Annotated in this window: 55 protein-coding genes and 1 pseudogene (1 of these 56 running past the window's edge); 15 read left to right on the top strand and 41 right to left on the bottom strand. The window is 70.6% G+C overall.

The genetic code is table 11. From position 1 onward, the window contains the following. The 7 genes from pheT to infC all read right to left on the bottom strand — a co-directional run. Window positions 1-1047: the 5' portion of a phenylalanine--tRNA ligase subunit beta gene (pheT, locus tag ACZ4SA_RS14900; RefSeq protein WP_468274011.1), read on the bottom strand. The gene continues 1482 nt to the left of window position 1, outside the view; 1047 of the gene's 2529 nt are visible here — the first part of the coding sequence; it begins with the start codon at window positions 1045-1047; the stop codon falls past the left edge of the window. Further along, window positions 1047-2189 (bottom strand): phenylalanine--tRNA ligase subunit alpha, encoded by a 1143-nt coding sequence (gene pheS, locus ACZ4SA_RS14895; protein ID WP_468274009.1) that lies wholly within the window; start codon window positions 2187-2189, stop codon window positions 1047-1049. The genes pheT and pheS overlap by 1 nt, the downstream gene beginning before the upstream one ends. Window positions 2190-2347: 158 nt before the next feature. Then, on the bottom strand, window positions 2348-3475 hold the full coding sequence (locus tag ACZ4SA_RS14890; RefSeq protein WP_468274007.1) for a sensor histidine kinase: 1128 nt from the start codon (window positions 3473-3475) through the stop codon (window positions 2348-2350). A 94-nt stretch (window positions 3476-3569) separates the two neighbouring features. Beyond that, a complete protein-coding gene (locus ACZ4SA_RS14885) occupies window positions 3570-4421 on the bottom strand; it encodes a TrmH family RNA methyltransferase (RefSeq protein WP_468274005.1) in 852 nt (283 codons plus the stop codon). Window positions 4422-4800: 379 nt separating this feature from the next. Further along, window positions 4801-5184, bottom strand: a complete 384-nt coding sequence (rplT, locus tag ACZ4SA_RS14880; protein WP_018103794.1) for a 50S ribosomal protein L20 — start codon at window positions 5182-5184, stop codon at window positions 4801-4803. A 100-nt stretch (window positions 5185-5284) separates the two neighbouring features. Continuing rightward, complete coding sequence (gene rpmI, locus ACZ4SA_RS14875) at window positions 5285-5479, bottom strand: 50S ribosomal protein L35 (protein WP_005319593.1); 195 nt, start codon at window positions 5477-5479, stop codon at window positions 5285-5287. 122 nt (window positions 5480-5601) lie between these two features. Continuing rightward, window positions 5602-6255 carry a translation initiation factor IF-3 gene (gene infC, locus ACZ4SA_RS14870; RefSeq protein ID WP_468274003.1) on the bottom strand — a complete coding sequence of 218 codons (654 nt, stop codon included), beginning with the start codon at window positions 6253-6255 and terminating at the stop codon, window positions 5602-5604. 353 nt (window positions 6256-6608) lie between these two features. On the opposite strand from infC, the gene ACZ4SA_RS14865 reads away from it, so the two are divergent. Continuing rightward, on the top strand, window positions 6609-6995 hold the full coding sequence (locus ACZ4SA_RS14865; RefSeq protein WP_468274001.1) for a DUF1844 domain-containing protein: 387 nt from the start codon (window positions 6609-6611) through the stop codon (window positions 6993-6995). Between the two features lie 15 nt (window positions 6996-7010). On the opposite strand, the gene ACZ4SA_RS14860 is transcribed toward ACZ4SA_RS14865, so the two are convergent. The 3 genes from ACZ4SA_RS14860 to ACZ4SA_RS14850 all read right to left on the bottom strand — a co-directional run bounded on the left by ACZ4SA_RS14860 (window position 7011) and on the right by ACZ4SA_RS14850 (window position 9916). Next, window positions 7011-7754 carry an SseB family protein gene (locus tag ACZ4SA_RS14860; RefSeq protein ID WP_468273998.1) on the bottom strand — a complete coding sequence of 248 codons (744 nt, stop codon included), beginning with the start codon at window positions 7752-7754 and terminating at the stop codon, window positions 7011-7013. Between the two features lie 138 nt (window positions 7755-7892). Further along, complete coding sequence (gene mycP / locus ACZ4SA_RS14855) at window positions 7893-9062, bottom strand: type VII secretion-associated serine protease mycosin (RefSeq protein WP_468273996.1); 1170 nt, start codon at window positions 9060-9062, stop codon at window positions 7893-7895. Next, on the bottom strand, window positions 9059-9916 hold the full coding sequence (locus ACZ4SA_RS14850) for a hypothetical protein (protein ID WP_468273994.1): 858 nt from the start codon (window positions 9914-9916) through the stop codon (window positions 9059-9061). The genes mycP and ACZ4SA_RS14850 overlap by 4 nt, the downstream gene beginning before the upstream one ends. A gap of 943 nt (window positions 9917-10859) precedes the next feature. Between ACZ4SA_RS14850 and ACZ4SA_RS14845 the strand changes: the two genes are divergently transcribed. Further along, window positions 10860-12062: an amino acid deaminase/aldolase gene (locus tag ACZ4SA_RS14845; RefSeq protein WP_468273991.1), complete on the top strand. Its 1203-nt coding sequence runs from the start codon at window positions 10860-10862 to the stop codon at window positions 12060-12062. Window positions 12063-12143: 81 nt separating this feature from the next. On the opposite strand, the gene ACZ4SA_RS14840 is transcribed toward ACZ4SA_RS14845, so the two are convergent. The 4 genes from ACZ4SA_RS14840 to ACZ4SA_RS14825 are packed head-to-tail and all read right to left on the bottom strand — an operon-like array spanning window position 12144 to window position 16702. Further along, window positions 12144-13145, bottom strand: a complete 1002-nt coding sequence (locus ACZ4SA_RS14840) for a DUF2510 domain-containing protein (protein WP_468273988.1) — start codon at window positions 13143-13145, stop codon at window positions 12144-12146. 31 nt (window positions 13146-13176) lie between these two features. Continuing rightward, window positions 13177-13959: a 3-oxoacyl-ACP reductase gene (locus tag ACZ4SA_RS14835; RefSeq protein WP_403871033.1), complete on the bottom strand. Its 783-nt coding sequence runs from the start codon at window positions 13957-13959 to the stop codon at window positions 13177-13179. A 6-nt stretch (window positions 13960-13965) separates the two neighbouring features. Then, complete coding sequence (locus ACZ4SA_RS14830) at window positions 13966-15330, bottom strand: aldehyde dehydrogenase family protein (RefSeq protein ID WP_468273986.1); 1365 nt, start codon at window positions 15328-15330, stop codon at window positions 13966-13968. Window positions 15331-15337: 7 nt separating this feature from the next. Continuing rightward, entirely contained in the window at window positions 15338-16702 is a 1365-nt protein-coding gene (locus ACZ4SA_RS14825) for a glutamine synthetase family protein (protein ID WP_468273984.1), read from the bottom strand. Between the two features lie 43 nt (window positions 16703-16745). On the opposite strand from ACZ4SA_RS14825, the gene ACZ4SA_RS14820 reads away from it, so the two are divergent. From ACZ4SA_RS14820 to ACZ4SA_RS14800, 5 genes are all read left to right on the top strand, one after another. Next, the gene (locus ACZ4SA_RS14820) at window positions 16746-17525 is read left to right on the top strand and encodes a FadR/GntR family transcriptional regulator (protein WP_468273982.1); all 780 of its coding nucleotides are present in this window, start codon (window positions 16746-16748) and stop codon (window positions 17523-17525) included. A 208-nt stretch (window positions 17526-17733) separates the two neighbouring features. Beyond that, a complete protein-coding gene (gene eat / locus ACZ4SA_RS14815; protein ID WP_468273980.1) occupies window positions 17734-19203 on the top strand; it encodes an ethanolamine permease in 1470 nt (489 codons plus the stop codon). 30 nt (window positions 19204-19233) lie between these two features. After that, window positions 19234-19914, top strand: a complete 681-nt coding sequence (locus ACZ4SA_RS14810) for a gamma-glutamyl-gamma-aminobutyrate hydrolase family protein (RefSeq protein WP_468274264.1) — start codon at window positions 19234-19236, stop codon at window positions 19912-19914. A 697-nt stretch (window positions 19915-20611) separates the two neighbouring features. Beyond that, the gene (locus tag ACZ4SA_RS14805) at window positions 20612-20866 is read left to right on the top strand and encodes a hypothetical protein (RefSeq protein ID WP_468273978.1); all 255 of its coding nucleotides are present in this window, start codon (window positions 20612-20614) and stop codon (window positions 20864-20866) included. A gap of 190 nt (window positions 20867-21056) precedes the next feature. Next, complete coding sequence (locus ACZ4SA_RS14800; RefSeq protein ID WP_468273975.1) at window positions 21057-21257, top strand: hypothetical protein; 201 nt, start codon at window positions 21057-21059, stop codon at window positions 21255-21257. Here ACZ4SA_RS14800 and ACZ4SA_RS14795 read toward each other — a convergent pair. Both ACZ4SA_RS14795 and ACZ4SA_RS14790 read right to left on the bottom strand, forming a co-directional pair. Then, window positions 21224-21445, bottom strand: a pseudogene (locus ACZ4SA_RS14795) (IS607 family transposase); the annotation flags it as partial. The gene ACZ4SA_RS14800 and the pseudogene ACZ4SA_RS14795 overlap by 34 nt on opposite strands. A 20-nt stretch (window positions 21446-21465) precedes the next feature. Beyond that, the gene (locus tag ACZ4SA_RS14790) at window positions 21466-22434 is read right to left on the bottom strand and encodes a LysR family transcriptional regulator (protein WP_468273972.1); all 969 of its coding nucleotides are present in this window, start codon (window positions 22432-22434) and stop codon (window positions 21466-21468) included. Between the two features lie 70 nt (window positions 22435-22504). Here ACZ4SA_RS14790 and ACZ4SA_RS14785 point away from each other — a divergent pair, with 70 nt between their 5' ends. Next, window positions 22505-23671, top strand: coding sequence for a TDT family transporter (locus tag ACZ4SA_RS14785; protein ID WP_468274261.1), 1167 nt, complete (start codon window positions 22505-22507; stop codon window positions 23669-23671). On the opposite strand, the gene ACZ4SA_RS14780 is transcribed toward ACZ4SA_RS14785, so the two are convergent. Continuing rightward, window positions 23622-24356, bottom strand: a complete 735-nt coding sequence (locus ACZ4SA_RS14780) for a helical backbone metal receptor (protein ID WP_468273970.1) — start codon at window positions 24354-24356, stop codon at window positions 23622-23624. The genes ACZ4SA_RS14785 and ACZ4SA_RS14780 overlap by 50 nt on opposite strands. 8 nt (window positions 24357-24364) lie before the next feature. Continuing rightward, complete coding sequence (locus ACZ4SA_RS14775; RefSeq protein WP_468273968.1) at window positions 24365-24958, bottom strand: helix-turn-helix domain-containing protein; 594 nt, start codon at window positions 24956-24958, stop codon at window positions 24365-24367. A 286-nt stretch (window positions 24959-25244) separates the two neighbouring features. Here ACZ4SA_RS14775 and ACZ4SA_RS14770 point away from each other — a divergent pair, with 286 nt between their 5' ends. The 3 genes from ACZ4SA_RS14770 (at window position 25245) to ACZ4SA_RS14760 (ending at window position 27582) form a co-directional block, all read left to right on the top strand. Beyond that, window positions 25245-26150 carry a 5'-3' exonuclease gene (locus ACZ4SA_RS14770; protein WP_468274258.1) on the top strand — a complete coding sequence of 302 codons (906 nt, stop codon included), beginning with the start codon at window positions 25245-25247 and terminating at the stop codon, window positions 26148-26150. A gap of 68 nt (window positions 26151-26218) precedes the next feature. After that, window positions 26219-27070, top strand: coding sequence for a siderophore-interacting protein (locus ACZ4SA_RS14765; protein WP_468273966.1), 852 nt, complete (start codon window positions 26219-26221; stop codon window positions 27068-27070). 116 nt (window positions 27071-27186) lie between these two features. Then, entirely contained in the window at window positions 27187-27582 is a 396-nt protein-coding gene (locus ACZ4SA_RS14760; protein WP_468273964.1) for a nuclear transport factor 2 family protein, read from the top strand. Window positions 27583-27672: 90 nt separating this feature from the next. Here ACZ4SA_RS14760 and ACZ4SA_RS14755 read toward each other — a convergent pair whose 3' ends face one another. The 11 genes from ACZ4SA_RS14755 to ACZ4SA_RS14705 all read right to left on the bottom strand — a co-directional run bounded on the left by ACZ4SA_RS14755 (window position 27673) and on the right by ACZ4SA_RS14705 (window position 39024). Then, window positions 27673-30501, bottom strand: coding sequence for a DEAD/DEAH box helicase (locus ACZ4SA_RS14755; RefSeq protein ID WP_468274255.1), 2829 nt, complete (start codon window positions 30499-30501; stop codon window positions 27673-27675). A 157-nt stretch (window positions 30502-30658) separates the two neighbouring features. Then, window positions 30659-31615 carry a twin-arginine translocase subunit TatC gene (gene tatC / locus ACZ4SA_RS14750; protein WP_468273962.1) on the bottom strand — a complete coding sequence of 319 codons (957 nt, stop codon included), beginning with the start codon at window positions 31613-31615 and terminating at the stop codon, window positions 30659-30661. A 51-nt stretch (window positions 31616-31666) separates the two neighbouring features. Beyond that, window positions 31667-31957: a Sec-independent protein translocase subunit TatA gene (tatA, locus tag ACZ4SA_RS14745; RefSeq protein WP_468273959.1), complete on the bottom strand. Its 291-nt coding sequence runs from the start codon at window positions 31955-31957 to the stop codon at window positions 31667-31669. Window positions 31958-32204: 247 nt separating this feature from the next. Continuing rightward, window positions 32205-32402, bottom strand: coding sequence for a hypothetical protein (locus tag ACZ4SA_RS14740; RefSeq protein WP_468273956.1), 198 nt, complete (start codon window positions 32400-32402; stop codon window positions 32205-32207). Window positions 32403-32446: 44 nt separating this feature from the next. Continuing rightward, on the bottom strand, window positions 32447-32719 hold the full coding sequence (locus ACZ4SA_RS14735) for a hypothetical protein (RefSeq protein ID WP_468273954.1): 273 nt from the start codon (window positions 32717-32719) through the stop codon (window positions 32447-32449). Continuing rightward, a complete protein-coding gene (locus ACZ4SA_RS14730; RefSeq protein WP_468273952.1) occupies window positions 32716-33774 on the bottom strand; it encodes a helix-turn-helix transcriptional regulator in 1059 nt (352 codons plus the stop codon). Before ACZ4SA_RS14730 ends, ACZ4SA_RS14735 begins: the two co-directional genes overlap by 4 nt. Before the next feature lie 16 nt (window positions 33775-33790). Beyond that, window positions 33791-34747, bottom strand: coding sequence for a helix-turn-helix transcriptional regulator (locus ACZ4SA_RS14725; RefSeq protein ID WP_468273949.1), 957 nt, complete (start codon window positions 34745-34747; stop codon window positions 33791-33793). 125 nt (window positions 34748-34872) lie between these two features. Beyond that, window positions 34873-35244 (bottom strand): FKBP-type peptidyl-prolyl cis-trans isomerase, encoded by a 372-nt coding sequence (locus ACZ4SA_RS14720; protein WP_468273947.1) that lies wholly within the window; start codon window positions 35242-35244, stop codon window positions 34873-34875. A 64-nt stretch (window positions 35245-35308) separates the two neighbouring features. After that, window positions 35309-36250 carry an FKBP-type peptidyl-prolyl cis-trans isomerase gene (locus tag ACZ4SA_RS14715; RefSeq protein ID WP_468273945.1) on the bottom strand — a complete coding sequence of 314 codons (942 nt, stop codon included), beginning with the start codon at window positions 36248-36250 and terminating at the stop codon, window positions 35309-35311. A gap of 131 nt (window positions 36251-36381) precedes the next feature. Then, window positions 36382-37743, bottom strand: a complete 1362-nt coding sequence (gene pafA / locus ACZ4SA_RS14710; RefSeq protein ID WP_356637603.1) for a Pup--protein ligase — start codon at window positions 37741-37743, stop codon at window positions 36382-36384. A 9-nt stretch (window positions 37744-37752) separates the two neighbouring features. Continuing rightward, window positions 37753-39024, bottom strand: coding sequence for an MFS transporter (locus ACZ4SA_RS14705; protein ID WP_468273943.1), 1272 nt, complete (start codon window positions 39022-39024; stop codon window positions 37753-37755). 143 nt (window positions 39025-39167) lie between these two features. Here ACZ4SA_RS14705 and ACZ4SA_RS14700 point away from each other — a divergent pair, with 143 nt between their 5' ends. Further along, the gene (locus ACZ4SA_RS14700; protein WP_468273940.1) at window positions 39168-40217 is read left to right on the top strand and encodes a LacI family DNA-binding transcriptional regulator; all 1050 of its coding nucleotides are present in this window, start codon (window positions 39168-39170) and stop codon (window positions 40215-40217) included. A gap of 84 nt (window positions 40218-40301) precedes the next feature. On the opposite strand, the gene prcA is transcribed toward ACZ4SA_RS14700, so the two are convergent. The 6 genes from prcA to arc all read right to left on the bottom strand — a co-directional run bounded on the left by prcA (window position 40302) and on the right by arc (window position 46414). Further along, complete coding sequence (gene prcA / locus ACZ4SA_RS14695) at window positions 40302-41072, bottom strand: proteasome subunit alpha (RefSeq protein ID WP_468273938.1); 771 nt, start codon at window positions 41070-41072, stop codon at window positions 40302-40304. A 43-nt stretch (window positions 41073-41115) separates the two neighbouring features. Further along, the gene (gene prcB / locus ACZ4SA_RS14690; RefSeq protein ID WP_468273935.1) at window positions 41116-41961 is read right to left on the bottom strand and encodes a proteasome subunit beta; all 846 of its coding nucleotides are present in this window, start codon (window positions 41959-41961) and stop codon (window positions 41116-41118) included. After that, window positions 41913-42362: an endonuclease VII domain-containing protein gene (locus ACZ4SA_RS14685; protein ID WP_468273932.1), complete on the bottom strand. Its 450-nt coding sequence runs from the start codon at window positions 42360-42362 to the stop codon at window positions 41913-41915. Before ACZ4SA_RS14685 ends, prcB begins: the two co-directional genes overlap by 49 nt. Before the next feature lie 176 nt (window positions 42363-42538). Further along, complete coding sequence (locus ACZ4SA_RS14680; RefSeq protein WP_018848997.1) at window positions 42539-42757, bottom strand: ubiquitin-like protein Pup; 219 nt, start codon at window positions 42755-42757, stop codon at window positions 42539-42541. A gap of 120 nt (window positions 42758-42877) precedes the next feature. Further along, window positions 42878-44389, bottom strand: a complete 1512-nt coding sequence (gene dop, locus ACZ4SA_RS14675) for a depupylase/deamidase Dop (RefSeq protein ID WP_468273930.1) — start codon at window positions 44387-44389, stop codon at window positions 42878-42880. A gap of 258 nt (window positions 44390-44647) precedes the next feature. Next, window positions 44648-46414, bottom strand: a complete 1767-nt coding sequence (gene arc / locus ACZ4SA_RS14670) for a proteasome ATPase (RefSeq protein WP_468273928.1) — start codon at window positions 46412-46414, stop codon at window positions 44648-44650. Between the two features lie 263 nt (window positions 46415-46677). Here arc and ACZ4SA_RS14665 point away from each other — a divergent pair, with 263 nt between their 5' ends. Further along, a complete protein-coding gene (locus tag ACZ4SA_RS14665; RefSeq protein ID WP_468273926.1) occupies window positions 46678-46989 on the top strand; it encodes a ferredoxin in 312 nt (103 codons plus the stop codon). 4 nt (window positions 46990-46993) lie between these two features. On the opposite strand, the gene ACZ4SA_RS14660 is transcribed toward ACZ4SA_RS14665, so the two are convergent. From ACZ4SA_RS14660 to ACZ4SA_RS14650, 3 genes are all read right to left on the bottom strand, one after another. Beyond that, a complete protein-coding gene (locus tag ACZ4SA_RS14660; protein ID WP_468273924.1) occupies window positions 46994-47620 on the bottom strand; it encodes a hypothetical protein in 627 nt (208 codons plus the stop codon). A 173-nt stretch (window positions 47621-47793) separates the two neighbouring features. Continuing rightward, window positions 47794-48681: a tRNA (adenine-N1)-methyltransferase gene (locus ACZ4SA_RS14655; protein ID WP_468273922.1), complete on the bottom strand. Its 888-nt coding sequence runs from the start codon at window positions 48679-48681 to the stop codon at window positions 47794-47796. Between the two features lie 18 nt (window positions 48682-48699). Beyond that, window positions 48700-49899 carry a site-2 protease family protein gene (locus ACZ4SA_RS14650; protein ID WP_468274253.1) on the bottom strand — a complete coding sequence of 400 codons (1200 nt, stop codon included), beginning with the start codon at window positions 49897-49899 and terminating at the stop codon, window positions 48700-48702. Window positions 49900-50374: 475 nt separating this feature from the next. Here ACZ4SA_RS14650 and ACZ4SA_RS14645 point away from each other — a divergent pair, with 475 nt between their 5' ends. Then, window positions 50375-51208: a RecB family exonuclease gene (locus ACZ4SA_RS14645; protein ID WP_468274250.1), complete on the top strand. Its 834-nt coding sequence runs from the start codon at window positions 50375-50377 to the stop codon at window positions 51206-51208. 13 nt (window positions 51209-51221) lie between these two features. Then, complete coding sequence (locus tag ACZ4SA_RS14640) at window positions 51222-51893, top strand: response regulator (RefSeq protein ID WP_468273920.1); 672 nt, start codon at window positions 51222-51224, stop codon at window positions 51891-51893. Between the two features lie 152 nt (window positions 51894-52045). Here the strand turns inward: ACZ4SA_RS14640 and ACZ4SA_RS14635 are convergent, their stop codons facing one another. The 3 genes from ACZ4SA_RS14635 to ACZ4SA_RS14625 form a co-directional block, all read right to left on the bottom strand. Continuing rightward, window positions 52046-53644 (bottom strand): ABC transporter substrate-binding protein, encoded by a 1599-nt coding sequence (locus ACZ4SA_RS14635; RefSeq protein ID WP_468273918.1) that lies wholly within the window; start codon window positions 53642-53644, stop codon window positions 52046-52048. Between the two features lie 501 nt (window positions 53645-54145). Further along, window positions 54146-54847 (bottom strand): HAD family hydrolase, encoded by a 702-nt coding sequence (locus tag ACZ4SA_RS14630; RefSeq protein WP_468273915.1) that lies wholly within the window; start codon window positions 54845-54847, stop codon window positions 54146-54148. Window positions 54848-54956: 109 nt separating this feature from the next. Continuing rightward, window positions 54957-56057, bottom strand: a 1101-nt coding sequence (locus tag ACZ4SA_RS14625) for a vitamin B12 dependent-methionine synthase activation domain-containing protein (RefSeq protein WP_468273913.1), incomplete at its 5' end; no start/stop codon positions are given.

Raw genomic sequence — 56057 nt, 5'->3', positions numbered from 1 at the left:
GGTGGTGCCTGCGATCCGGCCGGTTTCCGGGTCGGGGGTGGCGTCGGCGATCTCGGTGTTCGCGCCGCCCATGACGCCCGCGATGCCGATGGGCCCGCGGTTGTCGGTGATGACGAGGTCCTCGGCGTCGAGGACGCGCTCGGTGCCGTCGAGGGTGGTGAGCTTCTCCCCCGGCTCCGCGCGCCGCACTCCGATCGGCCCGTCGAGGCGGGAGCGGTCGTAGGCGTGCAGCGGCTGGCCGAGCTCGAGCATCACGTAGTTGGTGATGTCGACGGCGAGCGAGATCGGGCGCATCCCGGCCTTCTGCAGGCGGCGCTGCAGCCAGATCGGGGAGCGGGCCTCGGGCTCGAGACCGACGACGGTGCGCGCGGTGAAGCGGTCGCAGCCGATCGGGTCGGAGACCTTGACGGGGTAACCGTACGAGTTGGCGCCGGGGACGTCGAGCAGCGCCGGGTCCCGCAGCGGCAGGCCGTAGGCGGTGGCGGTCTCTCGGGCGACGCCGCGCATCGAGAGGGCGTAGCCGCGGTCGGGCGTGACGGCGATGTCGAGCACCTCGTCGACGAGCTCGAGGAGCTCGATGGCGTCGGTGCCGACCTCGTGCTCGGGCGGCAGCACGATGATGCCGCCGCTCCCGTCGTCGCCCATGCCGAGCTCGTCGCCGGAGCAGATCATGCCGTGGGACGTCCTGCCGTACGTCGTGCGGGCGGCGATCGCGAAGTCGCCGGGCAGCACGGCGCCGGGGAGGACCACGACGACCTTGTCGCCGACGGAGAAGTTGCGGGCGCCGCAGACGATCTCCTGCGGCTCGCCGGTGCTGTTGGCCCGGCCGACATCGACGGTGCAGAAGCGGATGGGCTTCTTGAACTCCGTCAGCTCCTCGATGGTGAGGACCTGGCCGACGACGAGGGGGCCCTTGAGCCCGGCGCCGAGGTGCTCGACGGTCTCGACCTCGAGCCCGGCGGCGATGAGCTTGGCCTGGACGTCACGGCCGGTCTCGGTCGCTGGCAGGTCGACGTACTCCCGCAGCCAAGAAAGCGGGACCCGCATCAGATCTCCATCCCGAACGGCCGGGTGAACCGGACGTCACCCTCGACCATGTCTCGCATGTCTTCGACGTTGTGGCGGAACATCAGCATCCGCTCGATGCCGAACCCGAAGGCGAATCCGCTGTACTTACTGGGGTCGACGCCGCAGGCGGTCAGCACCTTCGGGTTGACCATGCCGCAGCCGCCGAGCTCGATCCAGCCCTCGCTGGAGCAGGTCCGGCAGGGCCGGTCCGCGTTGCCCACGGACTCGCCGCGACAGACGTAGCAGAGCATGTCCATCTCGGCGGACGGTTCGGTGAACGGGAAGAAGTTCGGCCGGAGCCTGGTCTTCATGTCCGCGCCGAAGAGCGCCTGGACCATGTGGTCGAGGGTGCCCTTGAGATCGGCCATGGTCAGACCCTCGTCGACCGCGAGCAGCTCGATCTGATGGAAGACGGGGGTGTGCGTGGCGTCCAGCTCGTCCGTACGGAACACCCGGCCGGGGCACACCACGTAGACGGGCGGCTCACGGCGGAGCAGGGAGCGGGCCTGCACCGGGGACGTGTGGGTGCGCAGCACCACACCGGACTCCTCGCCGGAGCCCCCGGCCCGGGAGGCGTCGCCGGGCGCCTGGACGAAGAAGGTGTCCTGCATCTGCCGGGCCGGGTGGTCGGGCGTGAAGTTGAGGGCGTCGAAGTTGAACCACTCCGCCTCGACCTCGGGGCCTTCCGCGATCTCGTACCCCATCGACACGAAGATGTCGGCGACCCGCTCCATCATCGTGGTCAGCGGGTGGCGGGCACCGGCCGGCACGCGGTCGTAGGGCAGCGTGACGTCGACCGACTCCTCCACGAGCACCCGGGCGTCACGCTCTGCCTCGAGTTCGGCCTGGCGGGCGGCGAGCGCCCTGCCGACGGCGGCGCGGGCCTGGCCCACGCGCTTGCCGGCCTCGGCCTTGGCCTGCGGCGGCAGTGCGCCGATCTCGCGGTTGGCGAGAGAGAGCGGCGAGGTGCCGGAGGTGTGCGCGGACTTCGCGTGGGCGAGCGCCTCGAGGGAGTCTGCGGCGGCGAAGGCGGCGAGCGCCTCGTCCCGCATGCGCTCGATCTCATCCGGTTTCAGTGCCTCGACCTCAACAGGGTCGTACGACTTATTGGGTGCGGACATCTCTTCCCGTACTTCCGATGGGCTGGCTGGGGACCCCGCACGTCGACCAAGGACGACCGAGGACGCAAAGGTGCCAAAAGTCGAGTCTAACGGGGTGTGGAGCGGCGAATGAGCCCGCGGGCTGCTCGGGCGGTCCCTGCGCGGTCCGGGACGGACCGCTACTGGAGATACGCCGGGGCGCCGACGGGCAGGATAAATCGGAACTCGGCACCGCCGCCGGGTCCCCGGCCGACGATGATCGTCCCGCCGTGCGCCTCGACGATGCCCTTGACGATGTAGAGGCCGAGGCCGGTGCCGCCCCGCTTGCTCCCCCGCCAGAAGCGGGTGAAGACCCGTCCCATCGACTCCTCCGGAATGCCGGGGCCCTCGTCGCTGACGGTGACGGCGGTGCCGGCAACGCTCCGCTCACGCGGCGGGGACGAAGGCGCTATGTCGATGGTGACAGTTCCCTCTCCGTGCCGCACCGCGTTTTCCAGCAGGTTGCCCAGCACCTGGTCGATCTTGTCAGGATCGGCCCACAGGTCGGGCAGCGGCCCGCTGACGTGGACACGGAAGCGGTCCGGGGCCTGCCCCGCCGCCACGTGGGCCTCGACGTGTCGGCGCACGGCGGCCTTGAGGTCGACGGGCTGGCGTCGCACCTCGAGCCGTCCCGAGTCGATACGGGAGATGTCCAGGAGCTCGGCGATGAGGCGCGTGACCCGGTTGGCGTCGGCGTCGACGGTCTCCAGCATCAGCCGCTTCTGGTCGTCGGTGAACCTCTCCCATTTGGCGAGCAGCGTCGCCGTGAAGCCCTTGACGGAGGTCAGCGGGGAGCGCAGCTCGTGAGCGACGGTCGCGATCAGTTCCGCGTGGCTGCGTTCGGTACGACGCCGGGCCTCGGTGCCTCGCAGGCTGACGACGAGCCGGCGCAGCGGCCCGGTGGGCACGTCGCGGACGTAGCGGGCGGAGACGAGGACCTCACGGCCACCGGGCAGCAGCAGATTGCGCTCGGGCTGGCCGACCCGGGTGGCGAGCCCGCCGTAGGGGTCGGTGAGGGTCCACCAGCGGCGGCCCTTGAGGTCCTCGAGCGGCAGCACGCGCTCCAGGCGCCGTCCGATCGCATCGGCCCTGGCGACGGCGGTGATGCGTACGGCGGCCTGGTTGAAGCAGACGACACGGCCGTTCTCGTCGGCAACGACCAGGCCGTCGGGGAGGTCGTCGGGGTCGAAGCCGGGCTCCTCGGGGCTGCCGGAGCGGCCCAGGAAGCTCTCCTGTGCCTGTGTCGGCCTGCTGGTCCCGACCGTCATCCCCGTACCCCACCTTCCGCCGACGCAGTGGGCCCCCGAGTGCGTCACCCTACTAGCTCAAAGTGACGTCGCCGACCCCCTGAGCGAGTGGTCCTCAGGTGGCCGGGGTGGCCTTGGCCCGTGAGCGCTGGGCGCGCGCAGAGGCGTAGAGACATACGGCCGCGGCGGTCGCGAGGTTCAGGCTTTCTGCCTTCCCGTGGATCGGAACGCGTACGACGGCATCGGCGAGCGCACGGGTCTCCTCCGGCAGGCCCCATGCCTCGTTGCCGAAGATCCAGGCGGTGGGACCGCCCATGGTTCCGGCGTCGAGCTCGTCGTCGAGGTCGTCCTCGCCCGCCCCGTCGGCGGCGAGGACGCGCACGCCCGCGTCCCGCAGCCCCTGGACGGCCTGCTCGACGGGCACGCCGACGGCGACCGGCAGGTGGAAGTGCGAACCGACGGACGCGCGGACGGACTTGGGGTTGTAGAGGTCGACGGACGCGTCGGTGAGGATCACGGCGTCCGCTCCGGCTGCGTCGGCGCAGCGCAGCACGGTGCCGGCGTTTCCGGGGTCGCGTACGTGGGCGAGTACGGCGACGAGCCTGGGCCGGGCGGCCAGGATCTCCTCGAACGGCGAGTCGAGGAACCGGCAGACGCCGACGAGTCCCTGCGGGGTGACGGTCTGGGAGACCTCCGCGAGCACGGTGTCGGCGGCGTGGTGGACGCGGGCTCCGGCGGCACGGGCGGCATCGACGATGTCGGCGTGGCGCTCGGCGGCCTCGACGGTGGTGAACAACTCGACCAGGGTCGACTCCCCGCCGGGCCCCCGGTGCGCGACGGCCTCCCGCACGGCCTGCGGCCCCTCGGCGATGAACAGGCGGTCCTTCCCCCGGAAGTTCCGCTTGGCGAGCCGCCGCGCGGCGGCGACACGCGGCGAACGGGGCGAGATCAGCTCGGGGGTCGGCATGCTGTTCGTCGTCTCTCTCACTGGGGTTCCGGATGGCGGTCGGGCCGGCGCGGGCGTTCCGATCCGTGCCGGTGGGCGCTTGCGGCCCGCGCCGGGCGTGGGCGGGCCGGCGGCCTGTCCGACCTGTCCGGCCTGTCCGGCCTGTCCGGCCTGTCGGCAAGCGCCCGGGGGGCCGGGCTTGCTACGGGTCGGAGCCGGGACCGGCCGGCCAGGACGGTCTGCCCGGCGGCCCGCCGACGGTCGTCGTCCCCGCGAACCGGGCCGCGGGGCCCTACCCGGAGGCCTCGGGGGCCCGAGGGGCGGAACCCCCGGAATCCACCGAACGCACCGGACCCGCAGGCCGAAACGGCCTGCGGGTCCGGTCGGCTCGACGCAGGCGTCAGGCAGCCTTGGGCGCGTTGACGTCGCTCGGGAGCGCCTTCTGCGCGACCTCGACGAGCGCGGCGAACGCGTTGGCGTCGTTCACGGCGAGCTCGGCCAGGATCTTGCGGTCCACCTCGATGTTGGCGGCCTTCAGACCCTGGATGAGGCGGTTGTACGTCATGCCGTTCTGGCGGGCAGCGGCGTTGATGCGCTGGATCCACAGCTGACGGAAGTCGCCCTTGCGCTTCTTGCGGTCGTTGTAGTTGTAGACCAGGGAGTGGGTGACCTGCTCCTTGGCCTTGCGGTACAGGCGCGAACGCTGACCGCGGTAACCGCTGGCCTGCTCGAGGATCGCCCGGCGCTTCTTGTGGGCGTTGACTGCCCGCTTGACGCGTGCCACTTGTTAACTCCTTGTAGCGGGGCCGTGGTTGCACTCACACGGCCCGGAAACGAATTGGTCCCGGTCTCGGCGTGTGTCCCCCGTCAGGAGGACACGCACGTCACTTGCCGAGAAGCTTCTTGATGGTCTTCGAGTCGCCCGGGGCCATCTCGGCGTTGCCGGTCAGGCGGCGCGTCAGCTTGGACGGCTTGTGCTCGAGCAGGTGGCGCTTGCCGGCACGCTCACGGAGCACCTTGCCGGAGCCGGTGATCTTGAAGCGCTTCTTGGCACCGCTGTGCGTCTTGTTCTTCGGCATCGCGCCGTTATCTCCTCGTCAGTGGCGCTCCCCCGGTGCGGACACCGGACTGCGGGAGCGTCAGATCTTGGTTATGGGTTCCGGGCCGGACCCGGGGCCGCCTGGCCGGCAGCCCCCTTGGGTCACGCCTCGGAGGATGTGTCGGCCGGAGTGTCGGAGCCCTGGTCCTGATCCTGCGGGCCCTGGCGTTCCGCCTTGCGTGCGGCCTGGGCCTCACGGGCCTCGGCCATCGCCTCGGTCTTCTTCTTGTGCGGACCAAGAACCATGATCATGTTCCGGCCGTCCTGCTTCGGGTTCGACTCGATGAAGCCGAGGTCCTCTACGTCTGCGGCGAGACGCTGCAGCAGACGGAAGCCAAGCTCGGGGCGGGACTGCTCACGACCACGGAACATGATCGTGATCTTGACCTTGTCACCCTGCTTGAGGAACCGGACGACGTGACCCTTCTTGGTGTCGTAGTCGTGCGGGTCGATCTTCGGCCGGAGCTTCATCTCCTTGATGACCGTGTGCGCCTGGTTCTTGCGCGCCTCACGGGCCTTCATGGCCGACTCGTACTTGAACTTCCCGTAGTCCATGAGCTTGCACACGGGCGGACGGGCGTTCGCCGCCACCTCGACGAGGTCGAGGTCGTACTCCTGAGCAAGCTCAAGGGCCTTGGCAAGCGGAACAATCCCGACCTGCTCGCCGCTGGGACCGACAAGTCGCACTTCGGGAACGCGAATCCGGTCGTTGATGCGGGGCTCGGCGCTGATGGATCCTCCTAAGTAGCACCACACGGATGTCTGGCAGACAGCCGCGCATACGTCTGTTTCCTCAGACCAACCGCACGGAGACGTCAAAAAGGCCCCGACGGGACACAGGCGGCAGCTCCTCGAAACCGGAGCACCGCCGCGGTCAACCGCGGGGCGCGCATCGGGCGACCTCCATCGTCCGTACGGAACGATGGGCGCCGCCTGACCGGTGACCCGCCGCCCGTCGAGGCGGCCAGGTGGGAGATCGGAGCCTCCACTTGTGGGCTGAGCACGTAGGTGAACAGCCGGTCGTCACACAAGGTTAGCAGCTCCCGGGGGCCGGGGCTAACCGGCGGCCGGGGAGGGTGCGGGAGCGGCGGGGCCATATCGTGTGCGTCATGAGTGACGCGACCACCCCCAGCTCCCCCGGCGACTCCCCCGACAGCGGATCGCCCGACTTCGACGCCATGACCCGCGACATCGCGGAGGTCCCCGCCGTCGAGGTGATCGTCACGGTCGCGGTGAACCTGATGAGCGCGGCCGCCGTCAAGCTCGGCCTCACCGAGGACGCCGAGGACCACAAGGACCTGGACGAGGCCCGCAAGCTGGTCCACGCCCTCGCCGGGCTGCTGGACGCGAGCACGACCGAGATCAGCTCGTTCCACGCGGCGCCCCTGCGCGACGGTCTGAAGTCGCTGCAGCTGGCGTTCCGTGAGGCGTCGCTGGTGCCGGACGACCCGGGCCAGGGCCCCGGCGAGAAGTACACCGGCCCGGTCTACGGCTGATCCACTGATCCGGCCTCAGTCGGTTGCCTTGACGTGAAGGGGCTCGCCGGGAGGCGTGGTCCCGGCCGGCAGGAATGCCAGGTCGAGACCCCGCACCAGGCGGGCCCTCAGTACGTCGTCGGCCGCCAGGGCCTGCGCGACCCGGCGGCCGGCCCCCGACGGGGCCTCGTCCGCGGCGAGCACCAGCGCGAGCGTGCCGTCCGAGTCCCGGCCCGCACCGAGGTGGGCCCGCAGCACCGCGGGCTCCGCGGCGACCACGGCACGCACCGCCTCGGTCACCGCGGGGTCGGCGAGCGGGTCGGTGCTGGTGCGGCCCTCGGCGAGAGCGAGCAGCGCGGGGCCGGTCAGCTGGTAGGGGACGGGCCCGGCCAGATCGATCACGACCGTGTCGGCCTTCTCATGGGCTGCGGCCTGCAGGGCCTGGTGCAGAGGCACGGCGACGGGGCGTGCCTCGGGGTTCCAGCGGGCGAGCGACGCGATCGAGGTGAAAGCGGGCAGGGCGCGGCGCGAGCCGGCCGCCAGCGTCGGCACGGCCATGTCGCTGGTCTTCTCGCGCCGCAGGCCGGTCTCCTCGTCCTCCTCGACCTCGCCGAGGACGGCGACGACGGGGACCAGGAGCCGGGCGCCCCGAAGCGCCTCGAGAACCGGCTGCTCGGCGGTGCTGTCCTCGGACCAGGCGGCGAGTGCCGCCTCGAGGGCCGGGTCGGCGGTGCCGTCGTCGTCGGAGAAACCGGAGTCGGGAATGTTCTTGAGCGCCACGCGAAGAGCCTAACGTTCTGTTCGCACCGCTCCGTGCGCCGGACGTAAGCGGTGGTCGGGCGCCGGGCGTACGCGGGGACCGGCGGTGCGGGCGTACGCGGGGAGCGGCCGAGCGGTGCGCCCGGTCTTGGAGCAGGGTCAGCCGTGGCGCGTACGGCCGCCGCGCCAGAGGCCCACGGCAACCGCGAGCAGCAGCGCTCCGACGCCGCCCGCGGCCGCGGCGAGCCAGCCGCTCGGGCCGCCGGCCTCGTCGGCGGGCTTCGGGCCGGGTCCGAAGAACTCCTTGCGGTAGCCCGCCGTGGCCGCCTTCGGATCGCCGGGAGTCAGTTCGGATCCCGCGGTCAGCGCGGCGGCCGGGTCGACAAGACCGTAGCCCTTGGAGTCGTCACGGCCGCCCTTGGGCGCGTCGCGGGCCGTGTCCATCAGGAGCTTCTTGATCTGGGCGGGGGTCAGGCCGGGGTGGGCGGAACGCACCAGGGCGACCGCGCCCGAGACGAAGGCGGCCGCGGCGCTGGTGCCCCAGCCGTCGTAGTAGCGGCGGTCGGGGTCGGCGATGACGATGTTGACGCCGGGGGCACTGACCGTGGCGTACCAGCGTCGGGTGGAGAACGACGCGTGGGTGCCCCAGCGGTCGACGGCCGTCACCGCGATGACGCCGGGATACGCGGCGGGGTACGAGATGCGGTCGCCCTTCTCCCCGCCGTTGCCCGCAGAGGCGACGACGACGGAGCCCTTGGAGAGGGCGTACTGGACGGCCGCGTCCTCGCCCGCCTCGGGGTGGGCCGACTCGCTGTCGTCGCCGAGCGAGAGGTTGATGACGTCGGCGCCCTGGTCGGCAGCCCAGCGGATGCCCCGGGCGAGGGCGGTGCCACGGGTCTTGCGCGCCTTGTCACGGGCCTTGTCCTTGCCCTCGAGGATGACCCGCACGGGGAGGATCTTCGCCTCGGGCGCGATGCCGATGACGCCGGAGTCCCCGCCGGGGCCGTGACCGTGCGCCGCGACGATGCCGGCCATCGCCGTGCCGTGCCGTGCCCAGTGCTCGTCACCGCGTTCCGCTCCGAAGCCGATGAAGTCCTTGCCGGGCAGGACGGAGCCCTCGAGATCGGGGTGCTGGTCGTCGACACCCGTGTCGAGCACGGCGACGGTGACGCCCTCGCCCTTGGTGGTCTGCCAGGCCTGCTCCGTGTGCATGGCGTCCAGGCCCCACTGCTGGGCCCGTATCGCATCGGCATGGGCGGGGGTGGCGGGCAGCAGCGCGAAAGCTGCGGCTGCGAGGGTGGCGACCAGACGGCGGCCGTGGCGTCTCATCCGGACTTCTCCGTGCCCTCAGAGCCGACGGCGCTGCGCAGGCCCTGCTCGATGCGTTCAGCGATTCCGCCGGCCTCATGGCCAAGCCCGGCCTGGGCCGGGGCGCTCGTCGCGCCCTTGATTTCGGCCTCGTCGGCGGGCTGCGGGTCGGCGACGGTGCGGCCGTCGGCGAAGCCGGAGACGGCGAAGACGACGACCGGGGCCTCGGTCACGACCTTGATCGTCCAGCTGGCGCGCTGCTCGCTGCCGAATCCGGCGGCGACGGTGCCCTTGGCCGCGAATGCGCGCGGCATCAGGTCCGTGCGCTCGCCGAGCGACTCCGTGGTGAAGCGGTTGTGCAGCGCGAGCATCCCCTTCTGGTCCGCCTCGGTGAAGACGAGGCCGACGGTGGTGACACTGCTCGCGGTCGCGTCGGTGTACGTGGCGCGGAGCACGCGGGTGCAGCCGACCGGCTCCAGCGCCCTGGCGAGCAGCGGGTCGAACGCGGTGGCGCAGCCGCTGTCGGGAGCGACCGCGATCCGTGTCCAGACCCGGTCGGCACCGCCGGGACCGGCACCGTCCCCCTTGAGGGTGCGGGGGAACAGGGTGTCCACCGGGATGCTGTGCCACACCGTGCGCACCTCGGCGTACGTGGTGCTGTCGGCTGTGTCGGCGCTGGAGTCACCGGTCAGCCATGTCCCGGTGACCGCGCCGCCGATGAGCCCGAGCCCGAGCACGACGGCGGCAATGGCGCCGACCGTGCGTGCCGGGTGCCGGGCGGGTACGGGGCGCAGCCGGGTGGTCAGCTCGGCCGGGGTCTCCGGCGGAATCCACATCTGCGCGGGCGGCCGCGGCGCACCGGGCCGCGGGGTCATGTCGACGCTCCCGACGGGCCGCGGCGGCCGGGCGGGTCGCGGCGGTTGCGGGGTCCGCGGCGGGGCGGCGATCGGCCGCAGCCGGGTGGTGGTCTCGACGTCCGGGATGGCGCCACCGGGGGCCGCCGGTGCCGCGGTCTCCGCGTCAGGTGTCCGAGTACCGCCGAGCCCGGCGGTGGGGCCGGTCGCGCCCGGGGGACCGGCAGGGCCCTGGCCGTCACGCGGCCGGGGAGGCGAGGCGGGGCGCTCGGACGGGAGGCTCCCGGAAGCGGCGGCGCCGGGCACGGAGCCGGCAGGCCGAGCCGCCGCGGGTCGGCCCGAGGCGTGCGCACCGCCGGTGCGCCCCCCCGCGTCGGTGCCACCGGACGAGGGCGTGCCGGTGGAGCCACCGGCGTCGGTGCCACGGGCTGCGGGCACACCGGCGAAGCCGTCCGCGGCACGCGGACGGGGAGGCGACATGGGCGGCGCGGGCGCGTGCGTCCCGGACGCGGCTGCCATCGACGCATCCGCGGCTTGCGGAGCCGCAGCAGCCCCCTGAGCGGGACCGGCCGGCCGCGCCGCCCCAGGAGGCGTACCGTCGGTGCACTGCGCCGCGGCGTCAGCAGGCGTCAGCGCGCCCGCAGGGTTCTCCGCGCCGCGGGGCGGCGGAGGCGAAGTGGGGCGCTCGGGCGGAAGCGTGCCCGCCGGGGGCGGAGACAGGATCGCGTCGGTGATGCGGGAGCGGGGCGGGCCGGAAGGGCGCTGCGCCTCCGTGCTCATCCCATCCCCCGTTGCTCGACACGTACCGCCGACGGATCACCCTTCGGGGCAGGCGCGTTCGTCACCTCGTTCCCGTCACTCTAACCGGCCGTGTCGGCCCGGTCGTCCATGCGCCCTGCGGTCCGTGGGGATCTGCGCAGAACATCCCCTACCCCGGGGTATTCATGTCTGGCAAGCTCGGGCCATGACTCCCCGTGCCGCTGACCGGGCCCGCTACGACAGGGCCACCGCCCACCTCGACGCGCCGCTCGCGATCGTCGATCTGGAGGCCTTCGACGCCAACGCCGGGGATCTGGTGCGCAGGGCCGGCGGCAAGCCCGTCAGGGTGGCCAGCAAGTCGGTGCGCTGCCGGGCGCTGTTGGAGCGGGTGCTGGCCATGGACGGGTTCGCGGGGATCATGTCGTTCACCCTGGGCGAGTCGATCTGGCTGGCCCGGGCCGGGTTCGACGACGTGCTGCTCGCCTATCCGTCCGCGGACCGCGCCGGCTTCGGGGAGCTCGCGGACGATCCGAAACTCGCCGCCGCCGTGACGGTCATGGTCGACGACCTGGCACAGCTCGAGCTCATCGAACGTGCCCGCGCCGGCGGCCACGAGGAGATCCGGATCTGTCTCGAAATGGACACCGCCCTCCATCTGTTGGGCGGCCGTGTGCGGATCGGCGCCCGGCGCTCTCCGCTGCGTGAGCCCGCCCAGCTCGCCGAGCTGGCGAGGTCGATCGCGCGCCGGCCGGGTTTCCGCCTGGTGGGCCTGATGGCATACGAGGGCCATGTCGCCGGTGTGGGCGACTCCGTGGCCGGCTCGCCGGTGCGTTCGCTTGCGGTGCGGCTGATGCAGCGCGCCGCACGCAACGAGCTCGCCGCCCGCCGGGCGGCGGTCGTGCGTGCGGTGCGAGCGGTGGAGCCGGATCTGGAGTTCGTCAACGGCGGCGGCACCGGCAGCGTGCAGCACACGGCCGCGGAGGACGCGGTGACGGAGATCGCGGCGGGCTCGGGTCTGTACGTGCCGCGGCTGTTCGACAACTACACGTCGTTCGCGGGCCGCCCGGCCGCGCTGTTCGCCCAGCCGGTGGTGCGCCGCCCGGGGGTGGGCACGGTGACGGTACTCGGCGGCGGCTATCCGGCCTCCGGTGCCGCGGGCCGGGACCGGCTGCCGGTCCCGTATCTGCCGGAGGGGCTGTGCTACGACCCGCAGGAGGGGGCGGGCGAGGTGCAGACTCCCCTGATCGGCGCGCCCGCCGACGATCTGCTGATCGGCGACAAGGTGTGGTTCCGGCACGCCAAGGCAGGGGAGTTGTGCGAGCGTTTCGACACCCTGCACCTCGTCGAGGGGGACAGGGTGACGGGGGCGGCTCCGACGTATCGGGGCGAGGGCCGCACCTTCCTCTGAGCGCTGCCCCGCTCTACCGGACGCTCGCCCAGGACCGGGGTCCGCAGCGGCGTCGAGCCGCGGAAGGACCGACAGCGGCCGTCAGCCGGGGCCGATGCTGCTGCCGACGCCGCCACCGGTGGCGTCGCCGATGGGGCGGATGCTCGCCGCGATCTTGTCCATCAGGTCGAGGCCGGGCGCCGACGGGGCCGCGTCGAAGGCGAAGCGGACGACCATCAGCGAGCCGGTCCCGACCGGCGAGGGGAAGGCGATCGTCTGCACGTATCCGCCCGGGCCCTCTCCTGTTGTCACGCGCCAGCGCACCAGATAGCCGGCCTTGCCCGCGACGGCGAAGTTCTGCGACTTGAGGACCTTGTGGGACGCGATGCCGCCATGAGGGCGGGCGCCGAACCTGTCCTCGCCGTAGATGTCCTCCGCGGCCTTTTCGATGTCCTTCTCGGCCAGGTCCTCGGCGGTGGTGTCCGCCGACTGGACGTTCGCCGACAGGGAGGACACACGGGCCTGCCGACAGCGGGCAGAGCCGCCGCCGGGGCAGTCGTAGGTGTCGTCCGTGTACATGGTCGCGCCCGGCTCGAGGGAGGTGTTCGCCCGGACCCAGCCGTCGGGGACGGGGATGGTGATGCCGTTGAGCTGGTCATCAAGGTCGGTCGCGTCCTCCGCCGCTGTGGGCGAGGGACTTGCGCTCGCACTCGGGTCCGCGCTCGAGGAGGCCGGCTGCCCGCTGCTGCTCGGGGCGGCCTCAGGCGGGACGCCCTCGTCGTCCCTGCCGAGGAGTACGGCACCGGCAGCGATGGCCGCGACGAGCACCACGCCCGCGGTGGCCATCGCCAGCAGTCGCCGCTTGCCGCCGCCCGCGACCTGCGGGGGCACGACCTGCGGCTGCGCGTGACCGGGGCCGTACGACTGCTCCGGCCCGTACGGCCCCTGCCCCGGCGCACCGGCCGCGGCCTGGGCCGCGCGGGAGTGCGCGGTCCAGGCCGTACCGTCCCACCAGCGCTCGGTGTGGGGCGCGTTGGGGTCCGGATACCAGCCTGGGGGTCCCCCCGCGCCGCCAGGCGTAGGGGGAGGGGTCGTCATGCTCATCCTGCAACCTTATGGGCGGCCCGGGGCCGGTCTACAGAGGGGTGACGTACGCCCCGGAGATCCCGCCGTCGACCAGGAAGTCCGTCGCGTTGACGAAGGACGAGTCGTCGCTGGCGAGGAAGGCGACGGCGGCGGCGATCTCGTCGGCCTCCGCGAAGCGCCCTGCGGGGATGTGCACCAGACGCCGTGCGGCCCGCTCCGGGTCCTTGGCGAACAGCTCCTGCAGCAGAGGGGTGTTGACGGGGCCGGGGCACAGGGCGTTGACCCGGATGCCCTCGCGCGCGAACTGCACGCCGAGTTCGCGCGACATGGCGAGCACCCCGCCCTTGGAGGCGGTGTACGAGATCTGGGAGGTGGCGGCGCCCATGATCGCCACGAAGGAGGCGGTGTTGATGATGGAGCCACGTCCCTGGCGCTGCATGTAGGGGATGGCTGCCTTGCAGCACAGATAGACGGAGGTGAGGTTGACCTCCTGGACCCGCTTCCATGCGTCCAGGCCGGTGGTGAGGATCGAGTCGTCGTCGGGCGGCGAGATACCGGCGTTGTTGAAGGCGACATCGACGCTGCCGTAGGTGTCGTACGCGGCCTTGAACAGCGCCTCGACCTGCTCGGGGTCCGTGACGTCGACGCGTACGAACGTGCCGCCGACCTCGTCGGCCGCTGCCTTGCCAGCGGTCTCGTCGATGTCGCCGCAGACGACGTTCGCGCCCTCCGCGGCGAGGCGGCGCGCGGCGGCGAGGCCGATGCCGCTGCCGGCGCCGGTGATGACTGCGGTACGGCCGGCAAGACGGCGGCACACAGGGGTCTCGGTCATGGTGGTTCAGGCCTCCGTGCTGATGAAGACGTTCTTGGTCTCGGTGAAAGCGGTCAGTGCGTCGGGGCCCAGCTCGCGTCCGAGGCCGGACTGCTTGTAGCCGCCGAACGGGGTCCAGTAGCGGACGCTGGAGTGGGAGTTGACGGACAGGTTGCCCGCCCTGACGGCACCGGAGACACGCAGGGCGCGGCCGACGTCACGGGTCCAGATCGAGCCGGAGAGTCCGTACTCGGTGGCGTTGGCGAGCCGTACCGCGTCCTTTTCGTCCTCGAAGGGGAGGACGACGGCGACGGGTCCGAAGACCTCTTCGCGTGCGGCGGGCGCGTCGGGCGCGATGTCGGTGAGGACCGTCGGCGGGAACCAGAAGCCGGGCCCGTCGGGGGCCGTGCCGCGGATCGCCTTGGCGTCGTCGGGGACGTAGCCGCGCACCCGCTCCAGCTGGGCACCGGAGATCAGCGGCCCCATCTGCGTCTTCTCGTCACCGGGGTCGCCGACGACGATCGACTCGATCGCGGGGGCGAGCAGATCGAGGAAGCGGTCGTAGACCGACGCCTGCACCAGGATCCGGGTCCGCGCGCAGCAGTCCTGGCCACTGTTGTCGAGGAACGACATGGGCGTGGCGGCCACAGCGGCGTCGAGGTCGGAATCGGCGAAGACGATGTTCGGGCTCTTGCCGCCGAGTTCGAGGGTCACCCGCTTCACGCGGTCGGCGCACTTGGCCATGATGCTCTTGCCGACCCGGGTGGAGCCGGTGAAGACGATCTTCGCCACGCCGGGGTGCTGGACCAGCGCGTCGCCTGCCACTGCGCCCGCGCCGGGGAGCACCTGGAAGAGATGCTCCGGAAGACCGGCTTCCAGGGCGAGTTCGGCCAACCGCAGGGCGGTGAGCGGTGTGGTCTCCGCGGGCTTGAGGAGGACGGCGTTGCCGGCGGCCAGGGCCGGGGCGGTGCCCCAGGCCGCGATCGGCATGGGGAAGTTCCAGGGCGCGATCACGCCGACGACACCGAGCGGTTCGAGGACCGTGATGTCGAGTCCCCCAGCCACGGGGATCTGACGGCCATTCAGGCGTTCCACTCCCCCGGCGGCGTAGTCGAGCAGGTCGCGGACGTTGCTCGCCTCCCATCGGGCGTTGCCGATGGTGTGCCCTGCCTCGAGGACCTCCAGCCGGGCCAGTTCCTCGATGTGGTCGTCGACGACGGCGGCGAAGCGGCGCAGCAGCCTGGCCCGGTCGGCGGGTGCCGCTGCCGCCCACCCGCGCTGGGCCTTTGCGGCGCGGGTGACGGCGGCGTCGACTTCGGCGGTCGTCGTCGCGGGGACGGTCCGTATGATCTCTTCGGTGGCGGGGTTCAGTACGTGGTGCGGGGCGGTCAAGGAGGCCTCACATGCGTTCGAAGGAGCGGCGGAGCTCCCAGTCGGTCACCGCGGCGTCGAAGGCTTCGAGTTCGACACGCGCCATGTTTCGGTAGTGGGCGACGACCTCGTCGCCGAAGGCGGCCTTGGCGACAGGGCTGTTCTCCCAGAGCTCCGCGGCCTCGCGCAGGGTGGTGGGGACGTGCTCGTAGTCGGCCGAGTAGGCGTTCCCCGTGCAGGCGTCCGGCAGTTCCAGGCGCTGCTCGATGCCGTACAGGCCGGCGGCCACCAGCCCCGCGACGGCGAGGTACGGATTGACGTCGCCGCCCGGGAGGCGGTTCTCGAAACGCATCGAACGGCCGTGGCCGACGACGCGGAGGGAGCACGTGCGGTTGTCGTAGCCCCAGGCCACGGCGGTCGGCGCGAAGGAACCTGGCTGGAAACGCTTGTAGGAGTTGATGTTCGGCGCGTACAGCAGGGAGAAGTCTCGGAGTGCGACGAGTTGGCCGGCCAGGAAGTGGCGCATGACGGGCGACATCCCGCCGGGGCCGTCTCCGGCCATCACGTTGCGGCCGTCGGCGTCCTGGAGGGAGAGGTGGATGTGGCAGGAGTTGCCCTCCCGCTCGTTGTACTTGGCCATGAAGGTGAGCGAGAGGCCTTCCTGGGAGGCGATCTCCTTCGCGCCGGTCTTGTAGACGGAGTGCTGGTCGCAGGTGACGAGCGCCTCGTCGTACTTGAAGGCGATCTCGTGCTGGCCGGGGTTGCACTCGCCCTTCGCGGACTCGACGGTCATTCCCGCCGCGGCCATCTCGTTGCGGATGCGGCGCAGCAGGGGCTCGATCCGGCCGGTGCCGAGGACCGAGTAGTCGATGTTGTACTGGTTGGCGGGGGTGAGGCCGCGGTAGCCGCTGTCCCAGGCCTGCTCGTAGGTGTCCTTGAAGACGATGAACTCGAGCTCGGTCCCGATGTGCGCCGTGTAGCCGTGCTCGGCCAGGCGCTCGAGCTGGCGGCGGAGGATCTGACGGGGGGCGGCCACGACGGGCGAGCCGTCGTTCCACGCGAGGTCGGCGACGAGCAGCGCGGTGCCCTCGTTCCAGGGGACTCGGCGCAGCGTGGTGAGATCCGGGTGCATGGCGAAGTCGCCGTAGCCGCGCTCCCAGGAGGACATCTCGTATCCGTCGACCGTGTTCATCTCGGTGTCGACGGCGAGCAGGTAGTTGCAGCCCTCGGTGCCGTGCTCGGAGACCTCTTCGAGGAAGAAGGGGGCGGCGAACCGCTTGCCCTGGAGGCGTCCCTGCATATCAGGGAAGGCCAGGACGACGGTGTCGATCTCGCCGCTCGCGACGAGGACGCGGAGTTCCTCGAGGGGAAGCGGGGGTGTGCGGTCTGCCACGGGGCCAGGGCCTTTCTCTCGGATCAGCCGGGAGTCATAAGGTATGGGTGAAGACCATTGCTTGGGAAGGGGAAACGGCGAGGTGGCGAAGACATGTGGGGCGGCGGGCGACGCGAGCGACCGGCTGACGCCGGTGCTGCGGCCCGTACACGCGGGCAACGGCTTCGAGGAGGCGCTCGAGCAGATCCTCCAGCTGCTGCGGCTCGGCCTGGTCCCCGGCGGCGGACGGCTGCCCGCGGAGCGGGAGCTGGCCGAGCGCATGGGCATCAGCCGGGTCACCCTCCGCGAGGTGCTCAAAGTCCTCACCGACCAGGGCCTGGTCGAGAGCCGGCGCGGCCGCTACGGCGGAACGTTCGTGCTGCACCGCCCCGACAGCCACGGCGAGGAGGAACTTCGCCGGCGCGTCGCAGACGTGGACGTGGAGGACACCCTGCGCTTCCGCGAGGTACTGGAGGTGGGAGCCGCGGGACTGTGCGCGGCGCACGGCCTGGCCGAAGAGGGGGCACGGCGGCTGCGTACGGCACTGGCGGCCACGCACGATGCGCCACTGGCCGAGTACCGCAGGCAGGACACGCTGCTGCACCTGACCCTGGCCGAACTCTCCGGCTCCCCCTCGCTCACCGCGCAGTACGCGGCGGTTCGGGCCACGCTGAACGACCTGCTGGACTGCATTCCGCTGCTGGTGCGGAACCTGGAGCACTCTCAGCACCAGCACACAGCGCTGGTGGAGGCGGTACTGGACGGCGACCCGGACGCGGCGCGCGAGGTGATGCGGGAGCACTGCGAGGGGACGGCGGCGCTGCTGCGGGGGTTCCTGCCCTGAGACTGCCGGGTCCCTTCTGCCGCGAGGCGGCCGCGACCGATCCGTAACCCCGGCTTTACGCACAGGGCTTGCGCCCGCGCCACGGCTGACGCAAAGGTGTTCGCGCAAACCTTTGAACTTGCAGGACCTGTATCTGCAGGGCCTGTGCCTGCAGGACCTGTGCCTGCAAGACCCTGAACGCCGGACCTTTGACTGCCAGGAGCGACTCATGGCCGAAGGCACCACCCCACGCACCCAATCGCCGGTCGAGCCCAGGTCCGCCTTGCCGGACGACGACGCCTATCTGCACCGGCGCACACTGCGCAGGGGCAGCGCGGGGTGGCTGCTGCTGACCGGCCTCGGCGTCGCATACGTCGTCTCCGGAGACTTCTCCGGCTGGAACATCGGACTCGCCAAGGGCGGATTCGGCGGACTCGCGATCGCCGCGCTGCTGATGGGCGCGATGTACGCCTGCCTGGTCTTCGCCCTCGCCGAACTGTCTGCGATCCTGCCCACCGCGGGCGGCGGCTACGGCTTCGCCCGCCGCGCGCTCGGCACCTGGGGCGGCTTCCTCACCGGCACCGCGATCCTCATCGAGTACATCCTCGCGCCCGCCGCGATCGCCATCTTCATCGGCGACTACGTCGAATCCCTCGGGCTCTTCGGCCTGGAATCGGGGTGGCCCGTCTACCTCGCCTGCTTCGTGATCTTCATCGGCATCCATCTGTGGGGCGTGGGCGAGGCCTTGCGCTTCAGCCTGGTGGTGACGGCGATCGCGGTCGCGGCGCTGCTGATCTTCGCGGTGGGCGCGTTCACCGACTTCCACGCCGGCGGCCTCGACGACATCCCCGTCGACACCGAGGCGTTCGGCGCGAGCTCGTGGCTGCCGTTCGGTCTGCTGGGCATCTGGGCGGCGTTCCCGTTCGGCATGTGGTTCTTCCTCGGCGTCGAGGGCGTACCGCTGGCGGCGGAAGAGGCCAAGGACCCCGTGCGTTCCCTGCCGAAGGCGCTGGCGATCTCCATGGGCATCCTGGCCCTCCTGGCCCTGCTGACCTTCTTCGCAGCGAGCGGCGCCCGCGGGTCCGCCGCTATCCAGGAAGCCGGCAACCCACTGGTCGTCGCCCTGCAGGGCGACGGCGAACCGACCCCGCTCAGCCGGTTCGTGAACTACGCCGGCCTCGCCGGACTCGTCGCCTCCTTCTTCTCGCTCATCTACGCGGGCTCCCGGCAGCTCTTCGCCCTCTCCCGCGCCGGCTATCTGCCACGCTTCCTGTCGCTGACGAGCCGCCGCAAATCGCCCTACCTGGGGCTGCTGATCCCCGGCGCGCTCGGCTTCGCGCTGGCGGCCGGCACGGGCAACGGCGCGCGCATGCTGAACATCGCCGTCTTCGGCGCGACCATCAGCTACGCGCTGATGGCGCTCTCCCACATCGTGCTGCGTCGCCGCGAGCCGGAACTCCCGCGCCCCTACCGCACGCCCGGCGGGGTGGCCACTTCGTCGGTCGCCTTCGTGCTCGCGCTGTCGGCGCTGGTGGCGACATTCCTCGTGGACAAGGACGCGGCGTTCACGGCGCTCGGCGTGTACGCCGTGGCCCTCGCCTACTTCGCGCTCTACAGCCGACACCATCTGGTGGCACGGGCACCGGAGGAGGAGTTCGCGGCGCTCGCGGCGGCCGAGGCCGAGCTGGAACGAAACTGAACCGAACTGAACGGAGGCGTCATCGTGTCGATGCCGCTCATCGGGGTGAGCACCTACTGGGAGACATCCGCCCGGTGGGGCGTGTGGGAGCTGCCCGCCGCGCTGCTGCCCGCAGGCTATCCGCGCCTCGTCCAGGCGGCGGGCGGGCTCGCCGCGATGCTGCCCCCGGACGATCCGTCGCTGGCCGAAGCGGTGGTGGCCCGCCTCGACGGCCTCGTGGTCGCGGGCGGGCCGGACGTCGACCCGGCGCGGTACGGGGAACCGCGCTCGCCGCGCACCGGCCCGCCGGCACCGGAACGCGACGCCTGGGAACTGGCCCTGATCCGGGCCGCGTCGGCGTCGGGGACGCCACTGCTCGGCATCTGCCGCGGCATGCAGCTGTTGAACGTCGCCTTTGGCGGGACGCTGGTGCAGCACCTCGACGGGCATGTCGTCGGCGTCGGAGTCTTCGGCGAGCACCCGGTGAAGCCGGTCCCCGGCACGCTCTACGGCTCGATCGTCGCGGAGGACTCCCCCGTCCCGACCTACCACCACCAGTCCGTGGACCGCCTGGGCGAGGGCCTCACGCCGAGCGCGTACGCGGAGGACGGGACGGTGGAGGCGATCGAGCGGCCGGGCGCGGAGGGGTGGGTGCTGGGCGTGCAGTGGCACCCGGAGATGGGCTCGGACACGCGGGTCCTGTCGGCACTGGTACGCGCGGCGGCAGCGTAGTCCGGGCGGCGGGCGGGCAGGTGCCCCGACCCGGGCTCCGCCTGCGGGCGGGTAAGCCTGCCCCCGCTCCGGGGTCCGCCCGGCCCCGGCGGAGCCCGGTGCCTTGGTGCCTCGAGGCTCGGTGCCCCGGGCCCGCACGTTCGTAGCAGGTTCGGCAGATTGGGCCGTCCGGCCACTCGGCGGACTTCGAGGCCCGACGGCCGCAGTTGACGAATTCGGGAGGCGGCCCGATCTGTCCAGGGTCGATGTTCACGAGGACGGGAGGCACCGTTCCTTTGGACTGAGCGGGAGTGAATCCGCTCGGCCGCACGCCCCGAACGGTCTTGGGCGCACTGGTCCCCGGCGTACTCGACCCCGGGGCGGCGACACGCATCCTGTGCGCGGTCCGGGCCCGGGAGGCCGGTTCCCTGCACGACCTGTCCAGCTGGACACGGCCAGAGGTGACGGGGAGGCCCTGAACCATCACTCCGGTGGAGCAGGGGCCCCGCTCACCGGCACCGTACCCGGCGGCCCAGATCGCACGACCACGTTGCCCGGACGGCCCAGGACCCGGCAAGCCCGAAAACCGACCATCCCACGAGTGCAACCGCACCCGTACACGCTTCCCGGCAAACAACTGCAACCCCCTGAGGCCGCCCACCTCCCCCGTGTGGGGGATACGGTCGCGACGTTCGGACGATCCCCGGACACCGGATCGGTGGCGACGATCGAGGCGCACACCGTCACACGTCCAGATCGGAGCCTCATCGTGCTGAAGTGGACCCTGCGCGCTGTCGCCGTCCTCGCCGTCGTCGCCGCAATCGCTACCCCGGTCGCAGCGCCCGCACCCGAAGCCACCGTCGCCACACCCGCTGTCGCTGTCGTCACGCCCGCATCCGGCCCCGACGCCCCGGGGGCCAGGCTCACCTCCGCCGTCAAGGGGAAGGCCAGGTTGGATCACCCCGTCGCCTAGGGCGTGTTTCGAAAGTAGCGTCGTCCGCCCGCAGGGCGGGGCCCGCGGCGTCTGGTGCGTGCAATCGCAAGGCGGAGGATCATCCTCGTACTGGACGTACTTGGATGACTCCGACAACGCAGCGAGTGTGCGTGCCAGACGTCGTGGGCCAGGCGGGACTTTCGAAACACGCCCTAGTTCCAGCATCGAGATGGACAACCCCGACCGGCACGGAAAGCGACAGGAGTTCGCGGGCTGCACCATCTACTGGTCCGCCGCCGGCGACACGCACCCCGTATGGGACACGATCGGTGACAAGTGGGGCGCGCTCGGGCCCATGTCTCGGTGGAGTGCTCCAGGCCGTCGGCACAGCGGGCCTTGTGCCAACTGCCGTTCGAGATCGGCCTTCTGATCATGCGAGGAGACACGGGCATACAATCCCAGACCGCCGACCGCTTCCGGCGGCGCATTCGACTTGACATTGACGAGAATCGCACGCGGGCCGACCCGCTGGGCCGGTACCGGCAACGTCCCCTCACGGAACCAGCGATACGCGGTCTGCGGATGCACTCCCTGCGTCTTCTGCCCATTCCGTCGGATTCACGCCCTGACGACGACACTCACTCATGGTTGCGCTCACCTGCCCGACTTCGAGGGTCAGCAGTTGAAAACCCCCGCGTCAGCCCCAGCAGGTCCCGCGCCGGGCCCGTCGGACGTTGGGCGTGGGGCCAGACGGCCCGCAGGTCGCGCTCCAGTGCGACCCCCTCCACCGGCACCCGCGTCAGGCGACGTGACGACAGCTCCTCCGTGACCGCGAGCTCGCTCAGGACGGCGGGGCCCGCTCCGCTGACCGCCGCCGCCTTCACCGCCGTCGTGGAGGCGAGCTCCATCAGGGGAGCGGAGAGCCCTCCGTACCGGGAGAGCGCAGAGTCGAGCACCTGCCGCGTACCCGAGCCGCGCTCGCGCAGGACGAGCGGTGTCCCCGCCAGTTCTTCCGGCGTCACCGGCGCCCGTCGTCGCCGCGCCCAGGCGTGGCTGGGCGCGGCGACGACGAACAGCCGGTCGTGTCCGATGACCGTGCCGTCGAGGCCCTCCGGCACGGAGAGGCCCTCGACGAAGCCCAGGTCGGCCTCGCCCGACAGCAGCCGCTGCGCGACCGCCGACGAGTTGCCGGCGATCAGCGAGACCGCCGTGTCGGGGCGTTCCGCGCGCAGGGCGATCAGCCAGCCCGGCAGGAGGTACTCGGCGATCGTCATGCTCGCCGCCACCCGCAGCCGCGAGTCACGCCGCCCCCGCAGTGCCTGGGCACCCGCGTCGAACGCCTCCGCGGCCTCCACGATCCGCCGCGCCCAGTCGGTGACCAGCGATCCCGCCTCCGTCAGCTCGGAGCCACGGGGGGAGCGGTCGACGAGGGCGACGCCCAGTTGGCGTTCCATGGAGCGGATGCGGCTGCTGGCGGCGGGCTGGGTGATGCCGATCTCCCGGGCGGCGCGCCCCAGGCTTCCGTGGCGGGCCACGGCGAGCAGCAGTTCCAGCGCGCCCAATTCGGGTACCCGGTGGGTCAGCGGCACACGATGCTCATCGCTCATAAGACCAGCTTATGAGGTGATAGAGGGAAGGTCCCTGGTGGGGACCCTGGTCCTCGGCCAACGTGAGCCCATGGTCACCGCCGTCCAGCCTCGTCACAGCTCCCCCGAGCCGGTCCGCAGCTCCCCGGAGCGGATCCACGTCACCGCTGTCGCGCCGCCCGTGCCGCCCCGGCTCCCGTCCGTCCGGCATCTCGGCCCGAACTGGTACGCCACCGTGATGGGGACGGCGGCGGTCGCGAGCGCCGGGGTCGCGCTGCCGGTGGAGGTCCCGGGTCTGCGTGCGGCCTGCACCGCCGTGTGGGCGCTGTCGGCGGTGCTGCTGACGGTCGTGCTGGCCGCGCGGACCGCGCACTGGGTCCACCACGGGGACCAGGCTCGGGCGCATCTGCTCGATCCGGCCGTGGCGCCCTTCTACGGGTGCCTGTCGATGGCGCTGCTGGCTGTCGGCGTGGCCACCCTCACCGCCGGCAGGACCGTGATCGGTGAAGGTCCGGCCCTGACGGCCGCTTTCGTGCTGTACGGTGCCGGCACGGCCGTCGGGCTCGCGGCCGCCGTCGTCGTGCCCTGCCTGATGGTCGTACGCCACCGGCTCACGCCCGGCAACGCGTCGCCGGTGTGGCTGCTGCCCGTCGTCGCGCCGATGGTCTCCGCGGCGTTCGGTCCGCTTCTGGTGCCGCATCTGCCGCTGGGCCAGTGGCGGGAGTCGCTGCTGCTCGCGAGCTACGCGATGTTCGGCCTGAGCCTGCTGGCCACGCTGCTGATCCTGCCGGTGGTGTTCGCCCGCCTCGTCCACCATGGCCCGCTCCCCCTCGCGCTCACCCCGGCCCTGTTCCTCGTGCTCGGCCCGCTCGGCCAGTCGACCACCGCGGTGAACAAGCTGGCGGACGCGGCGCCGGGCGCGCTCGGCGCGCCCTACGTGACCGGCCTCGGTGCGCTCGCCGTCGTCTACGGCGTGCCCGCGATGGGTTTCGCCCTGCTGTGGCTGGCGCTGGCCGCCGCGTTGGTGCTGCGGGCCGTGCGACGCGGTATGCCGTTCACGATGGGCTGGTGGGCCTTCACCTTCCCGGTCGGCACCTGCGTGACCGGGGCCGAGTCGCTGGCGCGCCGCACCGGTCTGGTGGCGTACGACTGGCTGGCCGTCGCCCTCTACGCCTTCCTTGTGGCGGCCTGGGCGGTCGCCGGGGTTCTCACCCTGCGGGGCCTGCTGCGCCGAGAGCTGCTCGCAGCGCCGCGCTGAGTGCCCGGGGCGCCCCGACGAGGGACGGCCCGTACCAGGTCAGGTCCCGCCCGTCGACGAGCGCGGCGGGCAGGCCGGGGAAGGCCTCCGGCCCGTCGTCCGCGGTGAAACGGTACGGCTCGTCGGGCATGACGACGGCCTGGGCACCGCTCACCCGCAGTTCCTCCACGGGGATGCGCGGATAGCGCTCGGCGTGCCCTGCGTACACGTTGACGACGCCGAGCCGGGCGAGCAGGTCCCCGGCGAAGGTGTCGCGGCCGAGCACCATCCACGGCCGCCGCCATACCGGGACGACAGCCTTGATCTGCGGCAGCGGCTCGACGGCTGCCCATGCCTCCTCCGCCCGGTCCAGCCAGCGCGGGCGGGCGAGCGAGCAGCCGTTCGCCAGCACCCGCTCCAGTTCACGGAACGCCTGGTCGAGCCCCCGTACCTCGGTGACCAGCACCTCGACGCCCGCCTCGCGCAGCGCGGCGAGATCGGGCTCGCGGTTCTCCTCCTCGTTGGCGATCACGAGATCGGGGCGCAGCCGCAGGACGGCGGGGATGTCGGGATTCTTCGTGCCGCCGATGCGTGCGGCCGCCAGGCCGGGCGGGTGGGTGCACCAGTCGGTGACGCCGACGAGCAGCCCCGGGGCGGTGACGGCGACGGCCTCGGTCAGCGAAGGCACCAGGGAGACGACTCGCACCGGCCGCCTCAGCCGCGCGGGTCGCGGGTCGTCGCGATGTGGTCGGAGACCGCGACGACGAGGATGCGGGTGTCGGGAGTGGTGGAGCGCCAGCGGTGCCGTACGCCGCCGGACAGGAACAGCGCGTCGCCGGGACCGAGCCGGTAGGCCCGGCCCTCTGCCTCGACCTCGACGGCTCCGTCCGCCACGTACAGCAGTTCGTCGTTGCGGTGCTCGAACTCGCGGCCGGTCTCCTGTTCGCCGCTGAACTCTAGGGCGTGCAGCTGATGCTGTCCGCGCACCAGCGCCCGGATGCCCTCTGCGGGACCGGCGGACCTGGCGTCTTCTCCGGCTCGTACGGCATCGACCGTACGGGCCGCGTCGGACGCCGCAAGCAGCCGCTCCGCCGTGGTGTCGAGGGCGTCGGCGACCCCTTTGAGCGAGCGCATGCTGGGGCGGGCACGCTCGTTCTCGATCTGGCTGAGGAAGGGCACCGAGAGGCCGCTGCGCGCCGAGACGGCGGCAAGCGTGAGTCCGAGGGCCCTGCGGCGCTTGCGCACGGCCGCTCCCACCCGGAGAGGCTCTTCCCTCTCCTTGGTGTCCTTCGCGTCCTTCGCGTCCATGGGCCGGGCTCCCCTCCCCTGGGTCTGTCTCACCATACGCACGATCCGCCCACCCGTACTCGACAAGCGCATGAGCAGGGGGCGGGCGAGGGCGCGGACCGGCCGGAAGAGAGGGCGGACCAGCCGGCAACCGACACCGGAAAGGGGTGGGCCCGCCTTCCCGGCGGGCCCCCTTCGCGTGAGCGCGGGGGGCGGATCCCTGGCTGCCGTCTTCAGGGCGTCCAGGGCAGTCCGCGGATCACTGTCGGTGGGGTGCGGCATCATCGTGCGTGTGACGCGACGCCTGATGCTCCTCGACACCGCTTCCCTCTACTTCCGCGCCTACTACGGAGTCCCCGACTCGGTCCGGGCACCCGACGGCACACCGGTCAACGCGGTGCGCGGGCTGCTCGACTTCATCGCGCGACTGGTCCAGGACCACCGCCCGGACGACCTGGTGGCCTGCTGGGACAACGACTGGCGTCCGCAGTGGCGGGTGGACCTCATTCCCTCCTACAAGGCGCATCGCGTCGCGGAGGAGCACGAGCTCGGCCCGGACGAGGAGGAGGTCCCCGACACGCTCACTCCGCAGATCCCGGTGATCGAGGCCGTGCTGGCGGCGGTCGGCATCGCCCGCGTGGGCGCCGACGGCTACGAGGCGGACGACATCATCGGGACCCTGACCGCGCGGGCGACCGGCCCCGTCGACATCGTCACCGGCGACCGCGACCTGTTCCAGCTGGTCGACGACGCGCGGCAGCGACGGGTGCTGTATCCGCTCAAGGGCGTCGGCACGCTCCAGGCGACGGACGAGGCGTGGCTGCGCGAGAAGTACGGCGTGGACGGCCCCGGTTACGTCGACCTGGCGCTGCTGCGCGGCGACCCGAGCGACGGACTGCCCGGTGTGCCCGGTATCGGCGAGAAGACCGCGGCGAAGCTGCTCGCCACGTACGGCGACCTGGACGGGATCATGGCGGCGGTCGGCGACCGCACCTCCAGGCTGACGCCCGCACAGCGCCGGCGGCTGGACGAGGCGAGGGCGTACGTCGCCGTCGCACCGCAGGTGGTCAGGGTCGCCGCCGACGTGGCGCTGCCCGACTTCGACGCCGCGCTGCCGAGCGCTCCGCGCGATCCGGTCGCGCTCGAGGAGCTGGCGGAGCGGTGGGGGCTGGGCGGGGCGGTGGTGCGCTTGCTGTCCGCGCTGCAGCGCTGAGGCGCGTCCCCCGGCCGGGATGTTAACTTAGGCAAGCCTAAGCAGCGATCGTCCTAGGGGAGCACACCGTGGCAGACCGAGCGGAACGACCGGCCCGCACGTCACCGAAGGTCCACGAGGCGAAGGTGGTGCGCACCGAGCGGATCACCCCTCACATGGTGCGGGTGGTCCTGGGCGGTGAGGGACTGGCCGCGTTCGAGCTCGGCGAGTTCACGGACCACTACGTCAAACTGATCTTCCCGGCCGAGGGCGTCGTCTATCCGGAGCCGTTCGACATGGACCGCATCCGCGAGGACTTCCCGCGCGACCAGTGGCCGACGAACCGCACGTACACGGTGCGGAGCTGGGACACCGTCCACCGCGAGCTGGCCATCGACTTCGTCGTCCACGGCGACGAGGGCCTCGCGGGCCCGTGGGCGGCCCGCGCACAGGTCGGCGAGACCATGCGGTTCCTGGGCCCCGGAGGGGGTTACGCCCCGGCACCCGAGGCGGACTGGCACCTGCTCGCCGGCGACGAGAGCGCGCTGCCCGCGATCGCGGCAGCACTGGAGCAAATGCCGACGGGCACGACCGCCCACGCCTTCGTGGAGGTCGAAGGCCCGGACGACGAGCAGAAGATCGCCGCCCCGCACGGCATCGAGATCACCTGGCTCCACCGCGGCGGCCGACCGGTCGGCGAGGCGCTGGTCGCGGCCGTGTCGGCGCTGGACTTCCCGGAAGGAACGGTCTGTGCGTTCGTGCACGGGGAGGCGGCCTGCGTGAAGGACCTGCGACGGCTGCTGCGGGTGGAGCGCGGGATCCCGCGGGAGCAGCTGTCGATCTCGGGGTACTGGCGGCTGGGCCAGTCGGACGAGGCGTGGCGCGCGGTCAAGCGGGAGTGGAACGCACAGGTGGAGCGGGAGCAGGAACGCGCGTCCTGACAGGGAGAGTTCCCCTTGCTCGCCGACCGGCCCCGGCGCCGGCCGTGGACAGTGGATCTGGCGCAGCGGATGATGAGATGAAACGTGAAATCTAGGGACGGAAGGTATGGATCGCCATGTCTGAGCACCCTGATTGCGCCCTGGTCCGCCGGGGTTACACAGCGTTCGTCGCCGGCGACATGGACACACTCGGCACGCTGATGACGGCCGACGCCGTCTACCACGTACCCGGCAACAACCCGCTCTCCGGACACCACAAGGGCCGGGACGCCATCCTGGATGTGTACCGGCGCATGGGCCAGGAGACCGACGGCACCCTGCAGATCCAGGTCGAGGCGGTGCTCGCCGACGGGCGCGGCCATGTCATGTCGTTCCACACGGTCCGGGCCGACCGCGGCAACCGCGGGATCGAGGTCCGCGTCGGAATGTTCTTCACGATCGTGGGCGGCAAGGTCACCGACATCGACGAGTGCGCTGAGGATCTCGACGAAGTGGACGCCTTCTGGAGCTGACGAGCCGAGCCTGCGTGGCGCCCGGGCCCGGCGGACCAGGCCCTGGGCCCCGGCGCACCCGCCGGGGCCCTCACGCTCGGGAGGCGGGGCTCAGCCGACCGAGCTGTACGCCACCACGCCGCGCAGCAGCCCGTCGACCGCCTTGCGGGCGTTCTTCGCTACGGTGCTGTTCTCCCTGGGCGCTGCCGCGGCGATCTGGCCCAGCACATCGATGACCTGCTTGCACCAGCGCACGAAGTCGCCCGCAGGCATCTCGGCCTCGCGCAGCACCTCGTCCAGTCCCTTGTCGGAGGCCCACTGATACGCGGCCCAGGCGAAGCCGAGGTCCGGCTCCCGCTGCCCGACGCCCTCCGCCTGATTGATCCTGAACTCCTCCTCCAAGGCGTCCAGCCTGCCCCAGATGCGGACCATCTCGCCCAGCGCCGCCTTCGCCTTGCCGGCCGGGACCTTGGGCGCCACCGCGTCGTCCGACTGGCGCGCCTCGTAGACCAACGCGGAGACGCATGCGGCCAGTTCCGCGGGATTCAGCCCTTCCCAGACGCCCTCCCGCAGGCACTCACTGGCCAGCAGGTCCAGTTCGCCGTAGAGCCGGGCCAGGCGCTTGCCGTGCTCGGTGACCTCGTCCGCCCGGAGGTAGTCCATCTCGGTCAGCAGGGCGACGATCCGGTCGAAGGTCCGGGCGATCGTGTTCGTCCGGCCCTCGATACGGCGCTCCAGCTGGCGGGTGTCGCGCTGGAGGCGGTGGTAGCGCTCGGCCCACCGGGCGTGGTCCTCACGCTCGTCGCAGCCGTGGCAGGGGTGTGCGCGCAGCTCCGCGCGCAGCCTGGTGATCTCGCGGTCGTCCGCGGCGGCGGAGCGCTGCCTGCGGTGCCGCTCCGGCTCGATGTGTCCGGCCTTGGTCCGAAGGGCGGATGCGAGGTCCCGACGCGACTGCGGGGAGCGGGGGTTGAAGGACTTCGGGACGCGCATCCGCTCCAGCGCCTCGACCGGAACCGGGAAGTCGATGGACGCCAGCCGCTTGACCTGCCGCTCGGCGGTCAGCACGAGCGGCCGGGGCCCGTCGTGGTACTCGAAGCCGCGGTGGCCGTTGGTCCGGCCGGCCGGGATCCCGGGGTCGAGCACCAGAGCCAGACCGGCGAACTTGCCCGTGGGGACGTGGATGACGTCCCCCGGCTTCAGCTTCTCCAGCGACGCGGCGGCGGCGGCGCGGCGCTGGGCGGCGCCCTGCTTGGCCAGTTCGGTCTCACGGTCCTTCAGGTCGCGGCGCAACCGCGCGTACTCCTCGAAGTCGCCGAGGTGGCAGGTCATGCCCGCCCGGTAGCCCTCGAGCCCTTCCTCGTTGCGCTGCACCTGGCGGGAGATGCCGACGACCGACTTGTCCGCCTGGAACTGAGCGAACGAGGTCTCCAGCAGCTCGCGCGAGCGGTGCCGCCCGAACTGCTGCACCAGATTGACCGCCATGTTGTACGAGGGCTTGAAGCTGGAGCGCAGCGGATACGTGCGTGTGCCGGCGAGACCGGCGAGGGCGCTCGGGTCCATGGCCCGCTGCCACAGGACCACCGCATGGCCCTCTACGTCGATGCCACGGCGCCCGGCGCGGCCGGTCAACTGGGTGTACTCACCAGGGGTGATGTCGGCATGCTGCTCGCCGTTCCATTTGACGAGCTTCTCCAGCACCACGGAACGCGCGGGCATGTTGATGCCGAGCGCCAGCGTCTCCGTGGCGAACACGGCCTTCACCAGGCCCCGTACGAACAGCTCCTCCACAACCTCCTTGAAGGTCGGCAGCATGCCGGCGTGGTGCGCGGCGATGCCCCGCTCCAGGCCTTCCAGCCACTCGTAGTAGCCGAGGACGTGGAGGTCCTCGCGCGGGATGGAGGAGGTGCGCTCCTCGACGATTTCGCGCACCTTTATGCGCGCGTCCTCGTCGTTGAGCCGCAGGCCGGCGTAGAGGCACTGCTGGACGGCGGCCTCGCAGGCCGCGCGGCTGAAGATGAACGTGATGGCCGGCAGCAGCCCTTCGGCGTCGAGCCGGTCGATGACCTCGGGCCTGCCGGGCGTCCAGACGCGGTTGCGCTGCCGCCGCTCACGCTCGCGGTCCGCCTCCCGCACCATCTTGCCGCGGCGGCGGTCGCGCGGGTTGTACGTGCGCTGGTTCTCCATCCGGGCCAGCCGGACCAGGTCGGGATTGACCTCGCGACGGGCGACGCCGCGGCCGCCGTGGTCGGTCTCCTCCTCGAAGAGGTCGTACATCCGCCGCCCGGCCATGACGTGCTGCCACAGCGGGACGGGCCGGTGCTCGGAGACGATGACCTCGGTGTCGCCGCGGACGGTGTCGAGCCAGTCCCCGAACTCCTCCGCGTTCGACACGGTCGCCGAGAGTGACACCAGGGTCACCGACTCGGGGAGGTGGATGATCACTTCCTCCCAGACGGCGCCGCGGAAGCGGTCGGAGAGATAGTGCACCTCGTCCATGACGACATGACCGAGGCCGAGCAGTGCCTGCGAGCCCGCGTACAGCATGTTGCGCAGCACCTCGGTGGTCATGACGACCACCGGTGCGTCGGCGTTGACGCTGTTGTCACCTGTCAGCAGGCCGACCTTCTCGGCGCCGTACCGCTTGACCAGGTCGGCGTACTTCTGGTTCGAGAGGGCCTTGATCGGCGTGGTGTAGAAGCACTTGCGGCCCTGCTGGAGGGCGAGATGGACGGCGAACTCGCCGACGATGGTCTTGCCGGAGCCGGTGGGCGCGGCGACGAGTACGCCCTTGCCCGCCTCCAGGGCCTGGCATGCCTCGATCTGGAAGGGATCGAGATCGAAGTCGTACATCGCGCGGAAGGGGGCCAGCGCGGTGGCCTCCTCGACGGCGCGGATCCGGGCGGCGGCATAGCGCTCTGCGGGAGAGAGGTCCTCGGTCATCTTGTTCATGAGCCTACCCGCCGCCTCTGACAGTGAGCGGATCTTTAATCGGACGAGGGCACCTACCGCATTGGGTACCCGGCGGGGACCGGGCGAAGCATGCGAAAGCGGGGCCCGCCGCCTCGGCGGGCCCCGCTTCTCGTCGTGCCGGGTGCCCTCAGGTGATGTCGTCGTAGCCGTTCACCCGGTGCGAGCGCCCGCCGTCGGCCTCGCCGGTGGCCTGCTCGGGCAGGGCGCGGGCGGTGGCGGAGACGGACTCCACCTCGCCGAGGGCGGCGGGGGTGAGGTCGAGGTCGGAGGCCTCGTCGTCGTCGAGTTCAGCGTCGGGGTCGTTACGGCGGCGGCGCCGGTCGTTCAGGAGCGAGAAGCCGACAGCGAAGAAGTACAGGAGGATGATCGGCCCGGAGAGGGCGACCATGCCGAGCGGGTCGGTCGACGGGGTGGCGATCGCACCGAAGACGAAGATGATCATGACGGCTGCGCGCCACCAGCCGAGCATCCGCCGGCCGGTCACGATCCCCGTCAGATTCAACATGATCAGCAGCAGCGGCAACTCGAACGAGAAGCCGAAGATCAGCACCATGCGGACCGTGAAGTCGAGGATCTTGTCGACGCTCAGCAGGTTCTCTGCGGGAGCCGGCGTGATGGAGAGCAGCACCTTCATGCTCACCGGCATGATCAAGTACGCGAAGTAGACGCCGGCGGCGAACAGCGGCGCGGCGGCGGCGGCGAAGTAGTAGCTGTACTTCTTCTCGTTCTTGTGCAGCCCGGGGGCGACAAAGGCCCACAACTGGTAGAGCCAGATCGGGCACGATACGACGATGCCCGCCATCAGCACGACCTTGACCGTCGTCGTGAACGGCGACAGAAGGTCGGTGTAGACGACGGTCGCACACACGCCGCCGGTCTTCGGACCGTCCTTCGAGCACTCCGGCACCGGCGAGGTGAGGAAGTCCATCAGCTCCTGGCTGTAGGCCACGGCGACGATCGAGGCGATAATGATCGCCAGCATCGCCTTGGCGAGCCGGTTGCGGAGCTCACGGAGATGGTCCGCGAGCGGCATCCGCCCCTCGGGGTCCTTCTCCTTAAGTTTCGAGCGGGCAGGCTTGAGCAACCCACGTCCTCATCTCGTGCGGCAGGCCATGGTCGAACGGCCTTCGGGGCGTCAGCGCTGGTGGGTGTCGGTGGGCTCGTTCACAGGACGGGCGCTGGTGACATCGCCGGGCGCGGCCTGGATGGTGCGGGACGGCGGGGTCTGGCCCTGGGCCGGGTCCTTGGGCTCTGCCGGGGTGGCCGCAGGCTGCCCCTCGGACTTCATCGCCTTGGCCTCGCTCTTGAGAATCCGCGCGGACTTGCCGAGCGAACGCGCCATGTCCGGGAGCTTCTTGGCGCCGAACAGGAGGAGGATGAGAAGCGCGATGATGATGATCTCGGTGGGGCCGATCTGTCGGAACATAACTGTGTCTACCTTCTCACCGAGGCGGCTTGGGCTCTGGCTGCTGACCGCGATGGGGACAGATGTCCGAACCGCGACCGGCAGCGATCCTAACTCGCACGGGTAAACGCAGGGCAATCCCTGTGCGTACTCCCGTCAGCGGTCGGCGCCTCATCACCTGTGCCGCCACCAGCAGCCTACCGCTCGTGCCCGGCCCGCAGGAGGGTGCGACGGCGATCTCCGGCGGGGGTCAAGGGGAACCCTTGCCTCAGCGCAGCGTCTCGCCGGAGCGCGCGAGACCGGTCGCGGCCCGCTCCAGGTCGTCGGCGGCGCGGTTGATGCGTTCGGTGGTGCGGGCGACTTCGGAGCCCAGCCGCCGGGCCTCGATGAAGACCCTGATGCCGAGGACGCCGAGGACGGCGATCCCGAGGAAGCCGAGTGCGATGGCGAGCATGGGCCAGAACATGCGCAGAGCCTAGACCGTTCCTGGAGCGATTTCCGAGCCGGGCGTCACACGGTGGAGTGCAGACGCAGGGTCCTGACCCCGCCCCCGGTGAGCAGTTCCACGATCCGCTCGCCCGCCGGCTTGCGGACCGCCGAGCCGCACTCGGGGCAGGTGAAGGAGTAGAAGGTGGTGCGTCGGCTGCCGCCGATGGCAAGGCGCAGCGCTCCCGCGGAAAGCTCGAAGCGGGCGCGGCAGTCCGGGCAGGCGGCCTTGAACAGGACCGGCCCGACCCGGGCCGGAACCGGGGACATCGAGGCAATCCGTGGCGTCACAGTCATGGGGCGCCGGCTCCTTGTTCCTGACCGTCGTGCGGTCCCTGGGCGCCGCGCGGTCCCTGGGCGCCGTGCGGTTCGCCGACGTCGTACGGCTCCCGGGCGTCGTACGCGGCGAGGGCCTCGCACGCCGCCGTGCGCGCGCTGTCCGCGAGCTCCTGGGGTGACACGATCCGCCCGTCCCCGCCCAGTCGCAGCGCCAGCCGGCGCAGCGAGGACGGCATCGGCGTACGCAGCGTAATGCGCAGCCCACCGTCCGGCAGCTCCTCGGCACGGTCGTGCGGGTAGTACTCGGCGACCCAGCGTCCTTTGGGGGCCACCTCGACGACCACCTCCGGATCGTCGGGCGACGGCTGGACCAGGCCTTCCGACAGGTCGCGCAGCTCGATCTCGGGTGGCGCCGCCGGAGCGTCGAGCAGCCGGATCTCCGCGACGCGGTCGAGGCGGAAGGTGCGGCGCGCCTCCGAGAGGCGGCACCAGGCCTCCATGTACGTGTGGCCGACGGCGAAGAGCCGGATCGGGTCGACCTCGCGCTCGGTCAGCTCGTCACGGGCGGGCGAGTAGTACCGAAGCCAGAGCCGTCGCCGCTCGGAGATGGCCCGGTCGACGTCGGCGAAGACCCCGCCCTCGGACTCGAAGGTCACCGAGAGCCGGGAGCTGGCGCCCGCGGCCTCGCCTGCAGCCGCCTCCAGCTTCGCCGTGGCCCGCAGCAGCGCCTCGCGGTCGCCCTCGCGCAGGCCGGGAAGCGTCGCGACGGCACGCGCCGCGACCAGCAGTGCGGTCGCCTCGTCGGCGGCGAGCCGCAGCGGCTCCGCGGTGGACTCCCCCGACGCATCCGGGTTGCGCCACCAGATCCGCTCGCCGTCGGTGTCGATGTCCAGCAGGTCGCCACCCCGGAAGCTGGTCCCGCACATGGGCAGCACGTCGAGGTCGGAGATCAGCTCGTCCTCGGTGATGCCGAAGGCGCGGGCGACGTCGGCGATACGGGCGCCGGGGCGCTCGCGCAGATACGTCACCAGCGACAGCATCCGCCGGGTCTGGTCGATGGCGTTCGCGGCCATGTCGTCTCGGTCCCCCTCAGCCCTTGGCCACGGCGCGCAGCCGGTCGACCACATCGGCCCGCAGGTCCGCGGGCTCCAGTACGACGACGTCCGGACCGAACTCGACGAGCCAGGCGTCCAGCCCGTGCCCGTACGGAATCTCCAACTCGTCCCACCCGTCGCCGAGTTCCCGTACGGCCGTGGCCCGCGAACGCAGCGGGTAGCCGCAGCCGGCGCGCAGCCTGATCCGCGCGGACCGGGTCGCCGTCTCGCCGGCCCAGCTCTCGACGGTCTCTCGGACGGTGACGACATCGGGCACGGGGGCGGTGAACGAGCCCGCGCGCGAGCGGACTTTGCCGCTGATACGGGACAGCCGGAACACCCGCTCCGCGCCCCGGCCCCGGTCGAAGCCGGCGAGATACCAGTGACCGCGCCAGCATTCGAGCGTCCACGGTTCGACATGGCGCTGCTCGGGCCGGGCGGAGTTCGCCTTGCGGTAGTCGAAGACGACCGGGCGGCGGTCGCGGCAGGCGAGCATCAGCGGCTCGAAGGCCGCCTCATGGACGGGGATGCGCGGTTCGAGGGCGCTGTGCTGGATCTCGTACGCGTCCTCGGTCTCCGGCATGCCGGCGGCGCGCAGCTTCTGGAGGGCGCCGCTGGCGGCTCCGGCGAGGCGGGCCTGCTGCCACACCTTGGCGGCCAGGCCCAGTGCGGCGGCTTCCTCCGCGTCCAGGGTGATGGGGGGCAGCCGGTTGCTGTCGCGGCGCGCGAGGTAGCCGATGTCCCCGTCGAGGGACTCCACCGTCTCGATCACCAGGCCGAGTTCGCGCAGATCGTCCTTGTCGCGCTCGAACATCCGGTTGAAGGAGTCGTCGGAACCGGCCTCCAGGTAGGCCTCGATGGACCCGCGCAGCTCGCGCTTGCTGAGCGGCCGCCGGGTCCCGAGCAGACACAGCGCCAGATTCATCAGCCGCTCGGCCTTGGCAATGGCCATCGACGCCCTTCGCCTCCATATGAAGTCCGTTACGCCAGTCGACCGTACCGCCCCGGGGTGTCCGGACAAAAGCGAGGGCCCGCGCCATCAGGCGCGGGCCCTCGCACACCGCTCGATGACCGGCCTCAGACGGCCATCAGGTCGCAGACGAAGATCAGCGTCTCGCCGGGGGCGATACGGCCGCCTGCGCCGCGGTCGCCGTAGGCCAGGTGCGCGGGGATGGTCAACTGGCGGCGGCCGCCGACCTTCATGCCCTGCACGCCCTGGTCCCAGCCGGAGATGACCTGGCCGACGCCCAGCTGGAACTGCAGCGGGGTGCCGCGGTTCCACGACGCGTCGAACTCCTCACCGGTGGAGAAGGCCACGCCCACGTAGTGGACGGAGACGGTGTCGCCCGCCTTCGCCACCGGGCCGTCGCCCTCCCAGATGTCCTTGATCTCCAGGTCGGCCGGCGGCTCGCCACCCGGGAAGTCGATCTCGGGCTTCTCGATGCTCACGGTGTTGCTCCTTGCGCTCTCTGTGCGGTCAACCGGGACAGTCTTGCAGAACGTCCAGGTTGTCCTACTGAACGGCCAGGATGTCGACCGAGAAGACCAGGGTGGACTTGGCCGGGATGCCCTGCTGCTCCTGGTCGCCGTAGCCCATGTCCGGCGGGATGACGAGCAGCACACGGCTGCCGACCTTCTTGCCCTCGAGGCCCTTCTGCCAGCCCGGGATGACCTGGGCGAGCGGGAAGCTCACGGGGGCGTTGCCCCTGGCGTAGCTGCTGTCGAACTCCTTGCCGTCCTTCCACAGGACGCCCTTGTACTTGACGGAGAGCGTGTCCGTGGCCTTGACCGCGGGGCCGCTGCCCTCGATCACGTAGTTCGAGACCAGCTTGGTCGGCGCGTCCTTCTTGGGCACCGTCAGCGACGGCGCCTCGCCGTCCGTGTTCGTGCCGACCTTGGGGAGGTCGATGTTGTCCTGGGCGACCTCGGTGCCCTCCGCGGACGTCGGGAGCGTGGTGCCCTTGACGATGTCCATGACGAACACCAGCGTGGAGTTGGCCGGGATGGAGCCCTGCTCCTGCGCGCCGTAGCCGAGGTTCGGCGGGATCGACACCTCGAGGCGGCTGCCGACCTTCTGGCCGTCGAGCGCCTTCTGCCAGCCCTCGATGACACCGCCGCCGCCGAGGGTGACGGGGAACGGCTTTCCTCGGTCGAAGCTGTTGTCGAACGGCTCCTCGCCGTCCCAGACCTGGCCCAGATAGTCGACCTCGGCGATGTCGCCCTTCTTGAGTTTCTGGCCCTTGCCCTCGCTGACAACGTTGACCTTCAGGTCCTTGGGTGGCTCGCCCTCACCCTTGGCGAGGGTCGGCTTCTCCCCGAACTTCGCACCCTCGGTGATGGTGGGCAGCCCGTTCGTCATCGACGTGGAAGCAGAATCGGAGCCCTTGTCGTTGCCGCACGCCGCTGTCGTCAACAGCAGCAGGGGTACGACGAGCAGGCCGGCAAGTCGGCGCACGTGTTCCTCAGATCTCTAACGGCTTGGTAGATGCGGACACTCTAGGGCGTGCCGAGGGCCCCGCACGAGAAACGTACGGGGCCCGGGTGGCGTTCCGACACACGTGCGACGCGACGGCGACGCCCGTGCCGCTACATGCCGGCGATCAGTTTTTCGACCCGGTCGTCGACCGACCGGAAGGGATCCTTGCACAGCACGGTGCGCTGCGCCTGGTCGTTGAGCTTGAGGTGCACCCAGTCGACGGTGAAGTCCCGGCGCTGCTCCTGCGCCCGGCGGATGAAGTCGCCGCGCAGCCGCGCCCTGGTGGTCTGCGGGGGCACCGACTTGCCCTCGAAGATCTTCAGGTCGTTGCAGATACGGGCGGCCTGCCCCTTGCGCTCCAGGAGGTAGTACAGCCCGCGCCTGCGGTGGATGTCGTGGTAGGCGAGGTCTATCTGGGCGACCCGCGGATGGGACATGGACATGTTGTGCTTGGCGCGATAGCGCTCCAGCAGCTTGTACTTCATGACCCAGTCGATCTCGGTGCCGATCCGGTCGAGGTCCTCCGCCTCGATGGCGTCGAGCGTGCGGCCCCACAGTTCCAGGACCTGCTCGACCGTACCGGTGCGGATGCCGCGGCGGTCGACGAAGTCCACCGCCTTTTCGTAGTACTCGCGCTGGACCTCGAGGGCCGAGGCCTCCCGGCCGCTGGCCAGGCGGACCTTGCGCTGCCCGGTGATGTCGTGACTGACCTCGCGGATGGCCCGGATCGGGTTCTCCAGTGTGAGGTCGCGCATGACGGTGCCCGCTTCGATCATGCGCAGCACCAGGTCGGTCGCGCCGACCTTCAGCAGCATCGTCGTCTCCGACATGTTGGAGTCACCGACGATGACGTGCAGTCGGCGGTAGCGCTCGGCGTCCGCGTGCGGCTCGTCGCGGGTGTTGATGATGGGGCGCGAGCGCGTGGTGGCGGAGCTGACGCCCTCCCAGATGTGCTCCGCCCGCTGGCTGACGCAGTAGACCGCTCCCCGCGGCGTCTGCAGCACCTTGCCCGCGCCGCAGAGCAGCTGCCTGGTGACCAGGAACGGAATGAGGATGTCCGCCAGCCGCGAGAACTCGCCGTGGCGCGCGACGAGATAGTTCTCGTGGCAGCCGTAGGAGTTTCCCGCCGAGTCGGTGTTGTTCTTGAAGAGATAGACGTCGCCCGCGATTCCCTCCTCGTGCAGGCGGCGTTCGGCGTCGACGAGAAGGCCTTCGAGAATGCGCTCACCCGCCTTGTCGTGCGTGACCAGCTCGGTCACATTGTCGCATTCGGGTGTTGCGTATTCCGGATGCGAACCCACGTCGAGGTACAGGCGGGCGCCGTTCCGCAGAAAGACATTGCTGCTGCGGCCCCATGACACGACACGGCGGAAGAGGTAGCGCGCCACTTCGTCAGGTGACAGTCGGCGCTGTCCCCTGAACGTGCACGTGACGCCGTACTCGTTCTCCAGCCCGAAAATGCGGCGGTCCATGTCTGAACATTACGCCTCACGGCCTGAGCTGAAACCGGGTTGGGCGGCACCGTTTCGATCATTTTCCGATACCTGGGGGTCAAACCTTTTGATGCCCTCGGTGCGACCGGGGACTGCGAGGACCCGCTGAGTGGCCGTCAGAACCAGTAGTGCGGCGATTCCTCCGGCGCCCGCCACGGCGAAACTCCATGCGGTACCGCCGATCTCTACCGCCGGCCCCGCGACGGCCGTACCGACCGCCGCGCCGACACCGAAGGTGGTCACCAGCCAGGAGAACGCCTCCGTGACCGTGCCGCGCGGCGCGTGGCGGTCGACGACGATGAACGCGCAGGCGATCGCGGGCGCCAGGAACACACCGGCGACCGCCGCCAGCGCCGTCATCGCGGCCACGCCCGGCGTGAGGATCAGCGGCAGATAGCCGAGGGCAAGCAGGGCGACGATGATGCGCAGCCGGCGCTCGGGCGGCCCGGCCCACTGGCGCGCGCCGTAGGCGACGCCGCCGACCAGGGCGCCGAGGCCCAGCGCGGCCATCAGCCACCCGTACACCGCCTCCCGGCCGTGGTCGTCGGCGTAGGCCACTCCGGCGACCGTGATCGAGCCGAGGGCCAGTCCCACGAAGAAGAACGCGCCGAGCAGCGCGAGCAGTCCCGGTGAGCGCAGCGCGCCCAGCCAGTGCGCCTCGCGGGGAGCGGAACGCCAGTCACGGGACGGCTGGGACATCACGACGGACAGGGCACCCACGACGCCTATGGCGTTGATGACGAACAGCGCCGCGCCGGGGGACCACAGGGACACGAGCAGGGTGACGAGCAGCGGGCCGACCGTGAACATGATCTCCTGGGCCACCGCGTCCATGGCGTACGCCCGGTGCACCCGGTCCTCCCGCCCCAGCACGCTCGGCCACAGCGCCCGCAGGCCGCCCTCCAGCGGCGGGGTGAACAGACCGGCGACGGTCACGGCGGCGTACGCGACGAGCAGCGACCCGGTGCCGGTTGCGGCGAGCAGGAACATGCCGAGCGCGGAGACGACGGCTGCGGGCAGCTGCACCCTGGGCTGGCCGTAGAGGTCGACGGCCCGGCCCAGCAGCGGCTGACCGACGGCGGTGGCGAGGCCGTACACGGCGGCGAGCGCGCCGGCGAGGGTGTAGCTGCCGCCCTCGGCGCGGGTGAAGAGCACGATGGCGATGTGGGCCGTCGCGTTCGGCAGCCGGCCGATCAGGGTGCCGGTGAGCAGCCGGGCGGCGTGCGGCGCCTTGAGGATGTCTGCGTACCCGGCGGCCATGCCGTCTCCTCTCCCCCGGCTTCCGTCGAGGTTTTACGTATAACGTCGTCCTCCATACGTACCATGTCGACAGTCCGCGGGTCCACAGCGCCGCCGCCCCGGACCGCCGTGACACCCCGACGGGCGGCCGAGGACGGCACCCCATGGCAGAGCGGTCCCGGCAGGGCCGATCCCTCCCCGCCGGAGCGGACACCAGCCGCCCCACCAGCAGGGACGTGGCCCGCGTCGCCGGCGTCTCCCAGGCGACCGTCTCCCTGGTGCTCGGCGACAAGTGGCGCGGCCGCGTCTCGGAACGCACCGCCGCCGTCGTCCGCGAGGCCGCGCGGGAACTGGGCTACCGGCCCAACCTCGCCGCCCGCAACCTCCGCCTCGGCCGCACCAGGACCGCCCTTCTCGTCGTTCCGGCGCTCACCAACGAGTTCTTCGCGCGCGTCTACACAGGCGCCGCCACGGTCGCCGCCCGGCACGGTTTCGGCGTCGTCCTCTACCCCTCGCCCGAGGGCGTCGGCCCCGCCAAGGACCCTTTCGCCTCCGCGCGCGCCGCACTCGACGGCGTCATCGCGTCCTCCATGGCGGCCGAGGCACTCGCCGCCATCCGCGGCTCCGACCTCCCCCTGGTGATGCTCGACAGCGACCCCGCGGACAGCGCCGCCGCCGCACACGTCAATCTCGACATCGCCGACGGCATGCGCCAGGTGACGGACCATCTGCTCGCACTCGGCCACCGGCGTGTCGTGCACCTCGCGTCCGCCGTCGCCTCGTGGACCTTCGACGTACGCGCCCGCGCGCTCCACACCGCACTGGACGGCGTCCCCGGCGCACTCGTGCGGACCATCCCCGCACCTCTCGACGTCGACGGCGCCCGCGAAGCGGCCGTGCGCGCGCTCACCGCCCCCGGAGAACGCGCCACGGCCATCATCTGCGACGACGACATCCTCGCCGCCGGGGCCTGCAAAGCCGCACGACGGCTGGGCCTGCGCGTCCCCGAGGACGTCACTGTCACCGGCTTCGACGACCTCGCCCTCGCCACCGCCGTCGAACCCGAGCTCACCACCGTGCACCTGCCTGCCGAGAAGGTGGGCGAACACGGCATGGCCGCCCTGCTCGCCGTCCTCGACGGACGCCGCCCGGAAGAGGGAGACCTCCCCGTCGAGCTTGTCGTACGCGGCTCCTCGGCGCCCCCTGCAGCCTGACCCGCCCCGCGACAGGCTGCGCCGGACACGACCGCGCCCCGGAACCGCACGGGCGGCCCGGGGCGCGGTCGAGGAGCTGCGGGACTACTCCCCGTCCTGCGACTCCTGCGACTCCTCGATGTCCGAAGGGGCGTCCGTCGGCGTCGCCGCGCCCTCCTCGGCCTCCAGCAGCCGCGCCAGCTGCCGGCCGACGATCCGCTTGAACTTCCGCTGCTGAGGCCTTGTACGGTCCAGGACCGCCACCTCCAGGCGGTCCGCCGGGATCTCCCGGTCATTGCCGTTCGCCTGGCTGGAAAGGGCCTGCACAGCGAGCTTCAGCGCCTCCGCCAGCGACATGCCGTCGCGGTGCCGCTGATCCAGGAAGCCGCTGATCTGCTCGGCGTTGCCGCCCACCGCGACCGAGCCGTGCTCGTCGACGATGGAACCGTCGTGCGGCAGCCGGTAGATCTGGTCGCCCTCCGGCGAGGCACCCACCTCGGCGACGACCAACTCCACCTCGTACGGCTTCTCACCGGCGCTCGAGAAGATCGTGCCCAGCGTCTGCGCGTAGACGTTCGCCAGCCCACGGGCCGTCACATCGTCGCGGTCGTAGGTGTAACCGCGCAGATCCGCGTAGCGCACGCCGCCGATCCGCAGGTTCTCGTACTCGTTGTACTTGCCGGCCGCGGCGAAGCCGATCCGGTCGTAGATCTCGCTGAACTTGTGCAGCGCACGGGACGGGTTCTCGCCGACGAAGACAATGCCGTCGGCGTACTGCAGCACGACCAGGCTGCGGCCACGGGCGATGCCCTTGCGGGCGTATTCCGCCCGGTCGGCCATGGCTTGCTGGGGTGAGACATAGAACGGCGTCGACACCGGCTATCCGTCCCTTTCTGTCAGAGGCGAGTACATGGGGGCGTCACAGCAGCGCGGCGCGCGGGCCGTCGGGCCGGCTGAGGCGGCCCTCGAGGATCGCCCGCGCGATCTCGGAGGTCTCGGCCTCGGTGAGCCGGCGGAAGCCCTCGTCCGTGATCACGGTCACGATCGGATAGATCCGCCGGGCCACGTCCGGACCACCCGTCGCCGAGTCGTCGTCCGCCGCGTCGTACAGCGCCTGGATCACCAGTGTGGTGGCCTGCTGCTCGGTCAGGTCCTCGCGGTAGAGCTTCTTCATGGCTCCGCGCGCGAAGATCGACCCCGAGCCGGTCGCCGCATAGCCGAGCTCCTCGGAACGACCGCCCGTCACGTCGTACGAGAAGATGCGGCCCTTCTCGCGGTCGAGGTCGTATCCGGCGAAGAGCGGGACGACGGCGAGGCCCTGCATGGCCATGCCGAGGTTGCTGCGGATCATCGTCGACAGGCGGTTGGCCTTGCCCTCGAGGGAGAGCTGGGCGCCCTCGACCTTCTCGAAGTGCTCCAGTTCCAGCTGGAACAGCTTGACCATCTCCACCGCAAGACCGGCGGTGCCCGCGATACCCACCGCCGAGTACTCGTCGGCAGGAAAAACCTTCTCGATGTCGCGCTGGGCGATCATGTTCCCCATCGTGGCCCGCCGGTCACCGGCGAGCACCACGCCCCCGGGGAACGTGGTGGCCACGATGGTCGTCCCGTGCGGCGCCTCGATGGCCCCCTGCAGAGGCGGCAGGACCCGCTTGCCCGGCAGCAGGTCCGGCGAGTGTTCGCCGAGGAAGTCCATGAAGGACGAGGACCCAGGCGTCAGGAAGGCAGCTGGTAGACGCCCGGTGCTACGAGTGTTGGCTTCCACGCGTTTCCTTCCAAGTAGGCGATGGCCCTCCGCAAGGTGTCGGGATCGTCTCCCAACTTACCGATGGCCGAATTGCAGTTGAAGCACAATACGCCACGGACCCTACCCGTCTCGTGGCAGTGATCCACATGAACTGCTGGAGCAGCGAGACAGATCGAACAGATACCCATCTGGGACAGGATCATCTCGTCGCGCTCGGCTTCGGTGATGCCGTACTGGCGCTTCAGGTGGCCGGCCCTGCCCTTGGCGGCCCGGCAGCTCTTACAGCTGGCGGAGAGACCGTCGGACGCACTGGCATTGCGATGCCATTCTTCGTGAGGCTTGACCTCGCCGCACGACCGGCAGAACTTGTGCCCCGCCGGAGCCTGCACGCGTGGACGCACGTTCTTCCCTTTGGCCATCTGCCGCGCCTGGTGGTATTCCGCCCAACACTGCCGACAGTAGGCCTGCAGCCCGTCACCTGTAGACCTGTTACTGGCGAAGGCTGCTCGCGGTTTGACCTCGTCGCACCGCGAACAGCGCTTGCCGTCCCCCTCGCCGGACACTTACCCACTGACCCTGGCATTCGAAGGCAAAATCACTGCCCGCCCTTCTGAACGAAGCTTCGAACGAAGTCCTCGGCATTCTCCTCGAGGACGTCGTCGATCTCGTCCAGTACGGAGTCGACGTCGTCCGAGAGCTTTTCCTGCCGCTCCTTGAGGTCCTCCGCAGCCTGCGCGTCCTGCGCCTGCTCCTCGACCTCCTCGGTGGAGCGCGTCGCCTTCTGCTGTCCGCCGCCGGTGTCCTTGGTCGCCATACACCTCACCCCGCTCGGTTCGACGTTCTTGATCAGACCCTACTCGCGGGGTCCGACATCGGCCCCGCACTTTCTCCAACGTCCGGGGCCCACCTTCATGATTCCCGCACGGAGGCATTTTCAGCCCCCGGAGAGCACCCGGACCAGGTCTTCCGCATTGCGGCAGCGGTCGAGGAGCTCCTTGACGTGGTTGCGGGTGCCCCGCAGGGGCTCCAGCGTCGGCACTCGTTGCAGAGAGTCACGGCCCGGCAGGTCGAAGATCACCGAGTCCCAGGAGGCCGCGGCGACGTCGTCCGCGTACTGTTCGAGACAGCGGCCACGGAAGTACGCCCTGGTGTCCTCCGGAGGCTTGGTCTCGGCCCGTTCCACCGCGGTCTCGTCCAGCAGGCGCTTCATCTTGCCGCGGACCGCCAGTCGGTTGTACAGGCCCTTGTCGGGGCGCACATCGGCGTACTGCAGGTCCACGAGGTGCAGGCGGGGCGCGTCCCAGTCCAGGGTGTCGCGCCGGCGGTAGCCCTCCATGAGCTCACGCTTGGCGACCCAGTCCAGTTCGCCGGCGAGGCTCATCGGGTTGTTCTCGAGGCGGTTGAGCGTGTCCTCCCAGCGGATCAGGACGTCCTTGGTCTGCTCGTCGGCGTCCGCCCCGAAACGCTCCTCGACGTACTTCCGCGCCAGCTCGAAGTACTCCATCTGCAGTTGTACGGCGGTGAGTGTCCGACCGCTGCGCAGTGTGACGAGGCGCTTTAGGCCCGGGTCGTGCGAGACCTCGTGCAAGGTGCGCACGGGCTGCTCGACGGCCAGGTCGACCGCGATGAAACCGTCCTCGATCATCGACAGCACCAGGGCGGTGGTGCCCAGCTTGAGGTACGTCGAGATCTCGGAGAGGTTCGCGTCGCCGATGATCACATGGAGGCGACGGTACTTCTCGGCGTCCGAGTGGGGCTCGTCGCGGGTGTTGATGATCGGGCGCTTGAGGGTGGTCTCGAGGCCGACCTCGACCTCGAAATAGTCGGCTCGCTGGCTGAGCTGGAACCCGTGCTCATGGCCGTCCTGGCCGATTCCGACCCGTCCCGCGCCGGTGACGACCTGCCGGGACACGAAGAACGGCGTCAGATGGCGCACGATGTCCGAGAACGGGGTCTCCCGCTTCATCAGGTAGTTCTCGTGGGTGCCGTAGGACGCGCCTTTGTTGTCGGTGTTGTTCTTGTACAGGTGGATCGGCTGCGCGCCCGGCAGCTGGGCCGCCCGCTCGGCCGCCTCCGCCATGATCCGCTCGCCGGCCTTGTCCCACAGGACGGCGTCCAGCGGATTGGTCACCTCGGGCGAGCTGTACTCGGGGTGGGCGTGGTCGACGTAGAGACGTGCGCCGTTGGTGAGGATCACATTGGCCAGGCCGATGTCCTCGTCGGTGAGCTGGCTGGAGTCGGCGGCCTCGCGAGCGAGGTCGAAGCCGCGGGCGTCCCGCAGCGGATTCTCCTCCTCGAAGTCCCAGCGGGCGCGGCGCGCCCGGTGCATCGCCGCCGCGTATGCGTTGACGATCTGGGACGAGGTGAGCATGGCATTGGCGTTCGGGTGGCCGGGGACGGAGATCCCGTACTCCGTCTCGATGCCCATTACTCGCCGTACGGTCATGCGGCCCTCCTTGCCCGGCGGCGTTCCCCGCCGGGAACGGCGCTCAAGTACCGCGGGTGCTCCGGTGCGCGTGCGGTGCCCGTCCCCGCACTGCGCGACCCGGCGGTACGAAAGAGCCTAGAACGCCGCTGCGTGGCTGGGGAGATCAATTTCGTCATTGCTGGGGTGTGGTCGGACCTGTCCGGAAAGCAACCGGCTGCGGATGCCCGTCCCCCCGGTGTGGGCGGGGGACCGCCGGCATCCGCAGCCGGTGTGCCTTTACAGGTACTGACCGGTGTTCGCCACCGTGTCGATGGACCGGCCGGTGTCCGCGCCCTGCTTTCCGGTGACGAGGGTGCGGATGAAGACGATCCGCTCGCCCTTCTTTCCGGAGATACGGGCCCAGTCGTCCGGGTTGGTGGTGTTGGGCAGGTCCTCGTTCTCCTTGAACTCGTCCACGCATGCCTGGAGGAGGTGGGAGACCCGCAGGCCCTTCTGGTTGTGATCGAGATAGGCCTTGATGGCCATTTTCTTGGCCCGGTCGACGATGTTCTGGATCATCGCGCCGGAGTTGAAGTCCTTGAAGTACAGGACTTCCTTGTCGCCGTTGGCGTACGTGACCTCGAGGAAGCGGTTCTCCTCGGACTCCGCGTACATCTGCTCCACGACCGACTGGATCATGGCGTGGACCGCGGCCGCCTTCGACCCGCTGTGCTCGCCGAGGTCGTCGGAGTGCAGCGGGAGGGAGGCGGTCAGGTACTTCGCGAAGATGTCCTTGGCGGCCTCCGCGTCCGGACGCTCGATCTTGATCTTGACGTCGAGCCGGCCGGGCCGCAGGATCGCGGGGTCGATCATGTCCTCACGGTTGGAGGCACCGATGACGATCACGTTCTCCAGGCCCTCCACACCGTCGATCTCGGCGAGGAGCTGCGGGACGATGGTGTTCTCCACGTCCGAGCTCACACCGGACCCGCGGGTACGGAAGAGGGACTCCATCTCGTCGAAGAAGACGATGACGGGGGTGCCTTCACTGGCCTTCTCACGGGCACGCTGGAAGACAAGACGGATGTGCCGCTCGGTCTCGCCGACGTACTTGTTGAGGAGCTCGGGGCCCTTGATGTTGAGGAAGTAGCTCTTCCCCGCGGGCTGGCCGGTCACCTCGGCGACCTTCTTGGCAAGGGAGTTGGCGACCGCCTTGGCGATCAGCGTCTTGCCGCATCCGGGCGGGCCGTAGAGCAGGATGCCCTTCGGCGGCCGCAGTTCGTGCTCCTTGAAGAGGTCGGGGTGGAGGTACGGCAGCTCGACCGCGTCGCGGATCATCTCGATCTGGCCGCCGAGTCCGCCGATCTTGTCGTAGTCGACGTCCGGAACCTCTTCGAGGACGAGCTCCTCGACCTCGCTCTTCGGGATGACCTCGTAGACGTACCCGGAGCGGGGCTCGAGCAGGAGGGCGTCGCCGGGGCGGATGGTCGCTTCCAGCAGCGGCTCCGCGAGCCGCACCACCCGTTCCTCGTCAGTGTGACCGAGCACCAGGGCGCGCTCGCCGTCCTCGAGGGTCTCCTTGAGGGTGACGATCTCCCCGGCGCGCTCGAACTCCATGGCCTCGACCACGTTGAGCGCTTCGTTGAGCATGACCTCCTGGCCGCGCCGGAGCTCTTCCGGGTCGACGCTGGGGCTGACGTTCACCCGGAGCTTGCGGCCCCCGGTGAAGATGTCACAGGTGCCGTCCTCATTGGCCTGCAGGAAGACACCGAAGCCGGCCGGCGGCTGCGCGAGCCGGTCGACCTCCTCCTTGAGGGCCACGATCTGGTCGCGGGCCTCACGGAGCGTGTTGGCGAGTCGCTCGTTCTGTGCGGACACGCCGGCCAGGTTGGTCTGCAGCTCGACGATCCGCTCCTCGAGAATCCTCGTGTGTCGCGGAGAGTCGGCGAGCTTGCGGCGCAGGACGGCGATTTCCTGCTCGAGATAGGCAACCTGGCCGGCTGGGTCTTCAGACCCCCGCCCCGGCCGGATGCCGCGGTTGATGTCGTCGTCGTGGGCTGCCACGGTCCTCACCTCCTCCAAGGGGAGCTGGACGCTTCCTGACCCTACCTGTGTGGGTGGTGATTGAAACCCCTAGATCACAAAGACGGAAGGGGTGTGTCCGATCTTCACCCTTGCGCTCTTACCTCTGCGAGGGGAATACCCACGGGATACCCACCCAGCAACATCGGAAAGCGGGCGGTTGTATCGTCGAAGCGTTCAACACCCGTCAGGGGTGGCACGACTTGCTTCACAGAGCTACACCCGACGAAGGAACGGCAGGAGATATGACCGTGCAGCACGAGGTTCCCACCGACGGGGCCGCCGAGGCGCTCGAGGTCTGGATCGACCAGGACCTCTGCACAGGGGACGGAATCTGCGCGCAGTACGCTCCCGAGGTCTTCGAGCTGGACATCGACGGTCTGGCGTACGTGAAATCCGCCGACGACGAACTGCTGCAGAGCGCGGGGGCGACGACGCCCGTGCCGCTGCCGCTGCTCAACGACGTGGTGGACTCCGCCAAGGAGTGCCCGGGCGACTGCATCCACGTACGTCGGGTTTCGGACAGGGTCGAGGTCTACGGCCCCGACGCGGAGTGACGGATCACATACTGCGGGCTTCGGCGGGGGTGCTGCGGACGAACTTCCCGCCCTGCCACTGCCACTTGATCTCTTCCCGCTCGTCGGGGCAGCAGCTGGGCACCCCGGGCGACGAGTAGCCGAGCAGCGTCGCGACGACCGCCCCGTCGCGTACGGCGAGGGCGCCCACGCTCTGCTTCTGCGCGGGTTCGACGAGGGTGGCGACCACCCTGGCGTCGCTGTCGGGGCCCGCCGACAGCACGTAGAGCCCGCTGGGCGGGGTGCCGGATCCCGCGTCGCAGCGGGCGGCCACCACGGTCTCCGGGCCGCCGTCGCCGTCCAGGTCGCCCGAGGCCCTCTTGGTGACCACGCTGCCGAGGCCGCCGCACTCGAGGGGCAGCTGCACCGCCGCGGGGTCCGGCGCGGGCGCCGGGGCCGCGGCCGTCGTGCTCTTGGGCCCGCTGCCGGACTGGGAGGCGGTGGCCGCTTCTGGTTGCAGCATTCCCGCACCCGCCATGACCGCGGCCATCGCCGCCGCCGTGGCCAGCCAGTGCACCGGGCGGGCGTGAGTGTGCGCGAGGTCCGGGACGGCGGCGGAGTTCTGCACGCGACGGGTCTCCTGAGGGGCTGTGCCGGTGGGGGTGGCCAGCATCGTGCCATACGTCACACACGACCGGAACAGCGGGGTCCGTAAGACTCCGGTAAAACACCCGGCCGGTGCCGGCATCGGGGGCAACATGAGGACGCCGCCGCCGAGTTCCGTGCGGGGCACGGGGAACTCGGCGGCGGCGTCGGAGCGTTGTACGGGCGGCCGTGGTGGGCGGCTCAGCCCTTGTTGGGGCCCTCGTAGTCCTCGCCGTAGGCGCCCTTCGCGGGCCGGCGGCGGCGCATGGGGGGCTCCACGCCGTCGGCGAGACGGCGGGCGGTGACCAGGAAGCCGGTGTGGCCGATCATCCGATGGTCGGGTCGCACGGCCAGGCCCTCGACGTGCCAATTGCGGATCATCGACTCCCACGGCTGCGGCTCGGCGAAGCAGCCGATCTCGCGGATCGACTCGACGGTGCGCGCGAGCTGGGTGGTCGTGGCGACGTAGCAGCACAGGATGCCGCCGGGGACGAGCGCCTTGGAGACGGCCTCGAGGCACTCCCAGGGAGCCAGCATGTCGAGGATGACCCGGTCGACGTCGGCGTCGGTCAGGTTGTCCTGGAGGTCGCCGACGGTGAGCTGCCAGGCAGGGTGGGGGCCGCCGAAGTAGCGCTCCACGTTCTGCTGTGCGATCTCGGCGAAGTCCGCGCGGCGCTCGTAGGAGTGCAACATTCCGTCGTCGCCGATGGCGCGCAGGAGGAAGCTGCTGAGCGAGCCCGAGCCCACCCCCGCCTCCACGACGCGTGCGCCGGGGAAGATGTCGGCGAAGGCCAGGATCTGCCCCGCGTCCTTGGGGTAGACCACGGCGGCGCCGCGGGGCATGGACAGGACGTAGTCGGGGAGCAGGGGGCGCAGCGCGAGGTAGGCGACGTTTCCCGTGGTTCGGACAACACTGCCCTCGGGAGCGCCGATCAGCTCGTCGTGCGGGAAGGAACCCTTGTGGGTGTGGAAGTTCTTCCCGGCCTCGAGCGTGAACGTGTAGTGGCGTCCCTTGGGGTCGGTGAGCTGGACCTGGTCCCCGACCTTGAAGGGCCCGCGACGGCGGGCGGCACCGGTCGGTTCGGACATACGACCAGTGTATGGGCTTCAGGAACCGGGCCGTGCCATGGCTGCGACGAAGGCCCGTTCGACATCCGCGGCGGACAGGACGCCGTAGATCTCGCCGGTCTCCTCCACCACCAGGTACTCGGTGGCCGGAGTGGCCCGGAGCGCGTCCAGCAGGGCTTCGCCCGCGAGTTCGGCGGGCACCTTCATGCCTTCCTCGAGGTCCTGCGCGAGGGTGCTGACGGCGACCCAGGGGCGGCGGTGCTGCGGGACACCTACGATGGCTGCTTCGCGGACCAGCGCGGCCGGCTCTCCGCGGCCGTCGACGACGACGAGGGCGCGGGCTCCGGCCTCGTTGGCGCGGCGCAGGGCCTCGGAGAGCGGGGTGGTGGCCTCGACGGGCACGGCACGCCGGGTCAGGGCCCTGGCAGCCAGTTCCGGCAGGTGCTCGCGCAGCCGCGCCATGCGCAGGCTGTTGCCGGCTCCGGTCCAGATGATGGCGGCGAGGATGGCCGCGAGCAGGGCGTCGGTGACGGTCTCCATGCCGCCGATGTCCTCGGTGGAGTTGCCGAGGGCGCCGGTGTGGGTGAGCAGCGGGAGGCCGATGAGGACGGCGACGGCAAGCGCCCGGCCGACCCAGGCGGCGGCAACCGTGCCCGCCATGGGCTTCCCGGTGATCTTCCAGACGACGGCGCGCAGCATCCGGCCGCCGTCGAGGGGAAGTCCGGGCAGCAGGTTGAAGGCCGCCACGATGAGGTTGGAGATCATCAGCCCGGCGATGAGGACACCGGGCACGGTGCCGGGCTCGACGGCGTACAGGCCGAGGTAGAACAGGCCGGCCAGGGCGAGGGAGAACAGCGGTCCGACGAAGGCGAGCCAGAATTCGCGTCCGGGAGTCTCCGTCTCCCTCTCGATCTCCGAGACGCCGCCGAAGAACTGGAGCTGGATGCGGCGCACCGGGAGTTTGAAGCGAAGCGCGACGACGGTGTGGGCCAGTTCGTGGACGAGCACGGAGGCGTAGAAGGCGACGGCGAAGAACAGCGAGACGAGGTAGCGCGCGCCGCCGAGCTCGGGCAGCACGCGGTCGAGCTGTCCGCCGAAGACCCAGGTGATCAGGGCCGCGACGACGAACCAGCTGGGGGCGACGTAGACGGGCACGCCGAAGGGGCGACCCATGAGGATGCCGCCGCCGGGTTCGGTGGGACGCCGCGTGCCGCCGCTGCCGGAGTCCGCTTTGTCCACCCCGGACCGCGCGCGTTCGCGCTCATCCCTCGTGTCGTCCTCGTTCACGGGTTCCCTTCGTTGCGAATGCGTCGCTCGCTCGAATCATGCAGTGCTCGGGGGTCTGTCGTCGATGGTATGCCGCTCGCTGTCAGTGGCGGGCCGTAGGGTCTGAGTCATGAGTACGAGTCAGCAGCCCGCGGGGCCCGCTTCCTGCGGGTCGGCCTCGGGGTCCGCCTCGAGGGCCGCCGAGATCGCCGCGCCCGCCACGGGCGCCGTGGCCGCCCCGGCCGACGAGTCCGTGGCGGGCGGCGGTTCCGACCGGCCCGCGGCCCCGGGTTCCGCCGCGCCGGACACCCCCGCGGTGTCCGCGGCCGCCGTTGTGCCCGCCCCGGCGGTGGAGGCTGTGACCGCCCGCGCATCTGTCCCCGAAAGCGGGACGCAGCAGGCCGCCGGTGACGCCGCGGCGGAGTCGCGCAGCGGGCGGCCCGCGTCGCTGTCGCCCTCTCGGGCCGGCGATTTCATGCAGTGTCCGCTGCTGTACCGGTTCCGGGTGATCGACAGGCTGCCCGAGAAGCCAAGCGAGGCGGCGACACGTGGGACGCTGGTGCATGCCGTGCTCGAGCGGCTCTTCGACGATCCGGCGGCCGAGCGGACGGTGCCGCGGGCGAAGGCGATGATTCCCGGCCAGTGGAGCCGCCTGCTGGAGTCCAGGCCGGAGCTGGGCGAGCTGTTCGCCGAGGACTTGGGGGGCGAACGACTGTCGCGCTGGCTGGGTGAGGCGGAGCAACTGGTGGAGCGCTGGTTCACGCTGGAGGACCCGACGCGGCTGGAGCCGGCCGAGCGGGAGATGTTCGTGGAGACGGAGCTGGGGTCGGGGCTGCGGCTGCGCGGAGTGATCGACCGGGTGGACATCGCGCCGACCGGTGACGTGCGGATCGTCGACTACAAGACGGGCAAGGCGCCGCGCCCCGAGTACAGCGAGGGCGCGCTGTTCCAGATGAAGTTCTACGCGCTGGTGATCTGGCGTCTGAAGAACGTCGTGCCGCGCAGGCTGCAGCTGGTGTATCTGGGCAGCGGCGACGTGCTGACGTACGACCCGGTGCCGGCGGACCTGGAGCGCATGGAGCGCAAACTGCTCGCGCTGTGGGACGCGATCCGGCACGCCACCGAGACGGGAGACTGGCGGCCCCGGCCGACGAAGCTGTGCGGCTGGTGCGACCACCAGTCGGTGTGTCCTGAATTCGGTGGCACTCCCCCGGTTTATCCGCTGAGCGTCTCCCCGCCCGCGTCGGCCGAGGATGGTCAGGGCAGAATGGGCCCGGTCTGAAGAAGGAGTATTCGTGGCTATCCGCGTCCTACTGGTCGACGACCAACCGCTGCTGCGTACCGGTTTCCGGATGATCCTCGAGGCCGAGCAGGACATCGCGGTGGTCGGCGAGGCCGGGGACGGCCTCCAGTCGCTCGACCAGGTGCGGGCGCTGCAGCCCGACGTGGTGCTGATGGACATCCGGATGCCCCGGATGGACGGCGTCGAGGCGACCCGGCAGATCACCGGCCCGGGCCGGGACGGTCCGGCGAAGGTCCTGGTCCTGACGACCTTCGACCTCGACGAGTACGTGGTGGAGGCGCTGCGTGCCGGCGCGAGCGGCTTCCTCCTCAAAGACGCTCCGGCGAATGAACTGGTGCAGGCGATCCGGGTGGTGGCGGCCGGCGAGGCGATGCTCGCACCGAGCATCACGCGCAGACTCCTCGACAAGTACGCGGACCATCTGCCGTCGGGCGAGGAGCCGGTCCCCGACACGCTGAACAGGCTGACCGACCGCGAGATGGAAGTGCTCAAGCTGGTCGCGCGGGGCCTGTCCAACGCGGAGATCGCAGCGGATCTCTTCGTCAGCGAGACCACGGTCAAGACGCACGTCGGCCACGTGCTGACGAAGCTGAGCCTGCGCGACCGCGTGCAGGCCGCGGTGTACGCGTACGAGAGCGGCCTGGTGCGCCCCGGGGCCCAATAGCGGGCCTCGACCACGGGAAAGGCCGGTGCCCGGCAGCTTGCGCAGCTGCCGGGCACCGGCCTTTTGCCATATGCCCGGACCCACCTCCGTGGACCCGCCTCCTGGCACCACCTCCGTGGCACCGCCAGGATCAGGCGGTGCCACGGAGAGGATCAGGCGGTGCCGCGGAACAGCTCCCACAGCTGGAGGTCGGAGCTGGAGTTGAGCGCCCACTCGACGCCGCTGACGTTCTCGCGTGCCGCGACGTACTGCTTGCCCTGCCAGAGCGGCAGCACGGGCACGTCGTTCGCGACGATCTCCTGGATCTGCTTGAAGGCCGGCGACGCCGCGGTGCGGTCGGCCTCGCGCCGCGAGGCCGGGATGAGCTCAAGGACCTTGTCGCTGACGTAGGGCGAGTTGAGGAAGTTGCCCTTGTCGAGGAACGGCGCGGTGTAGTTGTCCGGGTCCGGGAAGTCGGGGAACCAGCCCAGCCCGTAGACGGCGTAGTCGCCGCGCTTCTGGGCGGGCCGGAACTTGGACCACTCGGCGCCCTCGATCTTGACGTCGAACAGCTTGCTCGCGTTGAGCTGGTCGCGGAGCGCCTCGAACTCCTTGGCCGTGCCCTCGCCGTAGTGGTCCGTGGTGTAGTGCAGCGTGAGCTTGACCGGCGTGTTGATGCCGGCATTGCTCAGGATGGTCGCGGCCTTCTGGCGGCTGGGCTCGCCGTACTTGTTGAAGAACGAGTTCGTGTGCGCGGAGATGCTCGACGGGATGAGCGAGTAGAGGGGCTCGGCGGTGGCGCCGTACACCTCCTGAGCGATCTGGCCTCGGTCGACGAGTGACGCGATGGCCTGGCGGACGGCCTTGTCCTTGACCACCGGGGCTTCGGTGTTGAAGGCGAGGTAGCGGATCTCCAGGCCCGGCACCTCGGTGAGCTCGATGCCTTCCTGCGGGTTCTCCAGCAGGTTCTTGATCTGCTCCGGCGACATGGCACGGGTCATCAGGTCGATGTCGCCCGCCTCGAGCGCCTTGCCCATGGAGGCGGCGTCGGCGAAGGTGCGCAGCACGACCTTGTTGTTGTGGAGCTTGAGGTCGCCCTTGTAGTTCGGGTTCTTGCTGAAGACGACCTGGGAGACCTGGTCGCCCTCGGTCTCGGCCTTCATGGTGTACGGGCCCGAGCCGTCGACCTCGAAGCCCTCGCGCAGCTTCTTCCCGTCGTACTTCTCCTTGCTGACGATGCCGGCGGCCGGCGTCGAGAGCTTGTACGGGAAGGTGGCGTCGGGCGTGGCCAGGTGGAAGATGATCTCGCGGTCGCCCTTGGTCTCGATCGTGTCGATGTTCGAGAGCAGGGCGGCCGTGCCGTTGTCTGCGTCGATGTCCAGGACGCGCTGGACGGAGAACTTGACGTCCTCCGCGGTCACGGGCGTGCCGTCGGCGAACGTGAGGCCGCTGCGCAGCTTGCAGCGGTAGCTCTCGCTCGCGTTGTCCGTGAAGATGCAGGACTCGGCGGCGTCCGGGACGGGCTCGCCGCCGCCGCGCGGGGCGTGCATCAGGGTCTGGAGGGCCTGCCGCAGGACGTTCCAGGCGCCGGTGTCGTAGGCGTACGCCGGGTCGAGGGGTGCGGGGGCGTCCGCGCCTGCGACGAACTGGTCCGTGGTGCCCACGACTATGGCGTCACCGCCGTCGGACCCGCCATCCGCACTGCCGCAGGCGACGAGCGCGGGCGCGAGCAGGCCGACCACGGCCGACAGCACCAAAGTCTTACGCTTCATCCTGGACGTTCTCCCTCATCCCATCCGGCACTGTGTTGCAGCGTTGCGTATCGACTCCGCCACCTCCGCCCGGTCGGGGCGGCGCGATCGGGCCGGGGTACAGAGCGATCGGTCCTGTGTTTCCGTCGGCTGGGTGGCCGGCGGAACATCACGGTGATGCAGCGAAGTCTCGCGACGAGATTAGTCCGCAACGCCAGGAAAGCGTGACCGGGGCCGAGTTGATGCGTAATCACTGAGTGATCATCAATGCCTGTGGGCGGATGGCCATGCCATGGAAGATTCGTAAACTCCCCCATCAATCAGGACACATAGAAGCGTCCGACACCCCCGAACTGGGCAACGGACGTAAGTCGCCCCTCGTCGGGACGGTACGCACAGTGACGAAGGTCACCCCGGGAACTTACTGGCGGTCATGTCGCAATCGATCCGGCGGTCACGGAAAAGGCATGCCCGGATGCCACGAGTTTCCTTTGCATTCGAGAAAAACGGACGGTGCAGGTATCACTGCTTCGAACTGATGAGAGTGCGCAGAAATACCAGGTCGACTTCCTCGAGGGACTGAACGACGACTCGGCCGACCGCCGGCTGGATCGGGCTCACGGACGGGACCGCCACTACTCGGCAGCCCGCCGCCTCCGCCGAGGCCACGCCGGTCGCCGTGTCCTCCACGACGGCGCATCTCGCGGGTTCCGCGCCCAGCCCTTGGGCGGCGAGCAGATACGGGTCGGGGTGCGGCTTGGTGCGCGGCACCTCGTCACCCGCGACGGAGAGGGCGAAGTGCTGGGGACCCAGCGAGGCGAGGATCCGGTCGATGATGCGGCGGTGCGAGGCGGAGACCAGCGCTGTGGGCACGTTGTGGGCGGCGAGCTCCGAGAGCAGCCGGTCGGCACCGGGCATCAGGGGCACTCCCCGCCCGATCCGCTCCTCGAACTTGTCGTTGAGCAGCACGGTCAGCTCCGCGAGACTGATGTCGGCACCGGTGGCCTCGATGAGATAGCCCGCACTGCGCGTCATGGGGCCGCCCACCACGACGTCCCGCCATTCCTCGTCCAGCCGGTGGCCGAGGTCGGCGAAGACCTCCACCTCCGCGTCCCACCAGAAGCCCTCCGTGTCGACGAGGGTGCCGTCCATGTCGAGGAATACGGCCTGCAGGGCGGCCGCTTCGGCCGAACGGGTCAGCGACGCGGGGACCGTGCTGGTCATGGGCGCACCTCCATGAGGGACGAGAAGGCCGGCCACCCCTCCCAGCGGCTTTTCCCGCGGGGACAGGCGGCCGGCCTGCACTGGACCGACCAGTGTACGACGCTCTCGATCAGCGTGCGTTGAAGTACTTCGCCTCGGGGTGGTGGATGACGATGGCGTCGGTGGACTGCTCGGGGTGGAGCTGGAACTCCTCGGACAGCTGGACGCCGATGCGTTCCGGCCGGAGCAGCTCCGCGATCTTGGCGCGGTCCTCGAGATCCGGGCACGCACCGTAGCCGAGCGAGAACCGGGCGCCGCGGTACTTCAGCGCGAACATGTCCTCCACATCGACCGGGTCCTCGCCGCCGAAGCCGAGCTCGGCGCGCACCCGGGCGTGCCAGTACTCGGCGAGCGCCTCAGCGAGCTGGACCGACAGGCCGTGCAGTTCGAGGTAGTCGCGGTAGGCGTTGGCCTCGAAGAGCTTGGCGGTCTCCTCGCCGATCTTCGAGCCGACGGTCACGACCTGCAGGCCGATGACGTCCCTCTCGCCGGATTCCTCGGGGCGGAAGAAGTCGGCCAGGCACAGGCGACGGCCGCGGCGCTGGCGCGGGAAGGAGAAGCGGGTCCGCTCCGAGCCGTCCTCGTTCAGCAGGATCAGGTCGTCACCCTTGGACACGCAGGGGAAGTAGCCGTGGACGACGGCCGCCTCGAGGAGGTTGTCGGTCTGCAGCCGGTCCAGCAGGCCGCGCAGCCTGGGCCTGCCCTCGGACTCCACCAGTTCCTCGTACGAGGGCCCGTCGCCGGCGCGGGACTGCTTGAGCCCCCACTGGCCCTTGAACAGGGCGCCCTCGTCGAGCCAGGAGGCATAGTCCTTGAGCGGAATGCCCTTGACCACACGGGTTCCCCAGAAGGGCGGCTCCGGGACCGGGTTGTCGGTGGCGACGTCGGAACGGGCCGCACCTTCCTCGGGGCGATCCTCGACGACCGTGGTGGCGGCCCTGACCCTGCGCTGCTTCAGTTCGGGCAGTACCGCGCCGGGGACGCCGCGCTTGACGCCGATGAGGGCGTCCATCAGGCGCAGGCCCTCGAACGCGTCGCGGGCGTAGCGGACTTCGCCCTCGTAGAGCTCGTGGAGATCCTGCTCGACATAGGCGCGGGTGAGGGCCGCGCCGCCCAGGATGACCGGGTAGTCGGCGGCCATCCTGCGCTGGTTGAGCTCCTCCAGGTTCTC

The sequence above is a fragment of the Streptomyces sp. NPDC027962 genome, assembly GCF_055566095.1.
The sequence above is the reverse complement of the archived record's forward strand: the minus strand, read 5'-3'. Positions and strand labels throughout refer to the sequence as shown.

Bases quoted from the DNA above. Each gene is read 5' to 3' on its own strand.
- pheS (WP_468274009.1), bottom strand. From the start codon at position 2,189: ATGTCCGCACCCAATAAGTCGTACGACCCTGTTGAGGTCGAGGCACTG.
- ACZ4SA_RS14890 (WP_468274007.1), bottom strand. From the start codon at position 3,475: ATGACGGTCGGGACCAGCAGGCCGACACAGGCACAGGAGAGCTTCCTG.
- ACZ4SA_RS14885 (WP_468274005.1), bottom strand. From the start codon at position 4,421: ATGCCGACCCCCGAGCTGATCTCGCCCCGTTCGCCGCGTGTCGCCGCC.
- rpmI (WP_005319593.1), bottom strand. From the start codon at position 5,479: ATGCCGAAGAACAAGACGCACAGCGGTGCCAAGAAGCGCTTCAAGATC.
- ACZ4SA_RS14865 (WP_468274001.1), top strand. From the start codon at position 6,609: ATGAGTGACGCGACCACCCCCAGCTCCCCCGGCGACTCCCCCGACAGC.
- mycP (WP_468273996.1), bottom strand. From the start codon at position 9,062: ATGAGACGCCACGGCCGCCGTCTGGTCGCCACCCTCGCAGCCGCAGCT.
- ACZ4SA_RS14850 (WP_468273994.1), bottom strand. From the start codon at position 9,916: ATGACCCCGCGGCCCGGTGCGCCGCGGCCGCCCGCGCAGATGTGGATT.
- ACZ4SA_RS14845 (WP_468273991.1), top strand. From the start codon at position 10,860: ATGACTCCCCGTGCCGCTGACCGGGCCCGCTACGACAGGGCCACCGCC.
- ACZ4SA_RS14840 (WP_468273988.1), bottom strand. From the start codon at position 13,145: ATGAGCATGACGACCCCTCCCCCTACGCCTGGCGGCGCGGGGGGACCC.
- ACZ4SA_RS14835 (WP_403871033.1), bottom strand. From the start codon at position 13,959: ATGACCGAGACCCCTGTGTGCCGCCGTCTTGCCGGCCGTACCGCAGTC.
- ACZ4SA_RS14820 (WP_468273982.1), top strand. From the start codon at position 16,746: ATGGGTGAAGACCATTGCTTGGGAAGGGGAAACGGCGAGGTGGCGAAG.
- eat (WP_468273980.1), top strand. From the start codon at position 17,734: ATGGCCGAAGGCACCACCCCACGCACCCAATCGCCGGTCGAGCCCAGG.
- ACZ4SA_RS14810 (WP_468274264.1), top strand. From the start codon at position 19,234: ATGCCGCTCATCGGGGTGAGCACCTACTGGGAGACATCCGCCCGGTGG.
- ACZ4SA_RS14800 (WP_468273975.1), top strand. From the start codon at position 21,057: ATGGACAACCCCGACCGGCACGGAAAGCGACAGGAGTTCGCGGGCTGC.
- ACZ4SA_RS14790 (WP_468273972.1), bottom strand. From the start codon at position 22,434: ATGAGCGATGAGCATCGTGTGCCGCTGACCCACCGGGTACCCGAATTG.
- ACZ4SA_RS14785 (WP_468274261.1), top strand. From the start codon at position 22,505: ATGGTCACCGCCGTCCAGCCTCGTCACAGCTCCCCCGAGCCGGTCCGC.
- ACZ4SA_RS14775 (WP_468273968.1), bottom strand. From the start codon at position 24,958: ATGGACGCGAAGGACGCGAAGGACACCAAGGAGAGGGAAGAGCCTCTC.
- ACZ4SA_RS14770 (WP_468274258.1), top strand. From the start codon at position 25,245: ATGCTCCTCGACACCGCTTCCCTCTACTTCCGCGCCTACTACGGAGTC.
- ACZ4SA_RS14760 (WP_468273964.1), top strand. From the start codon at position 27,187: ATGTCTGAGCACCCTGATTGCGCCCTGGTCCGCCGGGGTTACACAGCG.
- ACZ4SA_RS14755 (WP_468274255.1), bottom strand. From the start codon at position 30,501: ATGACCGAGGACCTCTCTCCCGCAGAGCGCTATGCCGCCGCCCGGATC.
- tatA (WP_468273959.1), bottom strand. From the start codon at position 31,957: ATGTTCCGACAGATCGGCCCCACCGAGATCATCATCATCGCGCTTCTC.
- ACZ4SA_RS14740 (WP_468273956.1), bottom strand. From the start codon at position 32,402: ATGTTCTGGCCCATGCTCGCCATCGCACTCGGCTTCCTCGGGATCGCC.
- ACZ4SA_RS14735 (WP_468273954.1), bottom strand. From the start codon at position 32,719: ATGACTGTGACGCCACGGATTGCCTCGATGTCCCCGGTTCCGGCCCGG.
- ACZ4SA_RS14730 (WP_468273952.1), bottom strand. From the start codon at position 33,774: ATGGCCGCGAACGCCATCGACCAGACCCGGCGGATGCTGTCGCTGGTG.
- ACZ4SA_RS14725 (WP_468273949.1), bottom strand. From the start codon at position 34,747: ATGGCCATTGCCAAGGCCGAGCGGCTGATGAATCTGGCGCTGTGTCTG.
- pafA (WP_356637603.1), bottom strand. From the start codon at position 37,743: ATGGACCGCCGCATTTTCGGGCTGGAGAACGAGTACGGCGTCACGTGC.
- ACZ4SA_RS14705 (WP_468273943.1), bottom strand. From the start codon at position 39,024: ATGGCCGCCGGGTACGCAGACATCCTCAAGGCGCCGCACGCCGCCCGG.
- ACZ4SA_RS14700 (WP_468273940.1), top strand. From the start codon at position 39,168: ATGGCAGAGCGGTCCCGGCAGGGCCGATCCCTCCCCGCCGGAGCGGAC.
- ACZ4SA_RS14685 (WP_468273932.1), bottom strand. From the start codon at position 42,362: ATGGCCAAAGGGAAGAACGTGCGTCCACGCGTGCAGGCTCCGGCGGGG.
- ACZ4SA_RS14680 (WP_018848997.1), bottom strand. From the start codon at position 42,757: ATGGCGACCAAGGACACCGGCGGCGGACAGCAGAAGGCGACGCGCTCC.
- dop (WP_468273930.1), bottom strand. From the start codon at position 44,389: ATGACCGTACGGCGAGTAATGGGCATCGAGACGGAGTACGGGATCTCC.
- ACZ4SA_RS14665 (WP_468273926.1), top strand. From the start codon at position 46,678: ATGACCGTGCAGCACGAGGTTCCCACCGACGGGGCCGCCGAGGCGCTC.
- ACZ4SA_RS14660 (WP_468273924.1), bottom strand. From the start codon at position 47,620: ATGCTGGCCACCCCCACCGGCACAGCCCCTCAGGAGACCCGTCGCGTG.
- ACZ4SA_RS14655 (WP_468273922.1), bottom strand. From the start codon at position 48,681: ATGTCCGAACCGACCGGTGCCGCCCGCCGTCGCGGGCCCTTCAAGGTC.
- ACZ4SA_RS14635 (WP_468273918.1), bottom strand. From the start codon at position 53,644: ATGAAGCGTAAGACTTTGGTGCTGTCGGCCGTGGTCGGCCTGCTCGCG.
- ACZ4SA_RS14630 (WP_468273915.1), bottom strand. From the start codon at position 54,847: ATGACCAGCACGGTCCCCGCGTCGCTGACCCGTTCGGCCGAAGCGGCC.